At 70.1% G+C, this 47,494-nt stretch carries 44 protein-coding genes and 1 pseudogene (1 of these 45 only partly in view); 21 read left to right on the top strand and 24 right to left on the bottom strand.

Annotation, left to right across the window (positions count from 1 at the left end; all coding sequences use genetic code 11):
• The 3 genes from ACZ4VL_RS05460 to ACZ4VL_RS05450 all read left to right on the top strand — a co-directional run bounded on the left by ACZ4VL_RS05460 (position 1) and on the right by ACZ4VL_RS05450 (position 2,852).
• Positions 1 to 1,041, top strand: coding sequence for a ParA family protein (locus ACZ4VL_RS05460; RefSeq protein ID WP_468196137.1), 1,041 nt, complete (start codon positions 1 to 3; stop codon positions 1,039 to 1,041).
• A complete protein-coding gene (locus ACZ4VL_RS05455; RefSeq protein ID WP_468196134.1) occupies positions 1,038 to 2,129 on the top strand; it encodes a ParB/RepB/Spo0J family partition protein in 1,092 nt (363 codons plus the stop codon). Before ACZ4VL_RS05460 ends, ACZ4VL_RS05455 begins: the two co-directional genes overlap by 4 nt.
• A 105-nt stretch (positions 2,130 to 2,234) precedes the next feature.
• Positions 2,235 to 2,852 (top strand): GNAT family N-acetyltransferase, encoded by a 618-nt coding sequence (locus tag ACZ4VL_RS05450; RefSeq protein WP_361093083.1) that lies wholly within the window; start codon positions 2,235 to 2,237, stop codon positions 2,850 to 2,852.
• A gap of 68 nt (positions 2,853 to 2,920) precedes the next feature.
• On the opposite strand, the gene trxA is transcribed toward ACZ4VL_RS05450, so the two are convergent.
• From trxA to ACZ4VL_RS05415, 7 genes are all read right to left on the bottom strand, one after another.
• A complete protein-coding gene (gene trxA / locus ACZ4VL_RS05445) occupies positions 2,921 to 3,262 on the bottom strand; it encodes a thioredoxin (protein WP_361093086.1) in 342 nt (113 codons plus the stop codon).
• Positions 3,263 to 3,314: 52 nt separating this feature from the next.
• The gene (gene trxB / locus ACZ4VL_RS05440; RefSeq protein ID WP_468196130.1) at positions 3,315 to 4,274 is read right to left on the bottom strand and encodes a thioredoxin-disulfide reductase; all 960 of its coding nucleotides are present in this window, start codon (positions 4,272 to 4,274) and stop codon (positions 3,315 to 3,317) included.
• Positions 4,275 to 4,401: 127 nt separating this feature from the next.
• Positions 4,402 to 5,328, bottom strand: a complete 927-nt coding sequence (locus ACZ4VL_RS05435) for an anti-sigma factor family protein (protein ID WP_468196128.1) — start codon at positions 5,326 to 5,328, stop codon at positions 4,402 to 4,404.
• A complete protein-coding gene (gene sigM, locus ACZ4VL_RS05430; protein ID WP_468196126.1) occupies positions 5,325 to 6,026 on the bottom strand; it encodes an RNA polymerase sigma factor SigM in 702 nt (233 codons plus the stop codon). The genes ACZ4VL_RS05435 and sigM overlap by 4 nt, the downstream gene beginning before the upstream one ends.
• A 102-nt stretch (positions 6,027 to 6,128) precedes the next feature.
• Complete coding sequence (locus ACZ4VL_RS05425; protein WP_468196124.1) at positions 6,129 to 7,856, bottom strand: protein kinase family protein; 1,728 nt, start codon at positions 7,854 to 7,856, stop codon at positions 6,129 to 6,131.
• 118 nt (positions 7,857 to 7,974) lie between these two features.
• Positions 7,975 to 10,149, bottom strand: a complete 2,175-nt coding sequence (murJ, locus tag ACZ4VL_RS05420) for a murein biosynthesis integral membrane protein MurJ (protein ID WP_468196121.1) — start codon at positions 10,147 to 10,149, stop codon at positions 7,975 to 7,977.
• Between the two features lie 45 nt (positions 10,150 to 10,194).
• Positions 10,195 to 12,462, bottom strand: coding sequence for a DUF6049 family protein (locus ACZ4VL_RS05415; RefSeq protein ID WP_468196118.1), 2,268 nt, complete (start codon positions 12,460 to 12,462; stop codon positions 10,195 to 10,197).
• A 185-nt stretch (positions 12,463 to 12,647) separates the two neighbouring features.
• On the opposite strand from ACZ4VL_RS05415, the gene ACZ4VL_RS05410 reads away from it, so the two are divergent.
• Positions 12,648 to 14,090 (top strand): CCA tRNA nucleotidyltransferase, encoded by a 1,443-nt coding sequence (locus ACZ4VL_RS05410; protein ID WP_468196115.1) that lies wholly within the window; start codon positions 12,648 to 12,650, stop codon positions 14,088 to 14,090.
• A 63-nt stretch (positions 14,091 to 14,153) separates the two neighbouring features.
• Here ACZ4VL_RS05410 and ACZ4VL_RS05405 read toward each other — a convergent pair whose 3' ends face one another.
• The 3 genes from ACZ4VL_RS05405 to ACZ4VL_RS05395 form a co-directional block, all read right to left on the bottom strand.
• Positions 14,154 to 15,434, bottom strand: a complete 1,281-nt coding sequence (locus ACZ4VL_RS05405) for an MFS transporter (protein ID WP_468196113.1) — start codon at positions 15,432 to 15,434, stop codon at positions 14,154 to 14,156.
• Positions 15,435 to 15,553: 119 nt separating this feature from the next.
• Positions 15,554 to 16,636, bottom strand: coding sequence for an inositol-3-phosphate synthase (locus ACZ4VL_RS05400; RefSeq protein WP_468196111.1), 1,083 nt, complete (start codon positions 16,634 to 16,636; stop codon positions 15,554 to 15,556).
• 49 nt (positions 16,637 to 16,685) lie between these two features.
• Positions 16,686 to 17,288, bottom strand: coding sequence for a PadR family transcriptional regulator (locus ACZ4VL_RS05395; RefSeq protein WP_361093116.1), 603 nt, complete (start codon positions 17,286 to 17,288; stop codon positions 16,686 to 16,688).
• A 272-nt stretch (positions 17,289 to 17,560) separates the two neighbouring features.
• On the opposite strand from ACZ4VL_RS05395, the gene ACZ4VL_RS05390 reads away from it, so the two are divergent.
• The gene (locus tag ACZ4VL_RS05390; protein WP_468196107.1) at positions 17,561 to 20,104 is read left to right on the top strand and encodes a transglycosylase domain-containing protein; all 2,544 of its coding nucleotides are present in this window, start codon (positions 17,561 to 17,563) and stop codon (positions 20,102 to 20,104) included.
• 89 nt (positions 20,105 to 20,193) lie between these two features.
• Positions 20,194 to 21,654, top strand: coding sequence for a glycosyltransferase family 87 protein (locus ACZ4VL_RS05385; protein WP_468196104.1), 1,461 nt, complete (start codon positions 20,194 to 20,196; stop codon positions 21,652 to 21,654).
• A gap of 42 nt (positions 21,655 to 21,696) precedes the next feature.
• Here ACZ4VL_RS05385 and ACZ4VL_RS05380 read toward each other — a convergent pair whose 3' ends face one another.
• From ACZ4VL_RS05380 to ACZ4VL_RS05370, 3 genes are all read right to left on the bottom strand, one after another.
• Complete coding sequence (locus tag ACZ4VL_RS05380) at positions 21,697 to 22,728, bottom strand: alanine racemase (RefSeq protein WP_468196101.1); 1,032 nt, start codon at positions 22,726 to 22,728, stop codon at positions 21,697 to 21,699.
• A 65-nt stretch (positions 22,729 to 22,793) separates the two neighbouring features.
• Complete coding sequence (locus ACZ4VL_RS05375) at positions 22,794 to 23,912, bottom strand: lipid II:glycine glycyltransferase FemX (protein ID WP_404237175.1); 1,119 nt, start codon at positions 23,910 to 23,912, stop codon at positions 22,794 to 22,796.
• Positions 23,913 to 24,044: 132 nt separating this feature from the next.
• Entirely contained in the window at positions 24,045 to 24,359 is a 315-nt protein-coding gene (locus ACZ4VL_RS05370; protein WP_468196098.1) for a hypothetical protein, read from the bottom strand.
• Between the two features lie 247 nt (positions 24,360 to 24,606).
• Between ACZ4VL_RS05370 and rpsF the strand changes: the two genes are divergently transcribed.
• The 4 genes from rpsF to rplI all read left to right on the top strand — a co-directional run bounded on the left by rpsF (position 24,607) and on the right by rplI (position 26,293).
• The gene (gene rpsF / locus ACZ4VL_RS05365; protein WP_361093134.1) at positions 24,607 to 24,897 is read left to right on the top strand and encodes a 30S ribosomal protein S6; all 291 of its coding nucleotides are present in this window, start codon (positions 24,607 to 24,609) and stop codon (positions 24,895 to 24,897) included.
• Between the two features lie 72 nt (positions 24,898 to 24,969).
• Positions 24,970 to 25,548, top strand: coding sequence for a single-stranded DNA-binding protein (locus tag ACZ4VL_RS05360; protein ID WP_468196095.1), 579 nt, complete (start codon positions 24,970 to 24,972; stop codon positions 25,546 to 25,548).
• 43 nt (positions 25,549 to 25,591) lie between these two features.
• The gene (rpsR, locus tag ACZ4VL_RS05355) at positions 25,592 to 25,828 is read left to right on the top strand and encodes a 30S ribosomal protein S18 (RefSeq protein WP_005315025.1); all 237 of its coding nucleotides are present in this window, start codon (positions 25,592 to 25,594) and stop codon (positions 25,826 to 25,828) included.
• Positions 25,829 to 25,846: 18 nt separating this feature from the next.
• Positions 25,847 to 26,293 carry a 50S ribosomal protein L9 gene (rplI, locus tag ACZ4VL_RS05350; protein WP_468196093.1) on the top strand — a complete coding sequence of 149 codons (447 nt, stop codon included), beginning with the start codon at positions 25,847 to 25,849 and terminating at the stop codon, positions 26,291 to 26,293.
• 149 nt (positions 26,294 to 26,442) lie between these two features.
• On the opposite strand, the gene ACZ4VL_RS05345 is transcribed toward rplI, so the two are convergent.
• A complete protein-coding gene (locus ACZ4VL_RS05345; RefSeq protein WP_468196090.1) occupies positions 26,443 to 27,780 on the bottom strand; it encodes an MATE family efflux transporter in 1,338 nt (445 codons plus the stop codon).
• 435 nt (positions 27,781 to 28,215) lie between these two features.
• Here ACZ4VL_RS05345 and dnaB point away from each other — a divergent pair, with 435 nt between their 5' ends.
• Positions 28,216 to 29,691: a replicative DNA helicase gene (gene dnaB / locus ACZ4VL_RS05340; RefSeq protein ID WP_468196088.1), complete on the top strand. Its 1,476-nt coding sequence runs from the start codon at positions 28,216 to 28,218 to the stop codon at positions 29,689 to 29,691.
• A 9-nt stretch (positions 29,692 to 29,700) separates the two neighbouring features.
• Positions 29,701 to 31,128: a serine hydrolase domain-containing protein gene (locus ACZ4VL_RS05335; protein ID WP_468196086.1), complete on the top strand. Its 1,428-nt coding sequence runs from the start codon at positions 29,701 to 29,703 to the stop codon at positions 31,126 to 31,128.
• Here ACZ4VL_RS05335 and ACZ4VL_RS05330 read toward each other — a convergent pair.
• Both ACZ4VL_RS05330 and ACZ4VL_RS05325 read right to left on the bottom strand, forming a co-directional pair.
• Positions 31,121 to 31,246 (bottom strand): annotated as a pseudogene (locus tag ACZ4VL_RS05330) (GNAT family N-acetyltransferase); the annotation flags it as partial. The gene ACZ4VL_RS05335 and the pseudogene ACZ4VL_RS05330 overlap by 8 nt on opposite strands.
• Positions 31,247 to 32,134 carry a GNAT family N-acetyltransferase gene (locus tag ACZ4VL_RS05325; RefSeq protein ID WP_468196084.1) on the bottom strand — a complete coding sequence of 296 codons (888 nt, stop codon included), beginning with the start codon at positions 32,132 to 32,134 and terminating at the stop codon, positions 31,247 to 31,249.
• A gap of 173 nt (positions 32,135 to 32,307) precedes the next feature.
• On the opposite strand from ACZ4VL_RS05325, the gene ACZ4VL_RS05320 reads away from it, so the two are divergent.
• Together ACZ4VL_RS05320 and ACZ4VL_RS05315 are read left to right on the top strand one after the other, a co-directional pair.
• Positions 32,308 to 32,958, top strand: a complete 651-nt coding sequence (locus tag ACZ4VL_RS05320) for an HAD family hydrolase (RefSeq protein ID WP_468196082.1) — start codon at positions 32,308 to 32,310, stop codon at positions 32,956 to 32,958.
• A 140-nt stretch (positions 32,959 to 33,098) separates the two neighbouring features.
• Complete coding sequence (locus tag ACZ4VL_RS05315) at positions 33,099 to 34,283, top strand: globin domain-containing protein (RefSeq protein ID WP_468196079.1); 1,185 nt, start codon at positions 33,099 to 33,101, stop codon at positions 34,281 to 34,283.
• Between the two features lie 35 nt (positions 34,284 to 34,318).
• Here the strand turns inward: ACZ4VL_RS05315 and ACZ4VL_RS05310 are convergent, their stop codons facing one another.
• The 5 genes from ACZ4VL_RS05310 to ACZ4VL_RS05290 form a co-directional block, all read right to left on the bottom strand.
• The gene (locus ACZ4VL_RS05310) at positions 34,319 to 34,798 is read right to left on the bottom strand and encodes an NUDIX hydrolase (protein WP_361093161.1); all 480 of its coding nucleotides are present in this window, start codon (positions 34,796 to 34,798) and stop codon (positions 34,319 to 34,321) included.
• 60 nt (positions 34,799 to 34,858) lie between these two features.
• A complete protein-coding gene (locus tag ACZ4VL_RS05305; protein WP_468196076.1) occupies positions 34,859 to 35,770 on the bottom strand; it encodes a LysR family transcriptional regulator in 912 nt (303 codons plus the stop codon).
• Between the two features lie 183 nt (positions 35,771 to 35,953).
• Positions 35,954 to 37,159, bottom strand: a complete 1,206-nt coding sequence (locus ACZ4VL_RS05300) for a cystathionine gamma-lyase (RefSeq protein WP_468196074.1) — start codon at positions 37,157 to 37,159, stop codon at positions 35,954 to 35,956.
• Positions 37,099 to 37,545 carry a low molecular weight protein-tyrosine-phosphatase gene (locus ACZ4VL_RS05295; protein ID WP_468196072.1) on the bottom strand — a complete coding sequence of 149 codons (447 nt, stop codon included), beginning with the start codon at positions 37,543 to 37,545 and terminating at the stop codon, positions 37,099 to 37,101. The genes ACZ4VL_RS05300 and ACZ4VL_RS05295 overlap by 61 nt, the downstream gene beginning before the upstream one ends.
• A 59-nt stretch (positions 37,546 to 37,604) precedes the next feature.
• Positions 37,605 to 37,982 (bottom strand): phage holin family protein, encoded by a 378-nt coding sequence (locus ACZ4VL_RS05290; protein WP_468196070.1) that lies wholly within the window; start codon positions 37,980 to 37,982, stop codon positions 37,605 to 37,607.
• An 87-nt stretch (positions 37,983 to 38,069) separates the two neighbouring features.
• Between ACZ4VL_RS05290 and ACZ4VL_RS05285 the strand changes: the two genes are divergently transcribed.
• From ACZ4VL_RS05285 to ACZ4VL_RS05270, 4 genes are all read left to right on the top strand, one after another.
• Entirely contained in the window at positions 38,070 to 38,387 is a 318-nt protein-coding gene (locus ACZ4VL_RS05285) for a cupin domain-containing protein (protein ID WP_385674229.1), read from the top strand.
• A gap of 162 nt (positions 38,388 to 38,549) precedes the next feature.
• Positions 38,550 to 38,777 (top strand): DUF5326 family protein, encoded by a 228-nt coding sequence (locus ACZ4VL_RS05280; protein WP_361093179.1) that lies wholly within the window; start codon positions 38,550 to 38,552, stop codon positions 38,775 to 38,777.
• 285 nt (positions 38,778 to 39,062) lie between these two features.
• A complete protein-coding gene (locus ACZ4VL_RS05275) occupies positions 39,063 to 39,809 on the top strand; it encodes an IclR family transcriptional regulator (protein WP_468196066.1) in 747 nt (248 codons plus the stop codon).
• 97 nt (positions 39,810 to 39,906) lie between these two features.
• Positions 39,907 to 40,356 carry an SsgA family sporulation/cell division regulator gene (locus ACZ4VL_RS05270; RefSeq protein ID WP_468196065.1) on the top strand — a complete coding sequence of 150 codons (450 nt, stop codon included), beginning with the start codon at positions 39,907 to 39,909 and terminating at the stop codon, positions 40,354 to 40,356.
• Between the two features lie 9 nt (positions 40,357 to 40,365).
• Here the strand turns inward: ACZ4VL_RS05270 and ACZ4VL_RS05265 are convergent, their stop codons facing one another.
• Complete coding sequence (locus ACZ4VL_RS05265; RefSeq protein ID WP_468196062.1) at positions 40,366 to 41,754, bottom strand: YibE/F family protein; 1,389 nt, start codon at positions 41,752 to 41,754, stop codon at positions 40,366 to 40,368.
• A 211-nt stretch (positions 41,755 to 41,965) separates the two neighbouring features.
• Here ACZ4VL_RS05265 and thiC point away from each other — a divergent pair, with 211 nt between their 5' ends.
• Both thiC and ACZ4VL_RS05255 read left to right on the top strand, forming a co-directional pair.
• Positions 41,966 to 43,753 carry a phosphomethylpyrimidine synthase ThiC gene (thiC, locus tag ACZ4VL_RS05260; protein WP_468196060.1) on the top strand — a complete coding sequence of 596 codons (1,788 nt, stop codon included), beginning with the start codon at positions 41,966 to 41,968 and terminating at the stop codon, positions 43,751 to 43,753.
• Positions 43,754 to 43,920: 167 nt separating this feature from the next.
• Positions 43,921 to 44,970 (top strand): aldo/keto reductase, encoded by a 1,050-nt coding sequence (locus ACZ4VL_RS05255; protein ID WP_468196148.1) that lies wholly within the window; start codon positions 43,921 to 43,923, stop codon positions 44,968 to 44,970.
• A gap of 75 nt (positions 44,971 to 45,045) precedes the next feature.
• Here the strand turns inward: ACZ4VL_RS05255 and ACZ4VL_RS05250 are convergent, their stop codons facing one another.
• The gene (locus ACZ4VL_RS05250) at positions 45,046 to 46,176 is read right to left on the bottom strand and encodes a tetratricopeptide repeat protein (protein WP_468196058.1); all 1,131 of its coding nucleotides are present in this window, start codon (positions 46,174 to 46,176) and stop codon (positions 45,046 to 45,048) included.
• Between the two features lie 231 nt (positions 46,177 to 46,407).
• Here ACZ4VL_RS05250 and ACZ4VL_RS05245 point away from each other — a divergent pair, with 231 nt between their 5' ends.
• On the top strand, positions 46,408 to 47,304 hold the full coding sequence (locus ACZ4VL_RS05245; RefSeq protein ID WP_468196055.1) for a hypothetical protein: 897 nt from the start codon (positions 46,408 to 46,410) through the stop codon (positions 47,302 to 47,304).
• Between the two features lie 25 nt (positions 47,305 to 47,329).
• Here the strand turns inward: ACZ4VL_RS05245 and ACZ4VL_RS05240 are convergent, their stop codons facing one another.
• Positions 47,330 to 47,494 carry the end of a hypothetical protein gene (locus tag ACZ4VL_RS05240; protein ID WP_468196053.1) on the bottom strand. It continues 654 nt past the right edge of the window, so 165 of the gene's 819 nt are visible here — the last part of the coding sequence; its start codon lies off the right edge, out of view; it ends in the stop codon at positions 47,330 to 47,332.

Genomic DNA, 47,494 nt, shown 5'->3' with positions numbered 1-47,494 from the left:
ATGTTGGGGGCCAACCCCGCTTTGTGGGGCCTGTTGCCCCCCCTGCCCCCTCCCCCCTTTTCGGGGGTTTGGGTTGGTTCTTTCCCCCCCCCCCCCCCCCCACCGCCCCTTGTCGACAACGACAGGTCTGCCAGGCCGAACCCCTTCGCCGTGGAGTCGTTGAGGCGGGCCGGCGAGGGGCTGCCCCGACCGGACCGGACCCGCGTGATCGTCGTCGCCAACCAGAAGGGCGGCGTCGGCAAGACCACGACGACTGTGAACCTGGCTGCTTCCCTGGCGCTCCACGGGGCACGGGTCCTGGTCATCGACCTCGACCCGCAGGGGAACGCGTCCACCGCGCTCGGCATCGACCACCACGCGGACGTCCCCTCGATCTACGACGTACTGGTCGACAGCAGGCCGCTGCTGGAGGTGGTCCAGCCGGTGGTGGACGTGGAGGGCCTCTTCTGCGCCCCGGCCACCATCGACCTGGCAGGCGCGGAGATCGAGCTGGTCTCGCTGGTCGCGCGTGAGAGCCGCCTGCAACGTGCCATCCAGGCGTACGAGCAGCCGCTGGACTACATCCTCATCGACTGCCCGCCCTCGCTGGGTTTGCTGACGGTGAATGCGATGGTCGCGGGTGCCGAGGTGCTGATCCCGATCCAGTGCGAGTACTACGCCCTGGAGGGCCTGGGCCAGCTCCTGCGCAATGTGGACCTGGTGCGGGCCCACCTCAACCCGACGCTGCACGTCTCCACCATCCTGCTGACGATGTACGACGGCCGGACCCGGCTGGCCTCCCAGGTGGCGGAGGAGGTTCGTACCCACTTCGGCAGCGAGGTGCTGCGGACGAGCATCCCGCGGTCGGTGCGTATCTCCGAGGCTCCGAGCTATGGGCAGACGGTGCTCACCTACGACCCGAGTTCCAGCGGTTCCCTCTCCTACATGGAGGCGGCGCGTGAGATCGCGCTGCGCGGGGCCGGCATCCAGTACGACGCCCGGAACGCCCATATGGGTGCGGGCCTGAACAACACGCAGAGTGTGGCGGAGGGGATCCAGTGAGCGAGCGACGAAGGGGTCTGGGCCGGGGGCTCGGTGCGCTGATCCCCCAAGCCCCCCAGGAGAAGACGCCCGCCGTGATCGGTGCGGGCTCCACCTCGCCGGCGGCGATGCCCACGCTCACCTCGGAACGCGGGATCGCAGCGGCGAAGCTGGCCACACTTGCCCAAGCCGATGTTTCACGTGAAACATCGGCTCCGGTCGAGCCGGACCATGCGCCCGAGGCGGCGGAGCCCGCAGCGGAAAGCGTGGCGGGGGCGACCTTCGCAGAGCTCCCGACCGACGCGATCACACCTAACCCTCGGCAGCCCCGCGAGGTGTTCGACGGCGACGCGCTGGCGGAGCTGGTGACCTCCATCCGGGAGGTGGGCCTCCTTCAGCCGGTGGTGGTGCGGCAGTCCGGTCCGGACCGCTACGAACTGGTCATGGGCGAGCGCCGCTGGCGTGCGTGCAAGGAGCTCGGTCTGGAGCTCATTCCGGCGATCATCCGGGCGACGGACGAAGACAAGCTTCTCCTCGACGCGCTGCTGGAGAACCTTCACCGGGCCCAGCTCAACCCGCTGGAAGAGGCCGCCGCGTACGACCAGCTGCTGAAGGACTTCGACTGCACGCATGACCAGCTCGCGGACCGGATCGGGCGCTCCCGTCCCCAGGTGACGAACACGCTGCGGCTGCTCAAGCTGGCGCCGACGGTGCAGCGACGTGTGGCGGCGGGTGTCCTGCTGGCCGGTCACGCGCGTGCCCTCCTTCCCGTGGAGGACTCCGAGGCGCAGGAACAGCTGGCGGCGCGCATCGTGGCCGAAGGCCTGTCGGTGCGCTCGGTCGAGGAGATCGTCTCCCTGATGGGCTCCGAGCCCGAGAGCCCTGCGAAGCCGAAGGGTCCGAGGGCAGGAGCCCGGGTCTCCCCGGCGCTGAGTGATCTCGCGACGCGGCTGTCGGACCGCTTCGACACCCGGGTGAAGGTGGATCTGGGCCAGAAGAAGGGCAAGATCACGGTCGAGTTCGCCTCGATGGAGGACCTGGAGCGGATCCTGGCGACTCTGGCGCCGGGTGAGGGCCGGGTACTGGAGCAGCGACCGTCCGGGGAGTGAGTCCCCTGCCGCCGAGGGGCGGGTCGTACCGGTGGGCGCCGGTGCGACCCGCCCCTTTGCCTTGTTGCGGTTTCTCCTGATTCGGACCGTGGATACGATGCGCTCATGGGGCGTCGGTTGGTACCACTCACACTGGACAACCTCCAGGACCTGCCTCTGCGTTGCCGGTCCTGTGTGTTCTGGGAGCTCGATCCCGTCAGCGGTGAGGCCGCGACCAAGGCGGGGACTCCGGCCTTGGAGAAGGAGGCGTGGATCTCCGCCGTCCTGCTGGAGTGGGGATCGTGCGGCCGGGTGGTCTACGTGGACGAGGTTCCCGTGGGGTTCGTCCTGTACGCGCCGCCGGCCTACGTGCCCCGATCCACGGCCTTCCCGACGAGCCCGGTGTCCCCGGACGCGGTCCAGCTGATCACTGCATGGATCATGCCGGGGTATCAGGGGCAGGGCCTCGGGCGGGTGATGGTCCAGACGGTGGCCAAAGACCTGCTGCGGCGGGGCTTCCGGGCGATCGAGGCATTCGGCGACGCGCACTGGGAAGCGCCCGCGTGCCTGCTGCCGGCGGACCACCTGCTCGCGGTGGGCTTCAAGACGGTGCGTCCCCATCCGGTGCATCCGCGGTTGAGGTTGGAGCTGCGCTCGACGCTGTCGTGGAAGGAAGACGTGGAGCTGGCGCTGGACCGGCTGTTGGGCGCGGCCCGGAAGGAGCCGGCCCTGCGCCCCTTGTAAGGGGACCGAAACGCGGAACGGGGCCGCCCCTTGTCAGGGGCGGCCCCGTTTCACGTGAAACATTGCCGTCAGACGGCCTTGGCCTCGATGAAGGTGTCGAGGTCACGCAGGATGGCGGCCTTCGGCTTGGCGCCGACGATGGTCTTCACGACCTCGCCGCCCTGGTAGACGTTCAGGGTCGGGATCGACATGACGCCGTACTTCGCGGCCGTGGCCGGGTTCTGGTCGATGTTGAGCTTGACGATCTCGATCTGGTCGCCGTACTCGGCAGCGATGGCCTCCAGGGACGGGGCGATCTGGCGGCACGGGCCGCACCACTCGGCCCAGAAGTCCACCAGGACGGGCTTGTCGCTCCGGAGGACCTCGGCGTCGAAGTCGGCGTCGGTCACGTTCTTGAGGGTGCCGGCCACAGCGGCCTCCTAATTCTTCCTGCGGGGTGTTGAGGTGGGGGGTGTTTGGGGGTCAGACCGCCGCGTGCGCCTTCTCGGCGTCCGAAAGGGCGGCGAGGAAGCGCTCGGCGTCGAGGGCCGCGGCGCAGCCCGTGCCGGCCGCGGTGATGGCCTGACGGTACGTGTGGTCCACGACGTCGCCGGCGCCGAACACGCCGGTCACGTTGGTGCGCGTGGAGGGGGCGTCGACCTTGAGGTAGCCCTCCTCGTCGAGCTCCAGCTGGTCCTTGAACAGTTCGGTGCGCGGGTCGTGGCCGACGGCGATGAACAGGCCGGTCACGGGAAGCTCGGAGAGCTCACCGGTCTTGGTGTTGCGCAGCGTGAGGTGGGAGAGCTTCTGGTCGCCGTGGATCGCGGAGACCTCGCTGTCCCAGGCGAACTTGATCTTCGGGTCGGCGAAGGCCCGGTCCTGCATGGCCTTGGAAGCGCGCAGGGCGTCGCGGCGGTGAACGACCGTGACGGACTTGGCGAACCGGGAGAGGAAGGTGGCCTCCTCGATCGCGGTGTCGCCACCACCGACTACGGCGATGTCCTGGTCCTTGAAGAAGAACCCGTCACAGGTGGCGCACCAGGACACACCACGGCCGGAGAGGGCGTCCTCGTTGGGCAGACCGAGCTTGCGGTGCTGGGAGCCGGTGGCCACGATCACGGCCTTGGCGCGGTGCACGGTGCCGGCGGTGTCGGTGACCGTCTTGATCTCACCGGTGAGGTCCACGGACACGATGTCGTCCGGAACGAGCTCCGCGCCGAAGCGCTCGGCCTGGCCGCGCATGTTGTCCATCAGGTCCGGCCCCATGATGCCGTCCTGGAAGCCGGGGAAGTTCTCGACCTCGGTGGTGTTCATCAGCGCGCCACCGGCGGTGACGGCGCCTTCGAAGACCAGCGGCTTGAGCGAGGCACGTGCGGTGTACAGGGCCGCGGTGTAACCGGCGGGCCCGGAACCGATGATGATCACGTTTCGTACGTCGCTCACGGGTCTCTTCCTCGTCTCTGTGGACTGCGCGCTGCGGGCCCTGGTAGGCCGGTGTGGAGCCTCACCCCACCCAACGGATCCTACGGCGCGCGCATTCCCGGCCCGCTCACCCACGAACCGCAAGCTGTCAGCTTCGAGGGTAGGTCCTGGTCAGCAGGGGCCGGTCCGTGCCGTCCGACGGGGTGACCGCGCAGCCGGCACCGACGAGGTAGGCGTCCACCGTGCCGGAGTCACCAGGATGCGGAAGCACGAGCAGGTAGACCTCCCCGCCCTGGTAGCGGCCGCGTTCCACGGCGAGCGGGGTCTCGCTGCGGCCGGTCGCGTTCAGGACGCAGGACGGAACCGCAGTGGCGTTCGTGCCCGCCCGGTCACCCGGAGCCGGGGAGGTGTTCTCCAGCCCGTACGTGCGGTTCTCCTGCTGCTGCGTCTGCGGGGAGGCCTGCTTGGCCCCTCCTGTCGAAGCCAGCAGGCGGTGCACGCTGTCCTTCAGCCCTTGGGGCGTGTAGGCGCCGTCTGCGGGGGCCTGCGCCAGGTCGCTCGTGGCGGACTTGCGGGCGGCCGTGTCCGGGGAGCCACCCAGCAGGTTTCCGGCGAGGAAGACTCCGAGCGCACAGGCTGCGGCCCCGGCGAGGCCTGCGATGACGGCGATCCGGCGACGGGCGCGGCGGCGCCCGGGCCCGGTTGCGCCGACCGGGTGACCGGTGGGCCGGCGCACGTCCCGCCCGGAGGGGACCGTCGTCGTTGTTTCACGTGAAACAACACGGTCGGTGTCACTGCCAGTGCCCGATCCCGGGGTCGTGGAGTCCAGGAGCGCCTCGGCGGCGAGCGCCGCGTCGATGCGTCCGGCGATGTCCACGGGCATGCGGGGCGGTCCCGGCAGCGTACCGAGCAGGCCGCGGATCTCTTCCAGGGATGCGTGCACGTCCGCGCACAGCGGGCACTCGGCCAGATGGCGGCGTACCTCGGCGGTCCGGACCGGGGAGAGGAGGCCCTCGGCCAGGTCGGAGATTTCCGAGACGTCAGGGTGCCGGATCGTGCCGGCTGCGGGAGTCACGTTCGTCCACCTCCGCCCTTCACCGTGTCTGCCCCTGGGGCTGGCTGACTGGGGTCTGCCGCTGGTGGGACGGGTGTCCCCGGCGTCCGGTTCCTTCCCCGCTCCGTGGCGGTGTTATCCCCGGCATTCGAGCGCAGATGAGTGAGCATCGGGACGAGTTTCGCCCGTCCGCGCGCACACCGGCTCTTCACCGTGCCGACAGGGACGTCAAGGACGTGGGCGGCCTCGGCGACGGAGTACCCCTGCATGTCGACCAGGACCAGAGCGGCCCGCTGGTCGACCGGGAGGGTGCCGAGGGCGGCCAACAGCTGACGCTGGAGGTCCTCGCGCTCAGCGGGGGCCTCGGCGGACTCGTGCGGCTCCAGGAGGCGCTCCAGGCGGTCCGTGTCGTCGAGGAGGGCCGTCCTGCGGGAGGCGGCCTTCCGGGCCCGGTCGAGGCAGGCGTTGACGGTGATGCGGTGCAGCCACGTGGTGACGGCGGAGTCGCCGCGGAAGGTGTGTGCGGCCCGATAGGCGGAGACGAAGGCGTCCTGCACCGCGTCGGCGGCCTCCTCCCGGTCGCCGAGGGTGCGCAGGGCCACCGCCCAGAGCCGGTCGCGATGCCGGCGCACGAGCTCGCCGAAGGCATCCGGGTCCCCGGCGACGTGCCGGGCGAGCAGGTCGCGGTCGCTGGCCTCGCCGTTCGTCGCGTCGTGCATCACACCTCCCCTCCCCGGAGGGAGCGTACGGGGCGGGCGGGACGAATACGAGGGGCCGCTGTACCTCGGCACAGCGGACCCTCGTCGACGTCGGCGTCCGGACTAGTCGACCGGTCCGAGCACCTTGATCTCGCTGATCCCGCCCCGCCAACTGCCGCCACCGTCCTCGGCGGGCAGGTTGGTGATGTGGACCACCACGAAGCGCGTCTTCACCGGAGCGTCTGGCTTGGCCTCGAGCTTCTTCGCTGCGACCTGCAGGCTGGAGAGCCGCTGGGTGAAGTCGGAGAGGCCGCGCGCGGAGGTCGCCTCCGCGGGTGCGGCAAGGATCTCGACCTTGTGGCCCCCGCCGTGCATGTCCGCTTCGACACTCGTCACCTCTCGGACGCTGCCGAGGTCGACGATGATGCCGCTGCCGTCGTCGTACGAGTCGAGGTTGCCGAAGTTCGAGGAGAACTTGAACGACAACGTGACCCACGCCGTTTTGGGGTCGCCGTCGACGGCCTTGGCTGCGTCGCCCGGCTTGATCGGGTCCTTACCGAACACCGTGGCACTGCTGATGGGCAGTTGCTTGGACTCCTTGACCTGCTTCTGGTCATCGGGTTTGGCGGGCTGCGTGGTGCTGCCGCTGTTGCCGCTGTTGCCCTTGACGCGGTCCAGCAGCGTGTCGGCGAGCTGCCAGCTGCCCAGGCCCAGCGCGGCGATCAGCAGCGCTGCCACACCCCACTTCAGGACCCGGCCCGTGCGGCTCTGCAGCGGCGGCGGAGGGGGAAGCGGGACGGCATGCGGGACGGGCCCACCGGGCCGCGTCGGCGGGCGGCCGTAGCTGCCCTGCTGGTAGGTGGTCTGCTGGTACTCGGGCGGCGGGGTGAACGCCGGCTCCGGCGGCCGGATGCGCGGCATCGCGGCAACCGCCTTGGCCAGTTCCTCCGGGGTGGTGCAGGCGGGCTCCTGACGGGAGGCGGTGGCCCCGTCGTTGGCGAGCGCGCGCATGGCGAGCTCGCCCAGGCCGCGGTGGACACCCGCGCGGACCTGGTCGGGCGGGAGCAGGCCGACGCCCTTGGGCAGGCCTGAGAGGCCGTACGCGTCGATCTCGTACGGCCAGCGCTGGGTCAGGGCGGCGTACAGGAGTGCGCCGATGGCTTCGGTGTCCGCACGCTGCGGGGTGTCGCTCGTGATCCCGCGCAGGGCGGCGTTCACGGCGAGGCCGCGGATGCGGTACTGGCCGGTGGACGTGCGGAGTATGGCGCTGGGTGTCAGCCGCAGGTGGGACAGGCCCTCGCGGTGTGCCGCGGCCATGGCCTGGGAAACCTGGCTGACGAGCTGGTAGGCGTCGTGGGGCTCCAGGGGACCGGAGGCGAGGACCGCCGTCAGCTCGGTGGCATCGGGCAGCCACTCGTGAACGACGTAGACGAGGTCGTTGTCCTCCACCGCGTCCAGGACCTGGACGAAGCGGGGGTCGCCCAGCAGGGCGGAGGAGCGGGCCGCGGCCAGGACCGCGCGGGCGCGCGGGTGGTCGGCGGGCAGCACGTGGACCCCGACGGCCCGCCGCAGCTTTTCGTCCACCGCCCGCCAGCTGCTGAATCCGTCCAGACGGGTGACGCACTCCTCCAGGCGATAGCGCCGGGCCAGCTTGTGGCCGCTGTGGAGTTCGGGAGCGGCCACAGAAGCCGCGTTCCTGCGTTCGCCGTCCTTGTCTGGCATGGGTCCGTCCGCGGCTCGTCCGTTCTGGGTGTCCACCCCGTCGGCCGTGACCTTGGCCGCATCTGCGACCAGCGGCTGGTCGCCGCCGTTGTCGGCCACGTCGACGGCAGCCGTGCTACGTTCCGCCACCGTCGTTCCTGCCTCCCCATCCGTTACGCGCTGTCGGCCAGTCTGCGAAGCCATGCCAATTGTGCCCACAGTCCGGCGCTATGCACGACACGCGAAGGGGTGCGACGGTTGTGCGCATCTAGCGACCCATACGCCCGCGGACCATTCCGACCATCGCGTTGAGCTCTTCGATCCGCATCCGCTTGGCCGCGAGCAGGAAGACACCGCCCAGGGCGATACCGCCCACGACCAGCGAGATGGCGGAGCCGAGCACTCCGCTGCCCAGCCACTGGGTGATGGCGTAGGCGGCACCGCCGGCCACGGCGGCCGCCGGGATGCAGGCGCCGATGAGACGCGTGTAAGTGCGCCGCACGTGGGCGCCGTCCAGGTCCCCGCCGAGCCGCTTGCGCAGGCGCTTCCAGGCGACACCGACGCCCACGGCGTAGCCGAGGCCGTAGGCGGCGGCCATGCCGACGACCGCCCAGCGCGCGGGAAGGACGAAGAACGCGGCAGCGGAGACGGACGCGTTGACCGCGGCGACGATGACGGTGTTGTAGAACGGCGTGCGCGTGTCCTCGTACGCGTAGAAGCCGCGCAGGACGACGTACTGCACCGAGTACGGGATGAGCCCGAGGCCGAAGGCCATCAGGATGTAGCCGATGTTCTGGGCGCCGGAGCCCGAGCCCGCGTAGAGCAGCGTGGCCATGGGGACGCCGAGGGCGAGGAACGCGAAGGCGCACGGCACGATCGCGACGGCCGAGGTGCGCAGCCCGTAGGAGATGTCGTCGCGGACGGCGGCGGCGTCCCCGTCGTGGGCGGAGCGGGAGATGCGGGGCAGGACGGCCGTCATGACGGAGACGGTGATGATGGCCTGCGGCATCTGCCACAGCAGCAGCGCGTACTGGTAGCCGGTGATGCCGGTGCCGGAGTGTCCCTGCTTCTCGGCGATCGAACCTGCCCAGGTGGCGAGCTGGGTCACCACGACCAGGCCGATCTGGTTGGCCAGGACGAAGAAGAACGTCCACTTGGCCAGGCGGGCGGCCTTGCCCAGGCCGTGGCCCTTCCAGTCGAAGCGCAGGCGCGGCGAGAACCCGGCGTCGCGCAGGTACGGCAGCATCGCCAGGGCCTGGACGGTGAGGCCGAGGAGGGTGCCGATGCCGAGCAGGCGCACACCCTCCGGGGTGACCGTGGCGGCGCTGACGCCGGAGGTGGTGAAGCCGCCGAAGGCCCAGATGAACGCGCCGAAGGTGGCGATGGCCACGATGTTGTTGAGGACCGGGGTCCACATCATCGCACCGAACCGGCCGCGGGCGTTGAGGATCTGACCGAGCACCACGTGCACGCCCATGAAGAACATGGTGGGCAGGCAGTACCGGGCGAAGGCGACCGCGACCTCCATCTGCTCGGGATCGGAGGCGATCTTCGGCGACATCATGGTGATGAACACCGGTGCGGCCAGGACGCAGATCGTGGTGACGGCGGCGAGCAGGACGACGACCAGTGTCAGCAGCCGGTTGGCGTACGCCTGGCCCCCGTCGTCGTCGTTCTTCATGGCCCGCACGAGCTGGGGGATGAAGACGGCGTTCAGGGCGCCGCCACCGACCAGCACGTAGATCATCGTCGGCAGCGTGTTGGCGATCTGGTACGTGTCGTTGAAGGTGCCGACACCGATGGCGGCGGCGACGACCAGGGTCCGCAGGAAGCCGGTGATGCGGGAGACGATCGTCCCGGCGGCCATCAGCGCACTGGACTTGAGCAGACCGGCGGCACGACCGGCCGGCTTGCTCGGCGCCGGGGCGGCGACGGGCACGTCCTCCGCGGGGACGCCGGGCGCCGCCTGCTGGTCCTTGTACAGGTGGGCGAAGGCGTCGAGTTCGGCTTCCTCCTCCGCCGCGCTGGTGACCAGCGAGTCCACGCCGACGAACTGGGTGGTGGCGGTGCGGTCGCCGTACCGCAGGTGGCGGGACGGGCCGTCCGGCTCGGGCGGCGGGGTCTGGGCCCACACACGCGGGTCCGGGCCCTGCTGCGCGGTCTGCGGCGCTGCGTAGAGCGGGCCCGGATCCTGGAAGGTCCCGGGCGGCGGCGGGGGGTGGGAAGCCCGGTCGTAGAGGACCTCGGCGACCGGGTCCTGGGCCGACAGGTCCTGAGCCCGGTACGGGTCGCGGTCGTAGGCGTCCTGGACGTACGGGTCGCGGTCCGCTGTGGGACCGGGCCCGGGAACCTGTCCGGGCAGCCTCGTGCCCGGATCGGCGCCCGAGGAGGGCGCGGGCGCGCCAGTGCCCTGCGCGCGGTCACCGTCGTACGGCGCGTTCATTGAAACCCCACCTCATCGTCCCAGGCCGGCCGGCCACGGCATCGCTCAACGGTCCACTGTCTCACCCGCGCCGGACGGGCTGGTGCTTTGCGGTCCGGTGTCCGGGGTCCCGTCACTCGGCTGCGTGCTCTCCTCGGCGGCGGCCGCCCGGGCCGCGACGCGCTTGCGGCTGGCGTACATCTTGATGCCTGCCAGGACCAGGAGCAGCACCCCGCCGGCGATGACCAGCATCACAGTCGGTGTGATCTCGGTGGCCTCGACGGTGAACCTGCGCTCCTTGCCGTAGGGCACACCGTTCGTGGTGAAGAGCTGAGCGGTGACCTCGACGGGCCCGCTCGCGGTGGCGTTGGCAGTGAACTTGACCGTCTGGCTGTGGCCGCCCTGGACCGTGACTTCCTGCTCGGCCTCGCCGCCGTCGCCGAACATCAGGCGGGTCGGGTTGGCGGACTTCACGCGCAGGACGAGGTTGTGGACGTCCTGGACGAGGCTGTTCTGGACGCTGACCGGAATGGTCGCGCTGTGGCCGGACAGGGTGGCGTCGGACTTGGGAACGACCTTGACCTTCTCGGTCAGGCTGATCAGGTACTCCTGCACCTGGTTGCGGTAGTGCCCGGCGTCCTGGGGGCGGCCCCGCCAGGAGGTGGACATCTCGCGGTTGGTGGTGTTGCCGAACGGGATCTCGACGCGGTCGGGCGAGGTCAGGATGACCTTGAAGTGGTCGAGGGTGTTCTGGGTGGTGCGGATCTTCTCGAACGCAGCCACCGGCAGCTCGGTCTTGCGCAGCGCCTCGGGGTACTGGCCGGCGCCCGGGACCTGGGTGTTGACGCCGGCATCCGGCTTGGCCGCGGCAGCGGCGTCGAGGTCCACGGGCTGCGTCCAGCGGCCCGCCTGCAGGGCGCGCAGCGCATCGGCCATCGACTGCGCCTGGCTGGCGGAGGGCATCCGCTGCGGGGTGACGACGAAGCTGCGCTGGTTGTCGGTCTTCTGCAGGTTGAGGGCCAGGCTGTGGGCGAGGAAGCGCTGCACGGCCAGGGTGGAGTTCCCGGCATTCAGCATGTCGCCCTCGAAGGCCGTCGACAGGTCGGCGTCGGCGACGACGGCGGTGGTTCCCGCGCCGATGGGGCGGGCCGCCGACGGGGTGTAGCCGAGGGCGCCGGTCTCCTGGAGGCTGTCGCTGCGGGCGAGCACGTTGTGGGCGCCCGCCGAGGTGGCGACGTTGACGATCGACGGGTCGATGGCGCCGTCCACGGGCCAGGAGAAGTCGGTGGACGGGGTGACGTGCAGGACGGTTTCCACCGCCTGCTTCGCCTTGTCGGTGGCGGGCCGCAGCTGGCCGAGGGTGCCGGAGACGTCCTTGCCCTGGTGGGCGAGGGAGGCGATGTCGGGGTCGGCGAACGGCAGCGCGACGACCTTCTTGCCCTGGACGGCCGCTTCGAGGGAGCTCAGCCACTGCTCGGCGACGGCCTTGTTCCGACCCTGGACGATCTTTCCGTCCGGGGTGCGGTAGCGGTAGCCCTTGGTCATCGCGTCGACCGTGTACAGCAGGTCGGGATCGACGACCCAGGTGATCGGCAGCTCCTTGCCCAGCGAGACCATCCGCTCCAGGCGGCCGCCGGTTCTGAGCTCGTCGGCGAGGGAGTCGTCGAGGAACACCGGCGTCTGCACCTCGTCGGAGCCGGTTTCCGCGGTCAGCCGGGTGGTGGAGACCAACGGCCACAGGTAGCTGAGCTGGGAGCGCTTGGCAGCCGGCTCCGGCTGCCAGGGCAGGAACGTCCGCTTGATGCCCAGCACCTGCTCGTAGGGCCGGCTCTCGGTCTCCCCGGACAGCGAGACGCCCAGCTGGTACACGCCCTCCTTGTCCAGCTCCAGCTTGTTCACCGGGATCGAGAGGGTGAAGGACTGGCTGGCCTTGGAGGCAAGCGACGCGATCTTCGCGGAGTACGCCTGGTCGACCTCGCCCGGGTCCGTACCGGCCCGGAAGCCGGCCCGCTCCGCCGCCTCGTCGATCGAGGCCCGGTCCCCGAGGGCGGGCCCGACCCGCAGGCCCACGTGGGCGCCCGTGATCGTCTCGCGGCCGGTGTTGACCACGGTGCCGGAGATCGTGAGCGTGTCGCCCTTGACCGGGGCGGCCGGGGCCACGGTGCTCAGCTGGACCTCGACGCCCCCCGCGTCGGCCGCCTGCGCCCGGGGCGAGGGTGCGGAGACGAGCGCGGCGAGGACGGGCGTCCCGGCCAGCAGGACGGCCGTGCGCCGCAGCCACCGGCGCCGGGCAGGAGCGGGGGACGCCCCCTGGATATCTGCCGCCTCGGCCACGCGCTAGCCCGTCCCTCGAAGTGTCAGTGGTCGTCGTGTGTGCGTCCAGGAATGGTAACGAGACCCGCTGCGTGCGAGTGCCGCGCCTTGCTCCACATGATCGGTTCCGCGCCCCCGGCGCCGCAGGGCGGGGTGGCCGCAAACCCGGGAGCCCTTGCCGGGCCGGGCACGTACCCTTTTCTGTTGTGCCGAACGCCAACGAAGACAACCCCAGTGCCCTGAATCAGGTGCAGCACCGCGCGGTCAGCGAACTGCTGCGGGTCGCCCCTGTCGCCGACGAGCTCGGCCTCCGCTTCCAGAAGGCGGGCTTCAGCCTCGCCCTGGTCGGCGGGTCCGTACGCGACGCGTTGCTCGGGCGTCTCGGCAACGATCTCGACTTCACCACCGATGCCCGCCCCGAGGACGTTCTGAAGATCGTCCGGCCGTGGGCCGACTCGGTCTGGGACGTCGGCATCGCCTTCGGCACCGTTGGGGCCCAGAAGGCGGGCTTCCAGATCGAGGTGACCACGTACCGCTCGGAGTCGTACGACCGCACCTCCCGCAAGCCCGAGGTCTCCTACGGCGACTCCATCGAGGAGGACCTCGTCCGCCGCGACTTCACGGTGAACGCGATGGCGGTCGCGCTGCCGGAGAAGGTGTTCGTGGACCCGCACGGTGGCCTGGAGGACCTCCGTGCGTGCGTGCTGCGCACTCCCGGCACACCGGAGGAATCTTTCTCCGACGACCCGCTGCGGATGCTGCGTGCGGCGCGTTTCGCCGCGCAGCTCGACTTCGAGGTCGCCCCCGAGGTCGTCGCGGCGATGACGGAGATGTCCGAGCGGATCGAGATCGTCTCGGCGGAGCGGGTGCAGGGCGAGCTGAACAAGCTGATGCTGTCCGCGTACCCCCGCAAGGGCCTGGGCCTGCTCGTGGACACGGGGCTGGCCGACCACGTCCTGCCCGAGCTGCCCGCCCTGCGTCTGGAGCGTGACGAACACCACCGTCACAAGGACGTCTACGATCACTCGCTGATCGTGCTGGAGCAGGCGATCGACCTGGAGGAAGACGGTCCGGACCTGGTGCTGCGGCTCGCGGCCCTGTTCCACGACATCGGCAAGCCCCGCACCCGCCGGTTCGAGAGCGACGGCCGGGTCTCGTTCCACCACCACGAGGTGGTGGGCGCCAAGATGACCAAGAAGCGCATGACCGCGCTGAAGTACTCCAACGACATGATCAAGGACGTCTCCCGGCTGGTGGAGCTGCACCTGCGGTTCCACGGCTACGGGGACGGCGAGTGGACCGACTCGGCCGTGCGGCGCTACGTCCGCGACGCCGGCCCGCTGTTGGAACGGCTGCACAAGCTGACCCGGTCGGACTGCACCACCCGCAACAAGCGCAAGGCCAGCGCCCTCTCGCGCACGTACGACAGCCTGGAGGAGCGCATTGCGCAGCTCCAGGAGCAGGAGGAACTGGATGCGATCCGGCCGGACCTGAACGGCAACGAGATCATGCAGGAGCTGGGCGTGGGCCCGGGTCCGCTGATCGGGAAGGCCTACGCCTTCCTGCTGGAGCTGCGGCTCGAGAACGGCCCGATGGAGCGGGAAGCCGCAGTGGGCGCACTCAAGGAGTGGTGGGCCGCGCAGGCCTGATGAACGACGCTCCGGGTGGGTGTTTCACGTGAAACACCCACCCGGACACGCTGCGTGACGAGGTCAGCTGTGTGTTTCACGTGAAACACGACTGTGGCGCCCGAGGTAGACGGCGGTCAGTGCGTACAGCACGGAAACGGTGACGAGGAGCAGCGCGGACCGCCCGTCGGCGGGGAGCATGAGCGCGGACACGGCGGCCGCGAGCACGAAGGCGACGTTGAACAGCACGTCGTAGACCGAGAAGACCCGGCCCCTGAAGTCGTCGTCCACCCGGGACTGCACGACGGTATCGGTGGCGATCTTGGCGCCCTGGGTGGCGAGGCCGAGGACGAACGCTGCCACGAGCATCGGACCCGGCAGGAAGAACAGGCCGAGCGCGGGAACCAGCGCGGCGGCCATGGCCGAGCAGGCGGTGATCCAGCCCAGGGTGCCCAGCCGGCCCACCATCCAGGGCGTGACGACGGCGGCGGCGAAGAACCCCGCTCCGGAGACGCCGACCGCGACGCCCAGCAGGGCGAGCCCGTCGGACTCGTTGTCCGACCAGGAGTAACGGCAGAGCATCAGCAGGGTGACCGTGAGGGCCCCGTAGCAGAACCGCATCAGCGTCATCGCGGTGAGCGCCCGGGCGGCCTCGCGCCGGCGGGCCAGGTGCCGCAGCCCCTCGACCATGCCCCGGACGGTGAGGGCGATACCCTGGGTGACCGTCGGGTGGACCACGCCGGCGCGGTGGTCGGGCCCCAGCAGATCGACCGCCAGCCGCAGCGAGACCAGCGCCGCGCAGAGGTAGAGGCCGGCCCCGAGCAGGACGACCACGGTGTTGGAATCGGAGGCCAGCAGCCGCAGGAGGAAGGCCAGCCCGCCGCCGGCGGTCGCGGCCAGGGTTCCTGCGGTGGGAGAGAGTGCGTTGGCGGTGACCAGCTGGCCGGGCGAGACCACGTGCGGCAGGGAGGCGGCGAGTCCGGCCAGGACGAACCGGTTGACCGCGGTCACGGACAGGGCCGAGGCGTAGAAGAGCCAGTCGGGGACGTGCGCGACGATCAGCACACCGGTGGTGCAGGCCAGGAAGGCCCGCAGCAGGTTCCCGTAGAGGAAGACCTGACGACGGCGCCAGCGGTCCAGGAGCACCCCGGCGAAGGGGCCGATCACGGAATACGGGAGCAGCAGGACCGCCATCGCCGAGGCGATCGCCGCGGGCGAGGTCTGCTTCTCCGGGGAGAAGACAACATAGGTGGCCAGGGCCACCTGGTAGACCCCGTCGGCGGCCTGGGAGAGCAGCCGTACGGTGAGCAGGTTGCGGAAGTCCCTCAGGCGCAGGAGTACGCGCAGATCACGTACGACAGGCATGAGGGCAAGGGTCACACACGCGGAGGGTCCCCGGGCAGATTGCCCGGGGACCCTCCGCGGAAGAACAGTCGAAGTCCAGGTGTCCTGGGGACCCCCGGGTGCCTCGTGTCGTGTCCTGTTTAGCGCTCGACCTCGCCCTTGATGAACTTCTCGACGTTCTCCAGGGCCTCGTCGTCGAAGTACTGGACCGGCGGGGACTTCATGAAGTAGCTGGAGGCCGACAGGATCGGGCCGCCGATGCCGCGGTCCTTGGCGATCTTCGCGGCGCGCAGCGCGTCGATGATGACACCGGCGGAGTTCGGGGAGTCCCACACCTCGAGCTTGTACTCGAGGTTCAGCGGGACGTCGCCGAAGGCGCGGCCCTCGAGGCGGACGTAGGCCCACTTGCGGTCGTCGAGCCAGGCGACGTAGTCGGACGGGCCGATGTGGACGTTCTTCTCGCCCAGGTCGCGGTCGGGGATCTGCGAGGTGACGGCCTGCGTCTTGGAGATCTTCTTCGACTCCAGGCGGTCGCGCTCCAGCATGTTCTTGAAGTCCATGTTGCCGCCCACGTTGAGCTGCATGGTGCGCTCGAGACGGACACCGCGGTCCTCGAACAGCTTCGCCATCACGCGGTGCGTGATGGTGGCGCCGACCTGCGACTTGATGTCGTCGCCGACGATCGGGACACCGGCCTCGGTGAACTTGTCGGCCCACTCCTTGGTGCCGGCGATGAAGACCGGGAGGGCGTTGACGAAGGCGACCTTGGCGTCGATGGCGCACTGGGCGTAGAACTTTGCCGCCTCTTCGGAGCCGACGGGCAGGTAGCAGACCAGAACGTCGACCTCGCGGTCCTTGAGGACCTGGACCACGTCGACCGGGGCCTCGGCGGACTCCTCGATCGTCGCGCGGTAGTACTTGCCCAGGCCGTCGAGGGTGTGACCGCGCTGGACGGTCACGCCGGAGGGCGGAACGTCGCAGATCTTGATGGTGTTGTTCTCGCTGGCGCCGATGGCGTCCGAGAGGTCGAGGCCGACCTTCTTCGCGTCGACGTCGAAGGCGGCGACGAACTCGACGTCACCGACGTGGTACTCGCCGAACTGGACGTGCATCAGCCCGGGGACCTTGGACGCCGGGTCGGCGTCCTTGTAGTACTCGACGCCCTGCACCAGCGAGGCGGCGCAGTTGCCCACGCCGACGATGGCTACGCGAACCGAACCCATTCCGGTTGCTCCCTGTTTGTTCTCGGACGAGGCCTGCGAGGTGCAGGCCTCACTTTGCGGTTTCGTCGGGCGGGCCGGGTCGTCTCAGATCCCGTCCTGCCCGCTCACTCTCGATGAGCTCGTTCAGCCAGCGCACTTCGCGCTCCACGGACTCCATTCCGTGCCGCTGCAGCTCAAGCGTGTAGTCGTCGAGGCGCTCCCGCGTACGGGCGAGCGAGGCGCGCATCTTCTCGAGGCGCTCCTCGAGCCGGCTGCGACGGCCTTCGAGGACCCGCATGCGCACGTCCCGCTCGGTCTGGCCGAAGAAGGCGAACCGGGCGGCGAAGGTCTCGTCCTCCCAGGTGTCGGGGCCCGTGCGGGACAGGAGCTCCTCGAAGTGCTCCTTACCGGCCGCCGTCAACCGGTAGACGATCTTGGCGCGGCGCCCTGCGAGTGAAGCGGCGAGAGCGTCCTCCGGGGCGTTGCCCGGCTCCTCGGCCAGCCAGCCGTTGGCGACCAACGTCTTGAGGCAGGGGTAGAGCGTCCCGTAGCTGAACGCCCGGAATACCCCCAGCGAGGTGTTGAGCCGCTTGCGCAGTTCGTAGCCGTGCATGGGGGACTCGCGAAGCAGGCCGAGGACGGCGAACTCGAGGATGCCTGAGCGCCTGCTCATCCGCCTGCCTCCTTCGCCTCTGAGTTTTTATACCGAGCTGATGTATCGGCTCGATACATCCAGACGATAGAACGGGGCACCGTCGTCGACAAGTGGGGACCTCGTGACCGGCATCACATCACTGATTCGCGGGAGGCGACTTGCCTGATTTGGGGTGAACTTCGGCACTGTTCGGGTTTTGGGCGTGCGTAGTCTTTGCGGCAGGACACAGGGGGAACCGGAATTCACCAGCCGCTTCCAGGCCACTCGCCTGCCCGAGGAGTAGTCGTTCGATGAGCGAGCACCGCCGCAAACCGCCGCAGCCCGAGGGCAGCGGACGTGCCGCTGCCCGCCGGGCCGCCCAACAGCGCCCCGGACACGGCGCCGGGCCCGCGCGCGACGTCCCCACGGCGTCGTACAGCGGACCGTACGCAGACCCCCGCGGCCACGGCAGCCGCGCAGATGCGCGCCGGGCAGCCCAGCGCGGATCCGGAACCCGAGGACGGGGCGCGGGCCGCTCCGACAAGCGGTTCATCAACTACCCGCGCTCCGACAAGGAGGGCTGGCAGCGCTTCGTGCCGTCGTGGAAGTTGGTGGGCGGCACGGCCCTGGGCTTCTTCGCGGTGATAACGGCAGGGGCCGGTATCGGCATCGCCGCGGTGAGCACGCCGGACCCGAACCTCGCCGCACAGGCCCAGAACAACGTGTTCTTCTGGGACGACGGCACGCAGATGGTCGCCACCGGCGGCACCATGAACCGGCAGATCGTGCCCATCGACAAGATCCCCAAGTCGATGCAGAACGCCGTGATCTCCGCGGAGAACGAGTCCTTCGAGACGGACAAGGGCGTCGACCCGATGGGCATCGCCCGCGCCGTGTGGAACATGGCCAAGGGCGGCTCCACACAGGGCGGTTCGACCATCACCCAGCAGTACGTGAAGAACACGTACCTGGACTCGGACCAGACGCTGAAGCGCAAGGTCACCGAGCTCTTCATCTCGATAAGGCTCGGCATGACCGAGGAGAAGGGCAAGATCCTCGCCGGCTACCTCAACACCGCCTACTACGGGCGCGATGCCTACGGCATCCAGGCGGCCGCGCGCGCCTACTTCGGCAAGGACTGCTGGAACCTGACGCCCTCCGAGAGCGCCTTCCTGGCCTCCGTGCTCAAGGGCCCCAACCTCTACAACCCGGACGGCGGCATCGGGCCCACGGCCACCCCCGAGCAGAACACGGCGCGGGCCCAGGCCCGCTGGGCCTGGGTGCTGGACCGTGAGGTCGCCGTCGGCCGCATGCAGAAGTCGGAGCGGGACCAGTTCAAGGACTTCCCCAAGCTCGTCGACTCCGAGCAGGCCCGCAGCCTCTCCGGCCAGACCGGCTACCTGGTCGAGACGGCCAAGCAGTACGTCATGAAGGTCGCGAAGATCCCCCCGGAGCAGATGGCCAGGGGCGGCTACCAGATCAAGACCACCTTCCAGAAGCCGAAGGTCGACGCCCTGGCCAAGGCGGTCGACGAGACCCGCAACGACTTCCTCGACGAGAAGGCCCGTCCCGAGCACGACACCTTCGTCCAGTTCGGCGCGGCCTCGGTGGACGTGAAGACCGGCGCGATCGTGGCCCTGTACGGCGGCCCGGGGATGGACAAGAAGTACTTCAGCAACAACGCCAACACCATCGGTGTCCCGGTCGGTTCGACCTGGAAGCCGTACGTGCTGGCGGCGGCCATGGAGTACGGCACCCAGAACTCCAAGGGCCAGGGCCTCTCGCCCGACAGCAAGTACATGGCCAACGACCTCACGGTGATCAACAACCGTGAGGGCAAGCCGCTGCGCGACTCCGCCGGCAAGCCGTTCCGGCAGAAGAACGAGAGCGAGTACCCCTACGGCTACGTGACCCTCAACGAGGCGATGGAGAAGTCCATCAACGTGCCGTTCGCGCAGCTCGTCTTCGACGTCGGCCACAGCAAGGTCCGTGAGGTGGCCAAGGCCACGGGCATCCTCGACGACTCGATGAACCCGAACAACGACGCCTCGTTCGCCCTGGGCACCTCGACCCCGAGCGCCATCCGCATGGCCGACTCGTACGCCACCTTCGCCGCGTCCGGCGTCCACCGCGAGCCCTTCTCCGTGCGCAGCGTGCAGAAGGACGGCAAGGACCTGCCCGGCTTCGAGCCGCCCAAGGAGCAGCGGGCGATGGACGACACCATCGCCGACAACGTCACCAAGGTGCTCGAGAACGTGGTGCAGAACGGCACCGGCACCAAGGCCAAGAAGCTCGGCCGGCCGGCCGCCGGCAAGACCGGTACCACCGACTTCAACAAGTCGGCCTGGTTCGTCGGCTACACCCCGGAGCTGTCCACCTCGGTCACGCTCTTCCGTACCGACCCGAACTCGCCGGACAAGAAGCTGATCTCCATGAACGGCGTGGGCGGCACCGACTCCATCCACGGTGGCGACATCCCGGCCGTGATCTGGACCGCCTACATGAAGGACGCGCTCAAGGACGCCCCGGTCAAGGACTTCCCGGAGCCCGACAAGATCGGTGTGATCGCGGACTCCGCCGGCGCCCCCTCGCCGAGCCCCTCCGTCTCGCCCTCGCCGTCCACGTCGGTGTCCCCGTCCCCGTCGACCTCCCTGTCGCCCTCCCCGTCGCCCTCCCGGGGCGGCAAGCCGTCCTGCAAGCCGTGGCAGCTGTACTGCATCCCCGACAGCGGCGGTAACAACAACGGTGGCAACGACGGCGGCGGCGGATCCACCGGATCGCCGTCCCCGACGATGACGGGCAGGCCGGGCCGCCCCGGCGGTAGCAACTGGGCGCCCTTCACGAGCGAGGGCTGACCCCGCCCCGTCCCCTGACCGGAGGAGGGCCGCCGCATCCGTCGCGGCGGCCCTCCCGCGTGCCCGGCGCCGTACGGCAGGATGAGCGCATGACGAAGGTGCAGGAGGACCGGCCGGTACTGCCCACCCGGCAGGACGAGGTCGCCGCGGCGGGCAGCGAGTTCATCGGCGGTCCCATCGGCCGCTACGCCAGGCTGGGCGGCCATTGGCTGAACCCGGTCCGCGTCGTGGTGCTGGTCGCCCTCGGGATGTTCGCGCTCGGCATGGTGCAGAAGCTGCCCTGCTACGACTGGGCGTGGTTCCGTGGCGCCGGATCCCAGTACACCCACGCCTGCTACTCCGACATCCCGCACCTCTTCGTCGCTCGCGGCTTCGCCGACGGCCTCACCCCGTACTTCGACCGCCTGCCGGGAGACATGGAGTACCTCGAGTACCCCGTGCTCACCGGCCTGTTCATGGAGGTCGCGTCCTGGCTGACCCCGGGCGGCGGCTCCATGCAGCACCGCGAGCAGATGTACTGGATGGTCAACGCCGGGATGCTGATGAGCTGCGCCGCGGTCATCGCCGTGTGCGTCGCCCGCACCCACCGCCGCCGGCCCTGGGACGCGCTGCTCTTCGCCCTCGCGCCCGCCTTCGCGCTCACCGCGACGATCAACTGGGACCTGCTGGCCATCGCCCTGACCGCCGCGGCCATGCTCATGTGGTCCCGCGGCCGCACCCTGCTCTTCGGTGTCCTCGTCGGCCTGGCCACCGCCGCGAAGCTCTACCCCGTCCTGTTGCTCGGGGTGCTGTTCGTGCTGTGCTGGCGGGCCGGGAAGTGGCGGGCGTTCGGTACGGCGGCCCTCGGCGCGGCCGCCTCCTGGCTCGTGGTGAACCTGCCCGTCATGCTGCTCGCCTGGGACGGCTGGAAGAAGTTCTACACCTTCAGCCAGGAGCGGCCCATCGACTTCGGCTCGGTGTGGCTGCTCATCTCCCAGCGCTCCGGCAACCCGCTGCACGACGCCAACACCTACGCCACGGGCCTGACGCTGCTGCTGTGCGCGGGCATCGGCCTGCTCACGCTCACCGCGCCCCGCCGCCCGCGCTTCGCGCAGCTGGCCTTCCTGGTCGTGGCCGCGTTCATCCTGGCCAACAAGGTGTACTCGCCGCAGTACGTGCTGTGGCTCATCCCGCTCGCGGCGCTGGCCCGGCCGCGCTGGCGGGACTTCCTCGTCTGGCAGGCCACCGAGGTCGTCTACTTCCTCGGGATCTGGTTCTACCTGGCCTACACGACCAGCGGCGATAAGCACCAGGGCCTGCCCACGGAGGGCTACCAGCTGGCCATCGCCGCCCATCTGCTCGGCACCCTCTACCTGTGCGCGGTCGTCGTGCGCGACATCCTGATGCCCGAGCGGGACGTCGTACGCCGCGACGGGTCGGACGACCCCTCCGGCGGTGTCCTGGACGGGGCCGAGGACGTGTTCGTGCTCTCGGACGCAGCGAGGGCGCCGCAGGAAGCGGCGCCCTCGGAAGGACAGCGGGTCAGCTGGGGCAAGGCCCCCGTCGACTGACGGCCCCGGACCCGGGCCGGGCGTGACCCGGCCCGGACCGGATCAGGCGTCGACGATCCGGTCGAACTGCGTCGTCGTGTGGCGCAGGTGTGCCACGAGCTCGTCGCCGACCTGGGGCTCGGGCGCGTCCGACGGCACGAAAAGGATGGAGACCTGCATGTGCGGCGGCTCGGCGAACCAGCGCTGCTTGCCCGCCCACACGAAGGGCGAAAGGTTCCGGTTCACGGTGGCCAGGCCGGCCCGGGCCACGCCCTTGGCCCGCGGCATGACGCCGTGCAGGGCCTTGGGAGCCTCCAGGCCCACTCCGTGGGAGGTGCCGCCCGCCACCACGACGAGCCAGCCGTCCGAGGCGGCCTTCTGCTGCCGGTAACCGAACCGGTCGCCCTTGGCGACCCGGGTGACGTCCAGGACGCTGCCGCGGTACTCGGTCGCATCGTGGTCCCCCAGCCACAGCCGGGTGCCGATGCGCGCCCGGAAGCGGGTCTGCGGGAACTGCTGCTGCAGCCGTGCCAGGTCCGCGGACTTCAGGTGGCTGACGAACATGGTGTGCAGCGGCAGGCGGGCCGCGCGCAGCCGGTCCATCCAGCCGATGACCTCCTCGACCGGGTCCGAGCCGTCCGGGCGGTCCAGGGGCAGGTGGAGGGCGAAGCCCTCCAGCCGCACGTCCTCGATCGCCGCGTGCAGCTGGCCGAGGTCCTGCTCGGAGATGCCGTGGCGGCGCATCGAGCTCATGCACTCGATGACCACGCGGGCGCCGACCAGGCCGCGGACCCCGTCCAGCGAGGCCACGGAGCGGATCACCCGGTCCGGCAGCGGGACCGGGTCCTCACCGCGCCGGAACGGGGTGAGGACGAGCAGGTCGCCGCTGAAGAGGTCCTTTATGGCCGCAGCCTCGTACGTCGTGCCGACGGCGAGGGTGTCCGCGCCCAGGCGGGTCGCCTCCTCGGACAGCCGGTCGTGGCCGAAGCCGTAGCCGTTGCCCTTGCAGACCGGGATCAGTCCGGGGAACTGGTCCTGGATCTGCTTGTGGTGCGCACGCCAGCGCGCGGTGTCGACGTAGAGCGTGAGCGCCATGCCCGTCCGGAGCCTCTCTGGAATGGCTGCGTGAAGCAGCGGTGCGAAGGGTGGGGTGCAGCCGGTCAGCGACGCGACATGTAGATGTCGAGCGCCTTGTGCAGCACCTTGTTGAGCGGGAAGTCCCACTCGCCGACGTACTCGACGGCCTCGCCGCCCGTACCGACCTTGAACTGGATCAGGCCGAACAGGTGGTCGTTCTCGTCCAGCGTGTCACTGATGCCGCGCAGGTCATAGACGCTCGCGCCCAGCGCGTACGCGTCGCGCAGCATGCGCCACTGCATCGCGTTGGAGGGCCGCACCTCGCGCTTGTGGTTGGCGGAGGCACCGTACGAGTACCAGACGTGCTGGCCAACGGTGATCATGGTTGCTGCGGCCAGCGCCTCACCCTCGTGCTGGGCGATGTAGAGCCGCATCCGGTTCGGGTCCTCGGCGTTGAGGGCCGTCCACTGGCGCTGGAAGTAGCTGAGCGGGCGCGGGCGGAACTTGTCGCGCTCGGCCGTGATCTCGTACAGGTGCTGCCAGGTGGCCAGGTCGTCGTAGCCGCCCTGGACGACCTCGACGCCGGCCTTCTCGGCCTTCTTGATGTTGCGGCGCCACAGCTGGTTGAAGCCCTTGAGGACGTCGTCCAGCGAGCGGTTGGCGAGCGGCACCTGGAAGACGTAGCGGGGCTGGACGTCGCCGAAGCCGGCGCCGCCGTCCTCTCCCTGCTGCCAACCCATGCGGCGCAGCTTGTCGGACACCTCGAAGGCGCGCGGCTCGATGTGCGAAGGCTCCACGTCGCGCAGGCGCTTGACGTTCGGGTCCTGGATGCCGCCCTTGATGGCACCGGAGTTCCAGCGCCGGATGACGACGGGCGGGCCCATCTTCACGGTGAAGGCGCCCTGGCGCTTGAGGTGCGCCAGCATCGGCTGGAGCCACTCCTCCAGGTTCGGGGCGAACCAGTTGATGACCGGGCCCTCGGGCAGGTAGGCGAGGTACCGCTTCACCTTGGGCAGCTGGCGGTACAGCACGAGTGCGGCACCGACGAGTTCGTCGTTCTCGTTGAACCATCCGAGGTTCTCGGACCGCCACTCGTTCTTCACGTCGGCCCACGCCGGGACCTGGCAGTGGCTAGCCGAGGGCAGGCTCTGGAGATAACCCAGATGCTGCTCTCGGCTGATGGTCCTCAGGGACAGGCTCATGCGGGGCGTCTCCTCCGGCGGCTTCGCTGGCTATGGCGCGAAGCCTACTGCGACAAGGGCGCCACCCTTCTGGGGGACGGGCCCTATCCGGGCCGGTCGGGGGGTGGACGCCCTGTCGCGGAGGTGCCCCGGTCAGCCCAGAAGACCGCCGAAGAGGCCGCCGTGGGCCATGCCGAGATAGAAGCCGAGGCCGGATGCGCCAAGGCCGATGATCAGCGCGAAGCGCTCGCGTGTCGTTTCCGAGATGAATTGTCCGTACGCGCCGGTCAGGATCCCGACCAGCCCGGTCCACGACGTGATCAGGTGCAGATTGTCGAAGAATGCTGTGATGCATGCCACGGCGCCGCAGATGAGCGTGATCGCCATCAGGGTGTCCTGCAGCGGATGGGGCTTGCCGTCGGTCGCGAGGAGCGAGATGGAGGGCTGGGAGCGCATTGCCTGTGCCATCGGAAGGCACCTCCTGGCTGAAGCAGACCGGTGCTGCGGGCCTGCCTCCGGGCCGGGGGCATAGCACCGAGCACACCCGATGCCTACAGATTGTGGCCTCCCTGCGCCGGATTTCAACCGGAAGAAGGCGGCGGGGTAGTCTGTACGGTCTGCGCGGTGTCTGCTCTCAGGCGCCGTGCGGCACGCATCACGACCCTCCTGCCACGGAACGACCGTGGCCGCTGAGTCCAAAGGAGGTGGGTTCCACATGCGTCACTACGAAGTGATGGTCATCCTCGACCCCGATCTCGAGGAGCGCTCTGTCGCCCCCCTGATCGAGAACTTCCTCTCCGTGGTCCGCGAGGCCAACGGAAAGGTCGAGAAGGTCGACACCTGGGGCCGTCGTCGTCTCGCTTACGAGATCAAGAAGAAGCCCGAGGGCATCTACTCGGTCATCGACCTGCAGGCCGAGCCCGCGGTCGTCAAGGAGCTCGACCGCCAGATGAACCTGAACGAGTCGGTTCTCCGGACCAAGGTCCTTCGCCCCGAGACCCACTGAACCTCGGTTCAGCGGTAATCGGGTTCGAGTAGCACAGCAGCCAGCAGCAAATCCCCGCCGAGAGGTTCATCCATGGCAGGCGAGACCGTCATCACGGTCGTCGGCAATCTCGTCGACGACCCCGAGCTGCGCTTCACCCCCTCGGGTGCGGCGGTCGCGAAGTTCCGTGTCGCGTCCACCCCCCGCACCTTCGACCGTCAGACCAACGAGTGGAAGGACGGCGAGAGCCTGTTCCTGACCTGCTCGGTGTGGCGGCAGGCGGCAGAGAACGTCGCCGAGTCCCTCCAGCGGGGCATGCGCGTCGTCGTGCAGGGCCGGCTGAGGCAGCGGTCGTACGAGGACCGTGAGGGTGTCAAGCGCACGGTCTTCGAGCTGGACGTCGAGGAAGTCGGTCCCAGCCTGAAGAACGCCACGGCCAAGGTCACCAAGACCACCGGCCGCGGTGGCCAGGGTGGGTACGGCGGCGGCCAGCAGGGCGGCGGCGGTGGCGGCGGCTGGGGCGGAGCCCCCAGCGGCGGTCCGCAGGGCGGCGGAGGTACCTCCGACGACCCGTGGGCGTCCAGCGCGCCGGCCGGTGGCGGCCAGCAGGGCGGCGGCGGTGGCTGGGGTGGAAACTCCGGCGGCGGCTACTCGGACGAGCCTCCCTTCTAGGGAAGCTCGCACCCCCACTTCTTGATCACACAGGAGAGACACCATGGCGAAGCCGCCTGTGCGCAAGCCGAAGAAGAAGGTCTGCGCTTTCTGCAAGGACAAGACCGCGTACGTGGACTACAAGGACACGAACATGCTGCGGAAGTTCATTTCCGACCGCGGCAAGATCCGTGCCCGCCGCGTTACCGGCAACTGCACGCAGCACCAGCGTGACGTCGCCACGGCCGTGAAGAACAGCCGTGAGATGGCGCTGCTGCCCTACACGTCCACCGCGCGATAAGGAAAGGGTGACCGACTAATGAAGATCATCCTGACCCAGGAGGTCTCGGGCCTCGGTGCCGCCGGCGACGTCGTTGACGTCAAGGACGGTTACGCTCGCAACTACCTGGTCCCGCGTGGTTTCGCGATCCGCTGGACCAAGGGTGGCGAGAAGGACGTGGCGCAGATCCGCCGCGCCCGCAAGATCCACGAGATCGCGACCATCGAGCAGGCCAACGAGGTCAAGGCCCAGCTCGAGAGCACGAAGGTCCGTCTGGCCACCCGCTCGGGTGACGCCGGCCGCCTCTTCGGCTCCGTGACCCCGGGTGACATCGCCACGGCGATCGAGGCTTCCGGTGGTCCGAAGGTCGACAAGCGCCGCGTGGAGCTGGCTGCCCCGATCAAGACCCTCGGTTCGTACCAGGTCTCCGTGCGTCTGCACGCCGAGGTCGCCGCGAACGTGGGCGTCGAGGTCGTCGCTGCCTAAGTGCTGCGCATGAAGGGCCGCACCCTGACGGGTGCGGCCCTTCGTCGTTGGTGCGGACGTCGGGAAGCCGTGTTTCACGTGGTCCCCTGTTTCACGTGAAACGGGGGAGCCTGCGAGGGCATGTTTCACGTGAAACACGGGCCTCGGACTCAGCGGGTCGCCCCGGCGACGGCCCAGCGGCCGGAGCGGGCGCGCAGCTGGAGGGTCACCAGCCGGACCAGCATCATCAGCGTCATGGCCCACCACAGGGCCGTCAGCCCCCCGCCTACGGCCGGCACGAGCAGGGCGGCCGGGGCGAACACGGCCAGCGTAGTCAGCATCGCCCAGGCCAGATAGCGTCCGTCGCCCGCACCCATCAGGACCCCGTCGAGGACGAAGACCACCCCGGCGACGGGCTGGGACACGGCCACGACCAGCAGAGCAGGGAGCAGGGCCTCCTCCACCACCGGGTCGGTGGTGAACAGCGGCACGATCAGGGGGCGGGCCACGGCCACCAGTGCGCCGAGGATGGCGCCGGACACGACCCCCCACTGCACCATGCGGCGGCAGACGGCTTTGGCGCCTCCGATGTCGCCGGCTCCCAGGTACCGGCCGATGATCGCCTGTCCGGCAATGGCGATCGCGTCCAGGGCGAAGGCGAGCAGGCTCCACAAGGCGAGCAGGATCTGGTGGGCGGCGATGTCCGCGTCACCGAGCCGGGCGGCCACGGCGGTCGCGATCATCAGGACGGCCCGCAGGGACAGGGTGCGGATGAGCAGTGGTACGCCGGCCTGGGCGCAGGCCCGGATGCCCGCCGCGTCGGGGCGCAGCGAGGCTCCGTGCCGCCGGGCCCCGCGGACCACCACGAAGAGGTAGGCGGCTGCCATGGCGCACTGCGCGGCGACCGTGCCCCAGGCTGAGCCGGCGATACCGAGGCCGGCTCCGTAGACCAGAGCGACGTTGAGGCCGGCGTTGAGGGCGAAGCCGGCCACGGCCACGTAGAGCGGCGTGCGGGTGTCCTGGAGGCCGCGGAGGACCCCCGTGGCCGCCAGGACCACGAGCATGGCGGGGATGCCGAACGCCGAGATCCGCAGGTAGGTGATCGCGTAAGGGGCAATGGTGTCGGAGGCCCCGAAGGCCGAGACGAGCCAGGGCGCCGTGGGGAGCGTGACGGCGACGACGGCGGCGCCCAGCAGGAGGGCGAGCCAGATGCCGTCCATGCCCTGCCGGATGGCGGCCCCAAGGTCGCCCGAACCGACGCGGCGGGAGACGGCCGCAGTGGTGGCGTAGGCGAGGAAGACGAACACGCTGACGGCGGTCGTCAGCAGAGCGGCGGCGACACCGAGCCCGGCCAGCTGGGAGGTGCCGAGGTGCCCCACGATGGCGCTGTCGGCCAGCACGAAGAGGGGTTCCGCGACGAGCGCTCCGAAGGCCGGTATGGCGAGAGCGAGGATCTCTCGGTCGTGCCGTCCCGGTGCAGCCTTCGGTGTGTCCAGGGCCTGTGTCATGCGCCCAATCTAATCTTCCACAGGTAACAGACACAACCGTGTTGTGAGGCTTACTGAACGATCCGTTCCGGCGTCCGTGACACCCTGTCGGAGGCGATCTCGGGACTGCGGCGAAGAATTTTCTCCCCCACAGGCGGTGGAGGAAGAATGTGCAGGTCAGGCATGGTGATTGGGTGGGTCAGGTGATTTTGTCCACAGCGCCGTCCCCCGGTCCGTACACAGCTTCGGACGAGTTACCCACAGCATTGGGTCCGTCGTCCACATCTCATCCACACAGCCTGTGGATAACAAGATTGGCTGACGCCGCTCCCGGCCCTACCGTTGTGCGTTGCCCGACCGGTCGACCGCCGACTCGGGTGTCCCAAATGTCAGGGCCGTGCCCCCGGAGCGAGCGGCACGGTGAGGTCCGCGTTGCGGACGTGAGGAGGCGGGCCGGTGAGTATGCCCGAGCCCATGGACGACCCCTGGGCCGACAGCGGTCCGGGTGACCGTCTGCCCACCCGCTCCCGCCGCGGCGCCGACGGCCGGGGCCGCGGGGACGAGCAGCACGAGCGGGGCCGCGAGGGCGGCTCCTGGGACGGCGGCGGCTTCGAGCGGGTTCCGCCGCAGGACCTCGACGCCGAGCAGTCGGTGCTCGGCGGCATGCTGCTGTCCAAGGACGCCATCGCGGACGTCGTGGAGATCATCAAGGGCCACGACTTCTATCGGCCCTCGCACGAGACCATCTACCAGGCCGTCCTCGACCTCTACGCCAAGGGCGAGCCCGCCGACCCGATCACGGTCGGCGCCGAGCTGACCCGGCGCGGCGAGATCGGCAAGGTCGGCGGCGTCTCGTACCTGCACACGCTGGTCCAGTCGGTGCCCACGGCCGCCAACGCCTCGTACTACGCGGAGATCGTCCACGAGCGCGCCGTCCTGCGCCGCCTCGTCGCCGCTGGCACGAAGATCACGCAGATGGGATACGCGGCGGACGGCGACGTCGACGAGATCGTCAACAGCGCCCAGGCCGAGATCTACGCCGTCACCGAGCAGCGGACCTCCGAGGACTACCTGCCCCTCGGCGACATCATGGAGGGCGCGCTCGACGAGATCGAGGCCATCGGCTCGCGCAGCGGCCAGATGTCCGGTGTTCCGACCGGGTTCACCGACCTCGACTCGCTCACCAACGGCCTGCACCCGGGCCAGATGATCGTCATCGCGGCCCGACCCGCCATGGGTAAGTCCACGCTCGCGCTGGACTTCGCACGTGCCTGCTCCATCAAGAGCAACCTGCCGAGCGTGATCTTCTCCCTCGAAATGGGGCGCAACGAGATCGCGATGCGCCTGTTGTCCGCAGAGGCCCGCGTCGCCCTGCACCACATGCGCTCCGGCACGATGACGGACGACGACTGGACCCGGCTGGCCCGCCGGATGCCGGACGTCTCCGCCGCCCCGCTGTACATCGATGACTCCCCCAACCTGTCGATGATGGAGATCCGGGCGAAGTGCCGGCGCCTGAAGCAGCGCAACAACCTGGCCCTCGTGGTCATCGACTACCTCCAGCTGATGCAGTCGGGCGGCTCCCGCCGGCCCGAGAGCCGTCAGCAGGAGGTCTCCGACATGTCCCGAAACCTCAAGCTGCTGGCCAAGGAGCTCGAGGTGCCGGTGATCGCGCTGTCCCAGCTGAACCGTGGTCCCGAACAGCGCACCGACAAGAAGCCGATGGTCTCCGACCTGCGTGAGTCGGGCTCGATCGAGCAGGACGCCGACATGGTGATCCTGCTGCACCGCGAGGACGCGTACGAAAAGGAGTCGCCGCGCGCGGGCGAGGCCGACCTGATCGTGGCCAAGCACCGAAACGGCCCCACGGCGACGATCACGGTCGCCTTCCAGGGCCACTATTCGCGTTTCGTGGACATGGCCAACACGTAGCATCCGGGCATGAACGACGCCCTGCCTGAAGACCAGGACCTGCTTCCCTGCACCCGGCGTGCCCTCGGGCACCGGATCGCCGTCGCCCAGAACGAGGGCCGGGCGCCTTCGGTCGCCGCCGCTGTGGCGCGGGGAGGCGACCTGGTCTGGGAAGGGTCCCGTAGCTCGGTCGACGGGCACGGCCCCGACGGGAACGTGCAGTACCGGATCGGGTCGATCACCAAGACCTTCACGGCCGTTCTGGTGATGCGGCTGCGCGACGAGGGCCTGGTGGCACTCGAAGACCCTCTGGAGAAGCACCTACCGGGGAGCGGCGTCGGAGAAGTGACCGTCCGGCAGCTACTCGCCCACACAGCAGGTTTGACCGCTGAGACGCCCGGTGCGTGGTGGGAGCGGAGCTCCGCCTCCCTGCGCCCGGAACTCTCGGACGTCCTCGGGGAGGAGCCGCTTCTCTTCGAGGCGGGCCGGCGCCACCACTACTCCAACCCCGGCTACACGTTGCTGGGTTCACTTGTGGCCGCCGTGCGCGGCAAGCCCTGGGAAGAGGTGCTGCGCACCGAGGTGCTGGAGCCGCTGGGGCTGGACCGGACGACGGTTCAGGCGCAGGCGCCGTACGCGGACGGCTGGGCAGTCCACCCGTGGGCCGATGTGCTTCTGCCCGAACCGTCGGAGGACCTGGGACTGATGGCGTCGGCAGGTCAGCTGTGGTCCACCACACGGGACTTGGCGCGGTTCGGGCGGTTCCTGCTGCACGGGGACGAGCAGGTGCTCGACACGGAATCCGTGCGGGAGATGGCCGCCGCGGCGGCGCCCGCCGAGCCGGGGCTCGCCGAGTTCGGCTACGGGCTGGGCATGCAGCTGACGCAGAGCAGCGGTCGGCGGCTCGCGGGGCACTGCGGTTCGCTGCCCGGCTTCGTCGCGGGGCTGTGGCTGAACCAGGCCGAGGACGTGGTGGCCGTGGTGCTGGCGAACTGCACGTCGGGGCTGCCGGCCGGGACCGTGGCCGCGGACCTGCTGACCATCGTCGCTGACGCCGAACCGCGCTTCCCCGAGCCGTGGAGGCCCTTCGCCCAGGCGGACCCCGTGGCACTGGAGCTGTGCGGGCCCTGGTACTGGGGGCCGGCGCCGCATGTGGTGCGGCTTCGGTCGAACGGGGAGCTGGAACTGGGTCCTGCGGGCGCCCTGGGTCGGGCGGCCCGGTTCCGGGCGGAGCCGGACGGCAGCTGGCGGGGCCTGAACGGCTACTACGCGGGGGAGACGCTGCGGGCGGTCCGGCGGGCCGACGGCTCGGTGAGCCACCTCGACCTGGGGTCGTTCATGTTCACCCGGCAGCCTTACGACACCGAGGCCCCGGTACCGGGCGGGGTGGACCCGCAGGGCTGGCGGGGGATCGGGCCGGGCCCGATCGGCCCGGCCGGCCGTTCGACCAGAGGGTGAGCATGGAGCCGATGCGCGACGCGGTGAATCCGAGCCGCTCGTAGAAGCGGTGGGCCTCGGTGCGGGGCGCGTCGGAGGTGAGCTGGACCAGGTGGCAGTTCTGGGAGGGGCTCCTCTCTCAGCCGGCGGCCACGGTGAGCGGGGCCCAGCGCCGGGTCCAGTCGCCGGGGAGCCCGGGGATGTCTCGGGTCATGACGGCGTTGAAGGCGATGGATTCCAGACCGCGCTCCTTGAGCCAGCTGACGAACTCCTCGTGGCGGACGTCGACATCCGTGCGCAGGGGCCTGCGGGTGGTGGCGGCGAGGGCAGTGACGAGAGCCTGAGCGCAGGCCGTGTCGCGGGCGACCAGTGGGCCGATCACATGCGTCTCCATATTGGGCCAGATGGCGGCGTACCCGGTGAGGTGGCCCGCGCGGTCCTCGGCGATCAGGAGCCGGTCCGCAAAGGCAGGGAGCCTCGTGATCAGGTGGGTCCGGTCGGCTCCGAACACCTCGGCGTCCAGGCGGAGGATTCGTGCGATGTCCTCGGCAGCGGCGGGCCGGACCGTGGTGCCGCCCGGCTCCGGGGCTGCGGGGTCTGGGCGGAAGGAGCCCAGGAGCATCTCGGCCCGGCCCGTTGCGTTGAAGCCGAGCTCCTCGTAGAGGGGGCGGCCGTAGGGGGTGGCGTGAAGGGTGAGCGGGACACCGTCGAGGACGTCGTCGCCGAGGTGCTTCATCAGGCGGCGCCCCAGGCCCTTGCGGGCGTACCGATCGGCCACGAGGACCATGCCGATGGCGGCCAGCTCGGGCTTGTCGTAGGTGTGTCCGTAGAAGGTGACGACACAGGCGGCGGCGAGCCCCCGCCCGTCCGGGGCGTCGACTCCGTAGCCCTTGCCCGCGGCGAGGAGCAAGCCCCACTTGTGGTCCTCGCGCGGCCACCCGCGGTCTTCGGAGAGGTTGGCGCAGTGACGGAGATCTTCCACCGTCAGCGCACGGATCGGCAGGTCGGTGAGGTGTGGTGGTGTCACGGGCTCAGATTGGATCATCAGCGGGGACACGTCCAGGGGAATTCGGGCGATGTTCGGCGTTGATCGGTCTGATGTTTCACGTGAAACCGCACGATGTTTCACGTGAAACCAGAACCGGGGTTTCACGTGAAACACGCCGTTTCACGTGAAACCAGCGGCTAGCCTCCACTGACATGACCTTGTTGCACCTCTTCGACCTCGACGGCACCCTGATGTACGGCTCGGCAGCGACGGTGGAGATCTCCCGACAGCTCGGCCTGAGCGCGGAGATCGCCGAGTTGGAGCGAGCGTTCGGAGCCCGAGAGATCGATCCGCCGGAGTTCTCGGTGGCGGCCCATGCACTGTGGGCCGGACTGACTCCCGACCATGTCCGGGCGGCCTTCGGCGGCGCTCCCTGGCTGGCCGGGATCCGCGAGGTGTGGCAGGAAATCCGGGAACGGGGCGACTACTGCGCGGTCATCTCCCTCTCGCCGTCGTTTTTCGTGGAGCTGCTGCTGGAGTGGGGTGCGCACGCCGCCCACGGCTCGGTGTTCCCCGAGGTCCCGTTCACCCGGCCCGTCGACGTGACCGGGATCCTGACACCGAAGGACAAGGTCACCGTGGCCGACCGGCTGTGCTCCCGGTTCGGGGTCGACCGCGCGGACTGCGTGGCGTACGGCGACTCGGTGACCGATGAGGTGCTCTTCGAAGCGGTGCCGGTATCGGTGGCGGTCAACGCCCGGCCCGCCCTGGCCGAGCGCGCCACGCACGTATACGAAGGGCGGGATCTGCGCGACGCATACCAGCTCGTTGCAGCGGCACGCCCGGGAGTTGAGGCATCTTAAGAGGAAAGTGGGTTCGAAACGCGGGATTTCTCCATTCCCCCGCGAGTGTCTGGGTCGGCTGGCAGTCTGTGAGCCCCGGAACCACGGATTCGAAGGCCGTGGCGTGCTTACCGACCGAGATGTTCGAAGCGAGGCACCGCATGGACGCTCCGCCCACCAGATCGGCCAGAGGGACGGCCTGGATACCGTCCGGGGACAGCCTGGCCGAGCCCTCCCCGGACGCGGTGCTCATCCGCCGGACGCTGGAGGAGATCGCACCCATCGCTGACCGGGTGACCTCCTACTTCTACGCCCTGGTGTTCGCCGGGCACCCGGAAGTACGGGGCATGTTCCCGGCCGCGATGGACGCCCAGCGTGACAGGCTGCTGAAGGCGCTGCTCACCGCGGCCGAACACATCGACGACCCTCATGTCCTCACGCCGTACCTCCAGCGGTTGGGCACGGGGCACCGCAAGTACGGCACGCTCGCCGGCCACTATCCGGTGGTCGGCGAGGCCCTCATCGGGGCGCTGTCGCGGTACGCCATGAACACCTGGGGGCCGGAGGCGGAGGCCGCGTGGGTGCGGACCTATACCGCCATCTCACAGATCATGATCGATGCCGCCGCCGAGGACGAGCGGAAGTCCCCGGCGTGGTGGCACGCCGAGGTGGTCTCCCACGAGCTGCGCACGCCCGACATCGCCGTGCTGACCGTCCGCCCCGATCAGCCGTACACCTTCCTCGCCGGCCAGTACACGAGCCTCGAGACGCCGTGGTGGCCACGGGTCTGGCGGCACTACTCCTTCGCCTCGGCCCCGCGCGCCGACGGTCTGCTGTCCTTCCACGTCAAGGCCGTTCCCGCCGGCTGGGTCTCCAACGCCCTCGTACGCCATGCCCGCCCCGGCGACGTACTGCGCCTCGGGCCCCCGGCCGGGTCGATGGTGGTGGACCACAGCACCGACAACGGAATGCTGTGCCTGGCCGGCGGCACCGGCATCGCCCCGATCAAGGCACTGATCGAGGACGTGGCCGTACACGGAGAACGGCGTCCGGTGGAGGTATTCTTCGGGGCGCGCACCGACGGCGACCTGTACGACAAGGACACCCTGCTGGGGCTCCAACGCTCGCACCCGTGGCTGTCGGTACGCCCGGTCGTCTGCGAGGGCCTGGAAGGACAGCTGCCGCGCGCGGTCGGCCGGCACGGGCCGTGGAGCTCGTACGACGCCTTCGTCTCGGGGCCGCCGGCGATGATCCGCAGCGGTGTGGGCGAGCTCCAGCGGATCGGCATTCCCCGCGAGCGGATCCGCTACGACGCGGTTGAGGAGCTGGCGGGCGTCGCCGGCTGAGACCGCCGGGCGCCCGCCTTGTGAAGAGCGCCGGATCAGCCCAGGTCGGGAGCGTGCATGGCGCGCACACCCTCGATGTTTCCGTCCAGGTAGTGGCGCAGTGACAGCGGTACGAGGTGGACGGCCGCGATGCCGACCCGGCTGAACGGCACCCGCACGATCTCGTATGTACCCTCCGGCTGCTCCACCTCGGGGCCGTGCCGCTCGGAAGGATCCATCGAAGCGAGCCGGCAGACGAAGAAGTGCTGGACCTTCACTCCGGTCACTCCCCCGTCGGCGATGTGCTCGACGGTGTCGACGAAGCAGGGCACCACATCGGTGATCTTGGCTCCCAGCTCCTCGTGGACCTCCCGGTGGAGGGCGTCCACGACGGTCTCGTCCGAGGGCTCGACTCCCCCGCCGGGAGTCAGCCAGTAGGGGTCGACGCCGGGCTTGGTGCGTTTGATGAGGATCAGGTCGTCACCGTCGAGCAGGATCGCGCGGGCGGTGCGTTTGACCACGGGACGTTCGGTCATGGGAGAAGAGTGGCCCAGGACTCGCCTTCTGAAACGCGCCACGGGCCGGAACCGGAACGCTCACCACTGCGCGGCGGCGCGCACCAGCCGCTCGTGGGCGCGGGAGAGGTGGGCCAGGGAGAGGCTTCCGGCGCGGACGACGAGGAACCAGGTCCGCAGCGGCGGTACGGCAGGCTCCAGCAGGGCGACGATCTGCCCGCTGTCGAGGGCGCCCTGGCACAGGTAGCGGGGCAGGACGGCGAGCCCGGCGCCGGCCCGGACGCATTCGAGTACGGCCCGCAGGTCCGGAACGACCACGGTGGCGGCATCGGGCTGCCGGGTGGTGTCGGGGTGGGTCTCGAAGACGGCGGCCCAGTAGCGGGTGATCAGCGGCAGGCTCTCGTGGACCTCGACGAGCGGAATGCCGTCGAGGGTGGCGGGCCCGGTGTCGCGCAGCCGGTCCGGGTCCACGAGGGCGGCCCAGTAGGGCGCGGCGACCAGGACGTGCTCCTCGTCGCACAGGGCGGTGGCGGTGAAGAGTTCGCCGCGCGGGCGGGCGGTGGTGACGACGAGGTCGTGGTGGCCGGCGGCGAGCCCGTCGAGGGTCTCCTCGGCTCCGGTCCGCAGGGTGGTCCGCAGGGTGTGGCCCTGGCCGACGAGCGGGGCGAGGGCAGGCAGGACCCGCAGGCACAGGAACTCCGGGGGGCCGGCCAGGTGCAGGGTGCGGGACGCCCCGGCGGCCTCCCGCTCGGCCTCGGTGATCTGCAGGAGGGCGTCGAGGTGCGGGGCTGCCTTGTGGGCGAGCTCGTCCCCGACGGCGGTGGGGGTGACCCCGCGGGCCCGCCGGTGGAACAGGGGGCGGCCCAGCTGGCGTTCGAGGGTGCGGATCTGGGACGTGACGGCGGGCTGGGACAGCCCGAGGAGCGCAGCGGCACGGGTGAACGAGCCGGCCCGGTGTACGGCGACGAAAGTGCGCAGCAGGGCCAGGTCCATGAGGGGCCCCTCTCGGTGGGGGCCTTCAACTATAAATATGTCGATAGGCCCCTGTCGTTACCGTGATTGGACTCTGACGCTGGGTCAACTAGCCTTGAACACGTGGTTCTTCGCGCGGAACCCGGGGTGGTCCGAGCCAAGAGGGGGGAGGCTCGGACCGCCCTTCGCGCGCTGCGGGGCGCGTCAGCCGCGGCCCTTCCCGGCGGCGTCGAGGGCCCGCAGCACGTCCGCGACCAGGTCCTCGGTGTCCTCGGCGCCGGCGGAGAAGCGGATGAAGCCTTCCGGGACCGGGTCGCCGCCCCATCGCCCACGCCGCTCCGCGGTGGACCGCACGCCGCCGAAGCTGGTGGCGTCCTCGACGAGGTGCAGAGCGGACAGGAACCGCTCGGCGAAGGCGCGCTCGGGCAGGGTGAACGAGACGATCGAGCCGAATCCCCGCATCTGCCGGGAAGCCGTGGCGTGGGCGGGGTCCGAGGGCAGCCCCGGGTGGCGCAGCCCCGCCACCTCGGCGCGGTCGGCCAGGGCCTCCGCGACCGCCAGGGCGTTGGCCCACTGGCGCTGCGCGCGGAGCTGGAGGGTGGCCAGGGAGCGGTGGGCGAGCCAGGCCTCCATGGGCCCCGGGATGGCCCCGACGATCTTGCGCCAGCGGCGGACTCCGGCGGCGAGCTCCGCGTCGCGGCAGACGACGTAGCCGAGGAGGATGTCGCCGTGGCCGGTCAGGCCCTTGGTGCCGCTGGCGACGGAGAAGTCGGCCCCGAGCTCCAGCGGCCGCTGCCCGAGCGGGGTGGCGAGGGTGTTGTCGACGGCGACCAGGGTGCCGCCCGCGCGGGCCGCGTCGGCCAGGCGCCGCACGTCGCACACGTCGAGCCCGGGGTTGGACGGTGTCTCGATCCACAGCAGCCGGGCTCCGTCGAGGGCGGCGAGCTGGCCGTCCCCGGCGGTCGGCGCGGTGCGGACGAGGATCCCGTACGCCTCCAGCTGCTCCCGGACCAGCGGTAGTGCCTGGTAGCCGTCGTCGGGCAGGACGACGGTGTCGCCGGCGCGGGCCTGCGAGAAGAGAACGGCGGAGACGGCGGCCATCCCGGAGGCGAAGACGACGGTGTCCACGTCCTGCCGGCCGGGGGCCTCCAGCTCCCCGATGGCCCGCTCCAACAGGGTCCAGGTGGGGTTGGTGTCCCTGCCGTAGGCGTACGGGCCGGTGACGTCGCCGGGGAGGTGGAAGTGGGCGGCGAAGACGGGGCCGGGCAGGGGTGGTTCGTTCTTCACCGGCGCGGGCAGCCCGGCGCGCACGGCCCGGGTGCCGTCGCCCGTCTCGTAAGTGCGGTCGGTCACGCGGCGTGCTCCTTCGTGTCCAGTGCCCCCCGTACGGCCTCCAGCAGGCCCGGGCATGCCGCCTCGACGAGCCGTAGGCACTCCTCGAACCCGTCGAGGGAGCCGTAGTAGGGATCGGGAACGTCCGCCCCGGCCGGGGCGGCGGGGTCATAGGAACGCAGCAGCCGGACCTTCGCCGCGTCCTCGGCGGTGGGCGCCGCGGCCCGCAGCGCGCGCAGGTGCCCCTCGTCCAGGGCGATGACGAGGTCGAGGGCGGCGAACCACGAGGCGCGGAACTGCCGGGCCCGGTGGTCCTGTGCGTACCCGGCGGCTTCCAGGACGGCGACGGTGCGCGGGTCCGCCCCGTCCCCCTCGTGCCAGCCGTCGGTTCCGGCACTGTCCATGTCGACCAGTCCGTCGAGCCCGGCTTCGGCGACACGCGCGCGGAACACGGACTCGGCCATGGGTGAGCGGCATATGTTGCCGGTGCAGACGAAGCACACGCGGTACACGGTCGCTCCGTTCAGTTCTTCTCGGGCAGGGCCATGTTCACGGCCCAGGACACGACGGCGATGATCACGCCGCCGAGCAGCGCGCTCCAGAAGTTGTCCACGTGGAAGCTGAGGTCGAACTGCTGGGCGAGCCATGACGTCAGCAGGAGCATGAGCGCGTTCACCACGAGGGTGAACAGGCCGAGGGTGAGGACGAACAGGGGCAGCGACAGGAGCTTCACCACCGGCTTGACGATGAGGTTCACCAGGCCGAAGACCAGGGCGACGAGGATCAGCGTCAGTGTTCGGCGCCCCAGCGGGCTGCCGTCGTCGAGCGTGATGCCCGATACCAGCCAGATGGCCACGGCGAGGGCGGCCGCGTTCGCCAGCGTCTTGACTACGAAATTCATGTGTCTGATCGTGGCAGAGAAGATCCCGGCGGCATATCGGTGGATCTGCCGATCCCGGACCGCGAGAACACGAGGGGCACAACGACGATGAAGGCCTTCCGGCTGGACGAGCTCGAAGCCGAGCGGCTCGCCAACGACGGCGCCTACCTGCAGTTCCTGCGCGAGCGGAACATGTCGGTCGGGCTGTACGCACTCGACGCCGGGCAGAGCGACCCGCAGCAGCCGCACCGCCAGGACGAGGTGTACTTCGTGGTCAGCGGCCGCGCCTCGATCACGGTCGGGGAGGAGACGACGACCGTGGCCCGCGGCAGCGTCGTCTACGTGCCGGCCGGCGTGCCCCACAAGTTCCACCACATCACCGAGGACCTGAAGGTGCTGGTGGTGTTCTCCCCGCCGGAGGCGTGACCGCGGCCGCCGGGTGGGGGTCGGACCCCCGATCCCCCTAGGGGCAGGATCAGGGGAGTCCGGGGGCTCGCGGGCCCCCGGACGCGGGCAGCGCCTCCTAGCATCGGTGACAGGGAAGCGGACCTCACCGACGGGGACGCGGAAGAGGAAGAGGTCGAGGACATGGACGGCATCCGAGAGACATTCGCAGGCATGCCCTGGTGGGTGAAGTGGGTCGCGATCCCGCTTCTGGTGCTCTTCGTCTTCGGCGGCGTCATCACGAGCATCCTCGGTGCCCTGATCGGGTTCGCCTTCAAACTGCTGCTCTTCGTCGCCCTGGTCGGCGGCCTGGTCTTCCTGGTGAAGAAGTTGGGTGGTAGCAGCGCGAAGTCCTCGTCCCGCGAGTGGTAGCGGGCGGGTACGGGCCCCGCTCGGGGCCGCCCGGGACTAACCCGGGTGGCCTAACGCGGGGCTCCACGCCGCTCACCGGGCGGGACGCGATCGCTAAAGTGCAACCTGCGCCGTCCCCCTGGGTGCGAACGCCGGTACGGCCGCTCCGACCTTCGGCCCTGCCCCGCAGGAACGAGCACGGCCCCAGGACCCGCGGCATGTGCGGGGGCGGCCCCCGCAGGGCAGGCCCAAAAGCCCGCCGCCACGCCTGGGGGTGAGTCCTTGTCTCCGGTTCACAATGCCGGTGTGCCGACACTGATCGGTTCGGTGCAGCGGGCGTTGAGGCTGCTCGAAGCGGCCGCCTCCCATAGTGGGGGAGCCCCGGCGAAACAACTGGCGCGCGAGGCCGGGCTCCCCCTTCCCACCGCGTACCACCTGCTGCGGACGCTCACGCACGAGGGATACCTGCGCCGTGAGGGCGGCGTCTTCGTCCTCGGGGACGCGGCCGGACGGCTGGCGGTCGGCGGATTGCAGCAGAAACGTCGCACCATGATCCGGGATTCGCTCGCGCACTTCCGCGACGCGGTCGGGGCGCCCGTCTACTTCGCGGTCTTCCGCGAGGGTGAAATCGAGGTCGTGGGCGTGTCGGACACCCCGGCGGACCCGGCCGTCGAGGAGTGGGCCGACTTCCGGGCGACCGGCCACGCGCACGCGATCGGGCAGTGCCTGCTGGCCCAGCTCGACGAGGAGACGCGCCGGGACTACTACGACCGCCATCCCGTAGAGGCCATCACCCCGTACACCGTGCGGGACCAGCGCGCCCTGGAGCAGAAGATCGGTTCGCTGGGGCGGATGCAGCCCGTGACCGAGCGTCAGGAGTACGCGCTGGGCACCGTGTGCGCCGCGATCCCGATCACTGCCGGAGACGCCGCCGCCACGATGGCCATTTCTCTCCCTTTCCATCAGCACGAAAGACTGCCATGGGTAGTCGATCGGCTACGGAGTGAAGTAGGCGCGCTGTTGAGTACCCTCTCCTTCTCTATCAGTATCTGAAAACTCACTCCTTGTGATCCGCTAGCGCTTCCACCAATCTTGTCAAGGGGGTCCCGGGGGGTCATTCCTGGCCACTTCCACAACAGCGGGGTAGGCAATGCGCGAGTCGGTACAGGCAGAGGTCATGATGAGCTTCCTCGTTTCGGAGGAGCTCTCGTTCCGGATCCCGGTGGAGCTCCGGTACGACGCCGGCGACCCGTACGCGGTACGGCTGACCTTCCACCTCCCCGGAGACGCGCCGGTGACCTGGGCGTTCGGGCGGGAGCTCCTGCTCGACGGCATCAACAAGCCGTGCGGGGAGGGCGATGTCCACATCGCCCCGACTTCGACCGAGGAACTGTCCGACGTCCACATCCGGCTCCAGGTCGGCAGCGACCGCGCCCTCTTCCGGGCCGGCGCCGCGCCGCTCGTCGCCTTCCTCGACCGCACCGACCGGCTGGTTCCGCTCGGCCAGGAGCGCAGCCTCGGCGATTTCGAGCTGAGCCTCGACGAGGCCCTCGACAGGATCCTCGGCGAGTCCCGGCAGAACGAGCAGAACGCCGGCTGACGGCCCTGTTCAGCGCTTGCGCCTGCGGCCCCGTCCGCCCCGGCCCCCACGGCCGGCGCCCGGGGCCGCCGCCGTACCGGTTGCCACCGCCGTCGGCCGGTCTGCGGACACCACCAGCGCTGCGAGCACCGTCGTCACGGGGACCGAAGCCACCAGGCCGATCGAGCCCACCAGGGTCCGGACGATCTCCACCGCGACGAGCTCGCTGTTGGCCACCGCGCCCACGCTGCTGTTCGCGATCGAGAACAGCAGCAGCAGGGGCAGGGCCGCGCCCGCGTAGGCCAGCACCAGGGTGTTGACGACGGACGCGATGTGGTCGCGGCCGATGCGGATGGCCGCGCGGTACAGCGCCCGCGGCCCCATCGCCGGGTCGGCGTGGTGGAGTTCCCAGACCGCCGAGGTCTGGGTGACCGTCACGTCGTCGAGCACGCCGAGCGATCCGATGATGATGCTCGCGAGCAGCAGACCGCTCATGTCGATGTCCGGGTACAGCCCGTGGATCAACCCGGTGTTGTCGTCGGTGTTGCCGGTGAGGAACGCCCAGTCGATGAACACCGAGCCCAGGAGTCCGATCAGCAGCAGCGAGACGAGCGTGCCGAGGACCGCGACGGAGGTGCGGGCGGTCAGCCCGTGGCACAGGTAGAGCGCGATCAACATGATGGCGCTGGCCCCGATGACCGCGACGAGCAGCGGATTGGAGCCCTGCAGGATCGCCGGGAGGATGAACAGGGTCAACACGGCGAAGCTGATGGCGAGGGCGATCAGCGCGAACAGGCCGCGCATCCGCCCCACCAGGACCACCACCACGGCGAAGATGCCGGCCAGCACCGCGAGCGGGATCTTGCGGTTCACGTCGATGACGGAGTACTGCAGGTCCCGGGGCGCGTCGGGGGCGTAGGCCACGACCACCTCCTGACCGTCCTCCAACTGCCGGGGCGCCCCCGGTTGGACGATCTCGAAGAAGGTGCGGCCCTTGTCGCGGCCGGTGCCCACCTCGATGGTGGCCTTCTTGCACTGGCCGTTCTGCGCGGCCTGCGCCTCGCGGCCCTCCGGGGTCGAGGGGTTGGCCGTGGCCGGCACCTGCGAGGCGTTCACGGATTTGCAGTCGACCCGTTCGAGTGCGACGACCCGGCCCTGCTCGGTCTGGCGGTCGAAGCCCACACCGGAGCGCTCGTGCGAGGGGGCGCCGCCCGGCCACAGCACCGCCATGCCCACGAACACGGCCGTGGCGAAGGGGATCAGTACGGCCGCGATGACCTTGCGCAGGTGCTTCGATACGGGAGCCGCAGGCCCGTGGCCGTGGGAATGTCCGTGGCCATGGCCGTGGTCGGCATGCGCGTGGCCGGTGTGACCCGTGGGCTCGGCGGGCTCGTCGGGGGGCTGAGTCGAGGACGTCACCGGCTGATCATCGCAAGAGTTGACGGGGCCCACTGTTCAGCACGCCACACATGACGCTAGCGTGGGGGCACCTTTGCACAACGCGGGAGCTCGGAGCACCGGGCTGAGAGGGCGCTGATCACCGTACGCGGCACGACGTGCGTACGGGAGGAGGCTGCGCCGACCGCCGAACCTGTTACCGGGTAATGCCGGCGTAGGGAGATCAGGTCTCATGACCATTCAGGACGCACGCACGCCTGCCGTCGGCTCGGACGCCGACGGCCAGACCGAGCGCCAGCCGGGCTGGCACAAGGGTTACGTGGCGGGCTCCCGCCCCGACATCCGGGTGCCGGTTCGTCAGGTCCATCTCACCAACGGCAAGGACGTGACCCTCTACGACACGTCCGGTCCGTACACCGACCCGCAGGCCGAGACCGACGTCCGCCGCGGCCTGCCCCCGCTGCGCGAGAACTGGATCATCGGCCGCGGCGACACCGAGGAGTACGCGGGCCGTCCCGTGCGCCCCGAGGACGACGGCATCAAGCACACCTCGCCGCGCGGCGGTCTCAAGAACCTCGACGCCGTCTTCCCGGGCCGCCCGCGCCTGCCGCGCCGCGGCCGCGGCGGCCAGGCCGTCACGCAGCTCGCATACGCCCGTCGCGGTGAGATCACCCCGGAGATGGAGTTCGTCGCGATCCGCGAGAACGTCTCCCCGGAGGTCGTGCGCGAGGAGATCGCCGCAGGCCGCGCTGTGCTGCCCGCGAACGTGAACCACCCGGAGATCGAGCCGATGATCATCGGCAAGAAGTTCCTGGTGAAGGTCAACGCCAACATCGGCAACTCCGCGGTCACCTCCTCCATCGAGGAGGAGGTCGAGAAGATGACCTGGGCCACCCGCTGGGGCGCCGACACGGTCATGGACCTCTCCACCGGTCGCAACATCCACACCACCCGCGAGTGGGTGCTGCGCAACTCTCCCGTCCCGATCGGCACCGTGCCGCTCTACCAGGCGCTGGAGAAGGTCGACGGCAAGGCCGAGGAACTGACCTGGGAGATCTACAAGGACACGGTCATCGAGCAGGCCGAGCAGGGCGTCGACTACATGACGGTCCACGCCGGCGTGCTGCTGCCGTACGTACCGCTGACGGCCCGTCGCAAGACCGGCATCGTCTCGCGCGGCGGCTCGATCATGGCTGCGTGGTGCCTGGCGCACCACAAGGAGAACTTCCTCTACACGAACTTCGAGGAGCTCTGCGAGATCCTCGCGGCGTACGACGTGACGTACTCGCTGGGCGACGGCCTGCGCCCGGGCTCGATCGCGGACGCCAACGATGCGGCGCAGTTCGCCGAGCTGAAGACGCTGGGCGAGCTGAACAAGATCGCGAAGCGGCACGACGTGCAGACCATGATCGAGGGCCCGGGCCATGTCCCGATGCACAAGATCAAGGAGAACATCGACCTCCAGCAGGAGATCTGCGAGGAGGCGCCGTTCTACACGCTCGGCCCGCTGACGACGGACGTCGCCCCGGCGTACGACCACATCACCTCGGGCATCGGCGCGGCGATGATCGCCTGGTGGGGCACGGCGATGCTCTGCTACGTCACGCCCAAGGAGCACCTCGGCCTGCCCAACCGCGACGACGTCAAGACCGGCGTCATCACGTACAAGATCGCCGCACACGCGGCGGACCTGGCCAAGGGGCACCCGGGCGTCCAGGAGTGGGACGACGCCCTGTCGGACGCGCGTTTCGAGTTCCGCTGGGAGGACCAGTTCAACCTGGCCCTCGACCCGGACACGGCCCGCGAGTTCCACGACGAGACGCTCCCGGCCGAGCCGGCGAAGACCGCGCACTTCTGCTCCATGTGCGGCCCGAAGTTCTGCTCGATGAAGATCTCCCAGGACATCCGGCGCGAGCACGGCGGCGACCTGAAGGCGGATGAGATCGAGGCGGGCATGGCGGCGAAGTCCGCCGAGTTCGCGGCGACCGGCAACCGGGTCTACCTGCCGATCGCGGACTGACCTGCCGGGCCCGCCGGGCCGGACCCGCGACCCGTATGGGGGGGAGTCGCGGGCCCGGCGGGGGGCCCGGCCGGACGGGTGGTCGGTCAGCCCGGCCGACCGGCCGCCCGCCCGTAGGGGGCTTGCGCTGGAGTGCACTCCAACTCCTACAGTGCCGCCCCATGACCATGAGATACCGCAGTCTGGGCCGCACCGGCATGGAGGTCAGTGCACACTGCCTCGGGACCATGATGTTCGGGGCGGTGGGGAACCCGGACCACGACGCATGCGTGCGGATCATCCATGCCGCTCTCGACCGGGGCATCAACTTCATCGACACCGCGGACATGTACTCGGCCGGCGAGTCCGAGGAGATCGTGGGCAAGGCCCTCCGCGGCCGCCGCGACGACGTCGTGCTCGCGACGAAGGTCCACTTCCAGATGGGTGAGGGCCGCAACCGCAGCGGTAACTCGCGGCGTTGGATCGTGCGCGCCGTCGAGGACAGCCTGCGCCGGCTGGACACCGAGTGGATCGACCTCTACCAGGTGCACAGACCGGACCCCACGACGGACGTCGAGGAGACCTTGTCGGTCCTCGGTGATCTGGTGCGGGCGGGGAAGATCAGGGCCTTCGGCTGTTCGACGTTCCCCGCCGAGGAGCTCGTCGAGGCGCACCACACCGCCGAGCGGCGCGCACTGCCGAGGTTCCGGACGGAGCAGCCGCCCTACTCGGTCCTCGCGCGGGGCATCGAGGCCGACGTCCTGCCGGTGGCCCAGCGGTACGGGATGGGCGTGCTCACGTGGAGCCCGCTCGCCTCCGGGTTCCTGAGCGGCAGGTACCGCCTCGGCGGGTCCATCGACCTGACCTCGGGACGGGCCGCACTCACTCCGGCGCGCTTCGACCCGGCGATCCCCGGCAACCTCGCCAAGCTCGAGGCCGTGGAGAAACTCGTCGAGCTCGCCGACGGCATCGGTTGCACCCTGCCCGAGCTGGCCGTCGCCTTCCCGCTCGCGCACCCCGCCGTCACCTCGGTGATCATCGGGCCGCGGACCATGGACCAGCTGGACTCGCTGCTCAAGGGTGTGTCCGTGGTGCTCGACGACGCCGCGCTCGACCGCATCGACGAGATCGTGCCTCCCGGGACGAACCTCTACCACCCGGACGGGGTCTGGCGCCGGCCGGCGCTGGCGGATGCCGCGCTGCGGCGCCGTCCGCTGGGGGACCGCCCCGCCGGGTGAGGTGCGGGCCGATGGCACCGCTGCCGCCGGGGGGTGCGGTCCGGTCGGGGTGGCACCCCGGCCGGACCGCACGGGCTACACCCCCACTGTGGGCGATGTTTCACGTGAAACGGGGAGGGACGGGCTGCCGCGGTCCAGGGCGTAGCCGCGGTTGGTCTCGGTTTGACGCCGGTAGTTCTCGGGGAGGTCGGGCAGGGCGAGCAGCCGGTCGCAGGCGCGCAGCGAAGCGGCCGTGTCCCCGATCCAGTAGGCGGTGATGGAGTGCTCGAAGAGCAGCCCCCACCGGTAGACCCACGGGTGGACGAAGAGCAGGTCCGTCGGGACCGGCCGGTCCAGGACGGCCGAGGTGATCGCGTGCGCGGCATGGTGGCGACCCAGCAGGCGTAGCCGGGAGGCGAGTTCGTAGCAGGCCTCCAGGCGCCCGGGCCGGAACTCCCAGGCGCGTGTGAGGGCGTCCATCGCGGCCGGCCAATCCCCGGCGTCGGCGTTCAGGACGCCGACCTGGAGCAGGGCGTAATAGGCTTCCTCCTCCCAGCCACCCATGGCCGCCCGGCGTTCGTAGAGCCGGATCGCCTCCGCGGTGTTCCCCATGTCCCGCATGGTCTGTGCGAGATAGAAGACCGTCCGGGTGTTCGTGGGATCCCGTTCGAGTTCGGCGCCGAGCAGGCGGGCGTCACGCTCGAACTTGTCGTGCCGGGAGCCGCCGTCGGCGTGGTCCTCGATGACGAGCGCGTCGAGGTTCTCCTGCATGCCGGGTCGCTGGTCGTACTCGTCGGGGCGGTCGCAGGTCAGGTACTCGTGGGTGACGCCCTCGTACCGCCAGGGCAGGTCGCCGCGGACCAGGCGCTTGATCCGGTACTCCGTCGTGCCCTCGTGCCGCAGCATGTACGACTGCGCGGTGAGCGGCGGTAGTGGCCCGTGGCGGCGCAGCACCAGGTCGGCGTCGAGGAGGAGCAGGTAGTCGGCCTTGCCGCGGGCGTGCGCGATGTTGAGGCTGCGGTTGTGGCCGAAGTTCTTCCAGGGCTCCTCGTGGAGCTCTCCGGGGATCGCGCGCAGCGCGTCGCGGATCAGCTGCTGGGTGCCGTCGGTGGATCCGGTGTCGGAGATGACCCAGGTGTCGATGAGGTCCCGTACCGAGTCGAGGCAGCGTTCGATGACGGCGGACTCGTTCTTCACGATCATGCAGAGGCAAATGGTCGGCTTCACGGCCGCCGACCCTAAGGACGGGTCCGCCCGTGCCCCGTGCGGCACGCCGGTCCGCGGCCCCGGGCGGCTGGCGCACACGGCCATGTGGCCCTGTGTGCTGGTCCGTTCGTCTGACCAATGGGCGAGCCGGACCGGAGCGGGGGGAAAGGCTCTTCAGGATGACCCTCGCGGGGTCCGCGCAGGCGTGCGGGCTTCGGGGAAACATTCGATCCCGTGCACGAGGAGCGGTACATGAGTTCTGAGGACAGGCCCCGATCTTCCTTGGGGCCGCTGCCCCGCCGGACGGGCTGGCTGGTCGGGGGCACGTTCGCCTCCGTGGCACTGGTACTGGCCGGCTTGGCGGCCCCGGCGGCCGTGGGCGCACCGCAGTCCGGAGGGTCCGTGGTGGTTCCGGACAGCGGCGACCGCTGTGCGACCACCGCGAACAAGGCGATGGGCCCGGCGGAGGCGGCGCAGCCGACGGGCAACGACAAGTGCAAGGGCGAGCGGGGGCCCACCGGTCCGACGGGCCCCAAGGGGAAGAAGGGACCCACCGGCCCGAAGGGGAAGACGGGCAAGACGGGCCCGACCGGCCCGACGGGCGCCACCGGCCTCACCGGTCCGACGGGTGCCACCGGGTCGACAGGCCCGACCGGTCCGACGGGTGCCACGGGTGCCACCGGCGTCGGCGTGACCGGCCCGACCGGTCCGACGGGTCCCACGGGCACGCAGGGCGCCAGCGGACAGTGCTTCGACGTTGACGCCTACCGGCCCGCCGCCTCCCGCGAAGTGAAGGCCGTCCTCTCGGACACCATCACCTACGTGGGAATCCGCAGCCTGACCCCGGCTCCCCCCGGCCCGTGGCACTGGTACGACCTGACCGACACCGGGGACACCTACCCGACGGACGCTTGCGCCGTGTCGATCTCCGAGCGTGCCAACATCGTCAACATCGAGGTCCTGACCACAGCGGGCGAGATCTACGAAACCGCCTGCAGGGTCGTCCCGGCCACGCCAGCCCTCGTCTGCAACGAGGTATGGGCACCGGCGAACCCCCAGCCGGTGGCAGGCGCCAACGGCCTGGCCCGGTTCACCCACAGGGCACTGTCCCACGAGGACATGAACATCAAGCCCGAAGAGATCAAATAGGGCGCGGAGCCGGCACCGGCCGACGTCAGTGCGGTCCGGTCTTCGGCCCGCCGAATTCGGGGCTGGAGTAGTCCGGCGGCGTGTAGCCGGGCCGGGTCCCCTGTGAGGGGGATCCGGGGCTGGTGAAGTCGGGCCGGGTGTATCCCAGGTTGGGGATGCGCCCGGCCTTCGGCGTGGCGGGGAGGGGGCG

This window comes from Streptomyces sp. NPDC029014, assembly GCF_055564695.1.
This window is presented reverse-complemented; position numbering and strand designations above follow the sequence as displayed.

Bases quoted from the DNA above. Each gene is read 5' to 3' on its own strand.
- ACZ4VL_RS05460 (WP_468196137.1), top strand. From the start codon at position 1: ATGTTGGGGGCCAACCCCGCTTTGTGGGGCCTGTTGCCCCCCCTGCCC.
- ACZ4VL_RS05450 (WP_361093083.1), top strand. From the start codon at position 2,235: ATGGGGCGTCGGTTGGTACCACTCACACTGGACAACCTCCAGGACCTG.
- sigM (WP_468196126.1), bottom strand. From the start codon at position 6,026: ATGCACGACGCGACGAACGGCGAGGCCAGCGACCGCGACCTGCTCGCC.
- murJ (WP_468196121.1), bottom strand. From the start codon at position 10,149: ATGAACGCGCCGTACGACGGTGACCGCGCGCAGGGCACTGGCGCGCCC.
- ACZ4VL_RS05405 (WP_468196113.1), bottom strand. From the start codon at position 15,434: ATGCCTGTCGTACGTGATCTGCGCGTACTCCTGCGCCTGAGGGACTTC.
- ACZ4VL_RS05400 (WP_468196111.1), bottom strand. From the start codon at position 16,636: ATGGGTTCGGTTCGCGTAGCCATCGTCGGCGTGGGCAACTGCGCCGCC.
- ACZ4VL_RS05395 (WP_361093116.1), bottom strand. From the start codon at position 17,288: ATGAGCAGGCGCTCAGGCATCCTCGAGTTCGCCGTCCTCGGCCTGCTT.
- ACZ4VL_RS05390 (WP_468196107.1), top strand. From the start codon at position 17,561: ATGAGCGAGCACCGCCGCAAACCGCCGCAGCCCGAGGGCAGCGGACGT.
- ACZ4VL_RS05385 (WP_468196104.1), top strand. From the start codon at position 20,194: ATGACGAAGGTGCAGGAGGACCGGCCGGTACTGCCCACCCGGCAGGAC.
- ACZ4VL_RS05380 (WP_468196101.1), bottom strand. From the start codon at position 22,728: ATGGCGCTCACGCTCTACGTCGACACCGCGCGCTGGCGTGCGCACCAC.
- ACZ4VL_RS05375 (WP_404237175.1), bottom strand. From the start codon at position 23,912: ATGAGCCTGTCCCTGAGGACCATCAGCCGAGAGCAGCATCTGGGTTAT.
- ACZ4VL_RS05370 (WP_468196098.1), bottom strand. From the start codon at position 24,359: ATGGCACAGGCAATGCGCTCCCAGCCCTCCATCTCGCTCCTCGCGACC.
- rpsF (WP_361093134.1), top strand. From the start codon at position 24,607: ATGCGTCACTACGAAGTGATGGTCATCCTCGACCCCGATCTCGAGGAG.
- ACZ4VL_RS05360 (WP_468196095.1), top strand. From the start codon at position 24,970: ATGGCAGGCGAGACCGTCATCACGGTCGTCGGCAATCTCGTCGACGAC.
- rpsR (WP_005315025.1), top strand. From the start codon at position 25,592: ATGGCGAAGCCGCCTGTGCGCAAGCCGAAGAAGAAGGTCTGCGCTTTC.
- rplI (WP_468196093.1), top strand. From the start codon at position 25,847: ATGAAGATCATCCTGACCCAGGAGGTCTCGGGCCTCGGTGCCGCCGGC.
- ACZ4VL_RS05345 (WP_468196090.1), bottom strand. From the start codon at position 27,780: ATGACACAGGCCCTGGACACACCGAAGGCTGCACCGGGACGGCACGAC.
- ACZ4VL_RS05335 (WP_468196086.1), top strand. From the start codon at position 29,701: ATGAACGACGCCCTGCCTGAAGACCAGGACCTGCTTCCCTGCACCCGG.
- ACZ4VL_RS05320 (WP_468196082.1), top strand. From the start codon at position 32,308: ATGACCTTGTTGCACCTCTTCGACCTCGACGGCACCCTGATGTACGGC.
- ACZ4VL_RS05315 (WP_468196079.1), top strand. From the start codon at position 33,099: ATGGACGCTCCGCCCACCAGATCGGCCAGAGGGACGGCCTGGATACCG.
- ACZ4VL_RS05310 (WP_361093161.1), bottom strand. From the start codon at position 34,798: ATGACCGAACGTCCCGTGGTCAAACGCACCGCCCGCGCGATCCTGCTC.
- ACZ4VL_RS05305 (WP_468196076.1), bottom strand. From the start codon at position 35,770: ATGGACCTGGCCCTGCTGCGCACTTTCGTCGCCGTACACCGGGCCGGC.
- ACZ4VL_RS05300 (WP_468196074.1), bottom strand. From the start codon at position 37,159: ATGCCCGGGCCTGCTGGAGGCCGTACGGGGGGCACTGGACACGAAGGA.
- ACZ4VL_RS05295 (WP_468196072.1), bottom strand. From the start codon at position 37,545: ATGGCCGAGTCCGTGTTCCGCGCGCGTGTCGCCGAAGCCGGGCTCGAC.
- ACZ4VL_RS05290 (WP_468196070.1), bottom strand. From the start codon at position 37,982: ATGAATTTCGTAGTCAAGACGCTGGCGAACGCGGCCGCCCTCGCCGTG.
- ACZ4VL_RS05285 (WP_385674229.1), top strand. From the start codon at position 38,070: ATGAAGGCCTTCCGGCTGGACGAGCTCGAAGCCGAGCGGCTCGCCAAC.
- ACZ4VL_RS05280 (WP_361093179.1), top strand. From the start codon at position 38,550: ATGGACGGCATCCGAGAGACATTCGCAGGCATGCCCTGGTGGGTGAAG.
- ACZ4VL_RS05270 (WP_468196065.1), top strand. From the start codon at position 39,907: ATGCGCGAGTCGGTACAGGCAGAGGTCATGATGAGCTTCCTCGTTTCG.
- thiC (WP_468196060.1), top strand. From the start codon at position 41,966: ATGACCATTCAGGACGCACGCACGCCTGCCGTCGGCTCGGACGCCGAC.
- ACZ4VL_RS05255 (WP_468196148.1), top strand. From the start codon at position 43,921: ATGAGATACCGCAGTCTGGGCCGCACCGGCATGGAGGTCAGTGCACAC.
- ACZ4VL_RS05245 (WP_468196055.1), top strand. From the start codon at position 46,408: ATGAGTTCTGAGGACAGGCCCCGATCTTCCTTGGGGCCGCTGCCCCGC.